A 50,033-nucleotide genomic window follows, 5' to 3' on the forward strand; every position below is an offset into this window, starting at 1 on the left:
GCCGCCAGGAGGCGGCCGTCGCCACGTCCAGCCCGAATACGCGCTATTGCGCCTGAAGCCCGGCCGACTTGACCAGCGCGCCGTACTTGCGCGCTTCGTCGGCCTGGTAGGCCACCGGGTCCACGCCCAGTTGCGCCAGCACGCCGCCGGCCTCCTGCATCTTGGCGCGGAATTGTTCCGACTTGAGCGTGTCGGTCAGCGCCGCGCGCAGCTTGGACGCCACCGGCTCGGGCAGGCCGGCCGGTCCATACAGCGAGAAAGACACGCTGACATCGACCGATTCGAAGCCCGGGGTCTCGGCCAGCGCGGGAATGTCCGGCGCCACCGGCGAGCGTTGCTTCTGCGTCACCCCCAGCGCCACGATCTTGTCGCCGCGTACCTGCGGCAGGCCGGAAGACAGCACCAGCATGCCGAAATCCAGTTGCCCGCTCATCAGATCGGTCACCAGCGGGGCCACGCCGCGGTACGGGACGTGCTCGGCGCGCGTGGACGTGGACTGGTTGACCATTTCGCCGGCCAGATGCAGCGACGTCCCCACGCCGGACGAACCGTAATTGAAAGTGCCCGGCGCCGCGCCGCGCACCTTCTGCAGATAGTCGGCCGCGCTCTTGACACCGGACTGCTTGCTGGCCGCCAACAGCATCGGCTGCGAAGCGATCACGCCCAGGGCGGTGAAGTCCTTGGCGCCGTCGTACTTAACGGCGCTGTTGATCATGCGGGCGATGACCATCTCATTGGTCGCGCCCAGCAACAGCGTGTAGCCGTCCGGCGCGGCGCGGGCCACGCGCTGCGCGCCGATCGTGCCGCCGGCGCCGCCGGCGTTCTCTATCACCACGCTCTGGCCCAGGCGCTTGGCCAGTTCCTCGCCGAACAGGCGCGCGGTCAGGTCGACGCTGCCGCCGGCCGGATAGCCGACGACCAGCGAGATCGGATGGTCGGGGTAGCCGTCGGCGCTGGCCGGCGCGGCGATGACCAGCGTGGACGCGGCGCAGAGCGCGACCAACGCGCCGCGCAGCGGATGCGTGATGGAATGCATGTGTTTCTCCCTGGGGTGCTGTCGTGGACGGCGGTGCCGTCTCGTTTGAAATATCGGAAGACATTCTGCGGTGCGCGCCACAGCCATGACGTGCCAAATCAGCACATTTCCGTGCTGATTTGGCTGGCCCCGCCTTGTCATCCTGGCGCTGCGCCGGGACCTACCGACCGCGCGGCCGGCAGGCCCTAGGCCTTGCGATTGGCCGTGGCTTCCCAGGCCGCCTCGGCCAGGTCCGCCAGACGCGCCCGCGAGCGGTACAGGCGCACCTCGAAGGCAATTTCGTCACTGCGGCCGCCCAGCGATACCAGCGTGCCGCGGCGGCAATCGGCCGCCACCATCGACCATGGCAGCCAGGCGACGCCCAGGCCCTTGGCCGCGGCGCCATGCGCGGCGTCGAGCGAATCGCTGCGCACGAACGGCGCCAGCGCGTAGGGAGTGGATTCGAGCCGGTCGCCGAGGATGCGCTCCATCGACAGCCCGCCGGCATAGGTGATCAGGGGCGCCGCCGTGCCGCCCTCGGCCAGCACGTAGCGCGCGCGGCCGCGGCCATCGGCCTGGCTCACCGGCACCAGCTTGTCGGTACCCAGCGTCATGTAGCGATAGCGCACCGGATTGAGCTGCATCGACAGGGCCGGGTGCTCGTAGCAGCACAGCAGGTCGACCTTGCCCTGCTCCAGCCGCACCGCCATGTCTTCCATCTTGCCAGTGGAGATTTCCAACTGGGTGCCCTCGGTCAACACCTTGGGTGCGCGGTGCCGCAGGCGCGCGATCCAGTCGGCCACCAGCGTGCGCGCCAGGCTGCGGCCGGTGGCGATGCGCAGCACCGCCTCGCCGCCCGCGCCGGAACTGCGGATGCGATGGCGCACCAGGCCCATCTGCTCGACCACCTGGGTAGCGGTCTTGAGCAGGGCCTCGCCCTCGGCGGTCAGCGTCACCGGCACGCGCTGGCGCTCCACCAGCGGCGCGCCGGCCCAGGCCTCGAGGGCGCGAATACGGCGCCCGAAGGCCGGATGCGTGACATGCCGCGCCTCGGCGGCGCGCACGAAGCTGCCGCTCTGCGCCAGGGCGATCAGGTCTTCGAGCAGTTTCAGGTCGGCCATGGCGCACCCGTGTCCGTGAACGCGCTCAGGCTTGCGCCAGGCCCATCATCGCCAGGGTGGCGCGGGTCAGGTCGCTGGCCGGGTCTTCCAGCTCGTTCACCAGGTCGAAGTGGTTGCAATGCGGCGTCGGGATGCGCGTGGCCTGCAGGCCGGCGCCGGTCCAGGCGCGTTCGAAGGCTTCGGTCTGGTTCTTGAAACCCTGCGTCTCCAGGCCGCCGACGGCCAGCAGCATGGGGCCGGCGCGCTCGGGCAGGTTGAAGATCGGGCTGTGGCGGGCCGCCTGCTCCGGCGTCAGTTGCAACCAGGTATTGGGCAGGACGTCGCACAGCGGCCGCAGATCGAACAGGCCGCTCAGGGCCAACGTGCCCTTGATCACGTCGTCTGGCACGCCGTAGCGCGCCTGCCAGGCCGGCGCGGCCAGCATCGCCGCCAGATGACCGCCAGCCGAACTGCCGCCCACGTAGATACGCTCGGGATCGACGCCGTACGCCGCCGCGTTGTGGTACAGCCAGGCCAGCGCCGAGCGCATCTCGCGCACGATTTCCGGCAGCGTCGCCTCGGGCGCCAGCGTGTATTCCGGCACCGCCACCGCCGCGCCGGCCGCGTTGAAGGCCTCGGCCATGACCGGCGCATCCTCCTTGCGCTGGCCGCGCCAGTAGCCGCCATGGATGAACACGAACAGCGGTGCCGGGCCACGGTTGGCGGCCGGCAGGAACAGGTCCAGCCGCTCGTCCTGGCCCATGCCGTAACGCAGGTCCAGCAGGCCCGGGCGGCGCGACTTCACCGCGGCGGCCGATTCGGCGTAGCGACGCACGCAGGCGTCGAAGTCCGCCACCGACTCGCGGGCGTTGTATTGCACCTCGCGCTCGGCGATGGTGGGGAAAAAGAGATCGATGTCCGCGTCACGCATGAATGGCCTGCCTGTCGTCCTGGGAAATGATGTGTTCGATGAATTGAGCGGTCTTGCGATAGTGCGCCGCCAGCATCGCCACCGAGCGCTCGACGTCGCGCGACAGCGCGGCATCGAGCAATTCGCGGTGTTCGTCGTCGACATTGCGCTCGGGTCCATAGGCGGTGGCGCCGGCGCGCGCCGGGCGCCGGTAGCGCTCCGTCTGCGCATATAGCTGCGTGGACAGGTCCAGCAGCCAGTGCGAGCGGCAGGCGCCGATCAGCGCATGGTGGAAGTCCAGATGGCGCGCTTCCAGCGACTCTTCCAGGTCCTGGCTGGGCGGCACGGCTTCGCTGGCGCGCTGCGCCGCCAGCGTCAGGGCATGAAAGGCGCCGACCAGCCGCGCCTCCCAGGCGTCGTCGGCGTTGGCCAGCGAGCGCCGCAACGCGTCGCAATCGATCAGGATGCGGGTTTCGCAGGCGTCCCACATTTCCTCGACCGACAGCGGCGCAATGCGGAAGCCGCGCGAGGTGGTGGTGATCACCATGCGTTCGCTGCGCAGCCGGTTCAGGGCCTCGCGGATCGGGGAAAAGCTGCTGCCGTAGCGTTGCTTGAGCAATTCCAGGCGCAGCGACTGGCCCGGCGCGAAGGCGCCGCTCATGATGTCGCGCCGCAGCAGGCGGTAGACCTGCTCGGACAGCGTGATTTCCTCTACCTCGGCGTTCCCGTCGGCGCCGGGCTCGTCCTGGCGGGAAGCTTTGATTCTTGGCTTCAACGTGCTCTCCAGATGTCAGCGGCCGGCTGGCCCCCGGGGCCGGCCGGCGCTCAGGCGGCCCATTCTACCCGCGGGGGCCCGGCCGCCCTCAGCCGCGCGCCTCGCGCGGCGCTTCCGGCTGCGGATCGAGGCTCCAGTCCGGCTCGCAGCCATTCAGGTCGTCCTGATCGTCGTAGCGCGCCGCCTGCAGCGGCCGCCGGTTCACGCGCAGGTCGAACACGTCGAAGCGGTTGTAGTGGCCGACGATGTCGTGCATCTGGCGCGGCTGGATGCAACGCGACAGGTCGATGTCGGCGTAGACGATGCCTTCGTCGTCGATCAGCGGTTCGCCGATGACACGCCCGTCCGGCCCCAATATTCCCGAAAACGCGCTGTTGCGGCGCGCCAGCATCTCGCGCGCTTCCGGATGGCTGGCGCTGATGGCGTCCTGGATCTCGGTGGAAATGGTCGAGCACGACACCACCGTGAACACCTTGCCCTCGAACGAGTGGGCCGCCGCCCGCAGGCGGATGGCCTCGGCCATGTCGTAGTCGGGCGGCGCCACCGGCAGCGAGATATAGCTGGCGACGTGCACCATCTCGCCCTGCGCCAGCAGCGAGAAACGCGCCAGCGTGTTGGTGTTCTCGCCGCAGGCCAGGCCGCCAAGCTTGCCCACGGACGTGTCATAGACGCGCAGCGACTCGCCGTCGCCATGGGCCCAGGTCAGCTTCTCGGCCCAGGTCGGCACCAGCTTGCGATGGCGGCCCAGGACGCGGCCCTCTTCGTTGATGAAGACCATGGTGTTGTAGATCGTGCCGACGCCATGGCGGCTGCGCTCGTTCACGCCCACCACCACGTTGACGCGGTGCTGGCGCGCGGCCTGGGCGATGCGGCGGATCTCCGGCCCTGGCAGCTCGATGGCGCTTTTGCAGAGTTTTTCGAACCACGGGCTGCCCTGCACCGGGTTCATCACCCAGCTCCAGTAGGGATAGGCCGAGACGAACACCTCGGGAAAGGCCACCAGGCTGGCGCCGTTGCCGGCGGCCTCGGCGATCAGGTCGCAGGTCTTGTCGACGGTGGCGTCGGTGTCCAGGAACACCGGGGCGGCCTGGACGGCGGCGGCCTTGAAAACGGGCAGGTTCAACATGCGTGTGCTCCTATTGCGGTCAGATGCCGAGATAACGTTGCGCCAGGTCGGGCTGCGCGGACAGTTCCGCGGGCGCGCCCGACCAGGCCACGCGGCCCTTGTCGACGATGTAGTGACGGTCCACCAGCGTTGCCATCTCGGGCAGGTTCTTGTCGATCACCAGGATGGTCTGGCCCTCGGCCTTGAGCGCCCGCAGGCAACGCCAGATTTCCTGGCGGATCAGCGGCGCCAGCCCTTCGGTGGCCTCGTCCAGGATCAGCAGCTTGGGATTGGTCATAAGCGCGCGGCCGACCACCAGCATCTGCTGCTCGCCGCCCGACAGCGTGCGCGATGACTGCGCGCGGCGCTCCTTCAGGCGCGGGAACAGCGCATAGACCCGCGCCAGGTCCCAGCCGCCAGGCGCGGCGCGCGAGGTCGCCACCAGGTTCTCTTCCACCGACAGCGAGCCGAACACGCGCCGCCCTTCCGGCACCAGCCCCACGCCCAGCCGCGCCACCGCGCTCGGCGCGGGCCGCGCCAGCGTCTGGCCGCGGAACCGGACCTGTCCGCCGGTGGCCGGCAGCATGCCCATCAGCGTCTTGATGGTGGTGGTCTTGCCCATGCCGTTGCGGCCGATCAGCGAGATCACTTCGCCCTCGGCGGCCTCGAAGGCCATGCCGAACAGCACCTTGCTAGACCCGTAGCCGCCGGTCAGGCCCTCAACCTTCAACATGTTCTTCTCCCAGGTAGGCGGCGCGCACTTCCGGATGGCGCCGCACCTCGTCGGGCGCGCCGCTGAACACCACCTTGCCGTAGACCAGCACGCTGATGCGGTCGGCCAGCGCGAACACCGCGTCCATGTCGTGCTCGACCAGCAGGATGCCGTAGTCGCCCTTCATGCCCAGCAGCAGGCGCGTCATGCGCGCCGATTCCTCCGGCCCCATGCCGGCCATGGGCTCGTCCAGCAGCAGCAGGCGCGGCGAGCGCGCCAGCGCCACCGCCAGTTCCAGTTGGCGCTTCTCGCCGTGCGCCAGGTCGGCGGTGCGCACGTGGCGCCGGTCCGCCAGGCCGACGTGGTTCAGCCATTGCATCGCCTGTGCCTTCAGGCCGGCGTCGCGGCGCGGATCGGACCAGGCGCCAAAGGCGCGGCCGCCCTTGAGCATGCTGGACAGGATGACGTTCTCGAGCGCGGTGTATTCCTGGCACAGCTCGGTGATCTGGAACGAGCGGCCCAGCCCCAGGCGGGCGCGCTCGAAGGCGCGCAGCGCCGTCACGTCGCGCCCGTCCAGCTCGATGGTGCCCGAGTCCGGCCGGATCTCGCCGCAGATCTGCGCGATCAGCGTCGACTTGCCGGCGCCGTTCGGGCCGATGATGGCGTGGATCTCGCCGGCGCGCACGTCCAGGTCGACGCCGTTGGTGGCCACCACCGCGTCGAAGGCCTTGCGCAGCTGCGTCAGGCGCAGCAGGGTTTTCGTCTCGTCCATTCCTGGTGTCGGCTTACGATCGGGATGCCACGGATCCGGCTCCGCCGGTCCGTCGGCATGCCCCCTGGAGGGGGAAGCGCGAAGCGTCTCGGGGGTGGGCTCAATCCGCATGGCGCGTCTCCAACAGGCGGCCGAACAGGCCCTTCTGACCCCACAGAACCACCAGCACCAACACCGGCCCCATGTACAGCAGCCAATGCTCGGTCAGCGACGACAGCATCTGCTCCAGTCCCAGGAACACCGCCGCGCCCGCGATCGGGCCCAGCAGCGTGCCCACGCCGCCAAGGATGACGATCGCCATCAGCTCGCCCGACTTGGTCCAGGCCGCCATGTCCGGCGTCACCAGCCCGGCATAGTTGGCCCACAGCACGCCCGCCAGCCCCGTGCCCACCGCCGACAGCACGAAGGCGCTCAGGCGGTACGGCGTAGGCGCCACGCCCAGGTTGATGGCGCGCCGCTCGCTCTGGCGCAGCGCCTGCAGCACCATGCCGAAGCGCGAGTTGGTAATGCGGATGCACAGCAGCGTCCAGATCGTCAGCAGCGCCAGGCAGACGTAGTAGAACGTCAGCGGGTTCTCCAGGTTAAGGCCGGGCAGCACGTTGCGCTGCGAGATCATCAGCCCGTCGTCGCCGCCATAGAACTGCAGCGACACCAGAATGAAATACACCATCTGCCCGAACGCCAGCGTGATCATGATGAACTGCACACCGCGCGTGCGCAGCGCCAGGTAGCCGAACAGCCAGCCCGCCAGCGCGCACACCGCCAGCGCGATCGGCCACACCACCAGCGCGGCGTTGCTGCCGGCCCAGCCGAACAGCGGCCCGGCTTCGGTGGTGTGGAAGGCGATGATGCCCACCGCATAGCCGCCCAGCCCGAAGAACATCGCGTGGCCGAAGCTGACCATGGCGCCGTAGCCGATCACCAGGTCCAGGCTGACCGCGGCCAGGCCGTAGATCAGGAAGCGCGTCACCACGCCGATCAGGAACGGCGTGTCGGTGGCCGCCGCCGCGCCCGGCAGCGCCAGCAGCAGGATCAGCCCGGCCAGCCCCCAGCGCGCGCGATTCGAAAGTGTCTTTGCCATCATCATCCTCGCGCCGGGAACAGCCCGCCCGGCTTGGCGATCAGCACGATCGCCATCAACACATAGATACTGGCCGAAGCCAGGCCCGCCGCCAGCGGATCCGCCGTGGCCGGCGAGAACACCGCGCCCAGCAGCTGCGGCAGGAAGGCCCGCCCCATGCTGTCGACCATGCCGACCAGCAGCGCCCCCGCCAGCGCGCCGCGCACCGAGCCGACGCCGCCGATCACGATGACCACGAAGGTGGTGATCAGGATGCGCTCGCCCATGCCGATCTCGACGGCCAGCAGCGGCGCCGCCATCACGCCCGCCAGTCCGCACAGCAGCGCGCCCAGGCCGAACACCAGGGTGTAGAGCTTCTTGATATCCACGCCCAGCGCATCGACCATTTCGCGGTCGTCGGCGCCGGCGCGGATCAGCATGCCGATGCGGGTGCGGTTCACCAGCCACCACAGCCCCACCGCCACCAGTGCGCCGACCGCGATGAACGACAGCCGGATCAGCGGATACTGGAAGCCCGGCGCCAGCGTCACCGCGCCTTCCAGAAACGACGGGATGCCCACCAGCGGCGGCCGCCGGCCGAAGATCAGGCTGACCGCCTCGTTCGAGAACAGCAGCAGGCCGAAGGTGGCCAGCACCTGGTACAGGTGGTCGCGCTTGTACAGCTTGCGGATCACCAGCACCTCCACCGACAGGCCGTACAGCCCCGCCCCCAGCAGCGCCGCCAGCACGCCCGCCAGGAACGAGCCGGTGGTGCCGATGGCATAGGCCGCGCAATACGCGCCCACCATGTAGAACGAGCCGTGGGTCAGGTTCACCACGCCCATGATCCCGAAGATCAGGGTCAGCCCGGCGGCGAGCAGAAACAGCATCGCGCCGAACTGCAGCCCGTTGAGCAACTGTTCGAAGAGCAATGTCATGACGGCATCTTGCAGAATTGGGCGTAGGCGTCCTTGTCATCGGACACCAGCTTGCGCACCAGGCGCGGCGACAGGCCGCCGTCGGCGTCCTTCTCGATGCGCATCAGGTACAGGTCCTGCACCGGATGCTGGTTGGTGTTCATGCTGAACTTGCCGCGCAGCGAGGCGAACTCGGGCTTGCGCAGCGCGGCGCGGAACTCGGCCTGGCGCGACAGGTCGCCGCCGGTGGCCTTCAGGCCGACGCCGATCAGCTGCGCCGTGTCATAGGCCTGCATCGCGTAATCGGTGGGCACGCGGCCATAGGCTTCCTTGAACGCCTGCACGAAGGCTTTTGACTGCGGATTGTCGAAGTCCTGCGACCAGATGCCGGTGATGTAGGCGCCTTGCGCCGCGTCGCCGGTGGCCTGGATCATGCGCGCGTCCATGGAGAAGCTCGGCATCAGCATCGGCACGGTCTTGTTCAGGCCGGCCGCGGCATATTGCTTGACGAAGTTGATGCCGGTGCCGCCCGGATGGAACTGGTAGACGGCATCGGGCGCCAGAGACCGCACCCGCGCCAGCTCGACCGAGAAGTCCGACTGGTCCAGCTTGGTGTAGATCTCGGCCACCACCTCGCCCTTGTAGGTGCGCTTGAAACCCTCGATGGCATCGCGCCCGGCCTGGTAGTTGGGCGCCAGCAGCGCCACGCGCTTGTAGCCCAGCTCGTTGGCGGCCACGCCGCCCGCCGTGTGGAAAGCATCGTTCTGGTACGAGGCCACAAAATAGTTCGGGTCGCACTTCTCGCCGGCAAAGCTCGACGGGCCGGGGTTCAGGCTGACGTAGAACGCGCCCGACTTGACCACGCCCGGCACCACCGCCGCCAGCACGTTCGAGAAGTTCACGCCGGTGAACAGCTTGATGCCCGACTGCAGCATGCGGTCTGCCGCCTGCTTGGCGTTGGCGGGCTTGAGGCCGTCGTCCTCGATCACCAACTGCACCGGCACCCCACCCAGCTTGCCGCCGCCCTGCTTGATCGCCAGATTGAAGGCGTCGCGCTCGTCCTCGCCGATGTAGCCGGCCGGCGTCGACAGCGTGGCGATGAAGCCGATCTTGACTGGCTCCGCGGCGTGCGCGATGCCCCCCAGCGTCCAGGCCAGGCCCGCCGCCAACATGGTTTGCTTGATCATTGTTTTCCCCTTGGAGACCGCCGCGCCCGACATCTCGTGGCGGGCGCTGGAATTTCGCCTAGACCGCCACCACCGGATGCCGCAGCGTGCCGATGCCCTCGACGCACGCCACCACCACGTCGCCCGGCCACAACCACTCCTGCGGCTTGCGGCCCGCGCCCACGCCCTCCGGCGTGCCGGTGGCGATGATGTCGCCCGGCTCCAGCGTGATGCCGGCGCTGATGTCCGAGATCAGGAACGGCACCTTGAACAGCATGTGGCGCGTGTTCGAGCCCTGCTTCTTTTCGCCGTTGACCGTCAGCCACAGGTCCAGCACCTGCGGATCGGGAATCTCGTCGGCCGTGACGATGCAGGGGCCGAACGGCGCGTAGGTGTCCTGGCCCTTGGAATAGATCCACTGCCCGGCGCGGCGGCAGTCGCGCGCGCTCATGTCCAGCATCACGCTATAGCCGAACACGTACGACAGCGCATCGGCCTCGGCCACGCGCGTGGCGCGGCGGCCCATGATCACCGCCAGCTCGACTTCCCAGTCCAGTTGCTGCGTGATCTTGGCGTTGTGCTCGATGGCGTCGCCTGGGCCGATCACGGTGGTGGGCGGCTTGGAGAAGATCACCGGCTGCTTGGGCAGGTCGGCCGAGGTATCGAGCGTGCGGCTCGACTCGGCCACGTGCTCGACGTAGTTCAGGCCGATGCCGAAGATGTTCTTGCGCGGACGCGGAATCGGCGCCAGCAGCTTGACGTTCTCCTGCGGCAGCGCGGTGCCCACGGGCCAGGCGCCGCGGTACGACTCCATCAGCTTCGAGGCCTGCGCCACGGCCACCGGGCCCAGGTCGATGAAGGCCAGCATGTCGTCCGGCAGCGCCACGCCGCCGGCCTGCCCCAGCAGGGCCAGGTCGATCACATAGCCTTCGGCCAGCGCGCCCAGGCGGGCGGCGGCGGTGGGATGGGCGCGAAAAGTTACCAAGCGCATAGGAACTCCAGGAAATTCAAGACGAGTTGAGACAGGCGCCCGGCCTGCGCCAGGCGGCGGATGAAAATTCAGTGGGGGTTGGCGCCAACCGCTAGATCAGTTGCTGGTGGCCGTCGTTGTCCTTGACCGCTTCCTCGCGGTAGAGCGCCAGCGATCGCATCACCGGCAGGTCGTTGAAGCAGAACAGGCACGCGTCGTCGCTGGACGACAGGTTGGCGTGCTCGTGCACGGCCCACGACGGCACACAGAAGATATCGCGCTCGGTCCAGTCGTAGCGCTTGCCGTCGATGACCGAAAAGCCGCTGCCCTTGGCCACCTGGTAGAGAAAGCTGCCGGTGTGGCGGTGGGCCTTGGTGTGCTCGCCCGGGCGCAGCAACTGCATGCTGGCGCCGATGGTCGGCATGACCGGGCCGCCGGTGGCCGGGTTGACGTACTCCATCAGGATGCCGTCATAGGGACTGCCCGCCGACACCCGCGCGTGGCGGCGCAGCGCCTCGTAGGTAGGTTCCCATTCGTACTTGAACAGCGGCGAATACGGCTTGGTCCAGCCCGTTGTCTGCGGCCGCAGCGCCGCGCTGCCCCACAGCGCGCTGGTGTCGTCCACCGGGTGCGTCACGGTCTGGTTCAGGTCGGGATGCACGGCGTAGAAGCCGGCCTCGAACGCGTTGACCAGCGGAATGTCCAGGCCGTCCTGCCAGATGCAGGTGGTGCCGTCCTCGGCCACGCCGTGCTCGTGCCAGGTGCCGTTGGGCGTGAGCACGAAGTCGTTCGCGCCCAGCGTCATCTTGTGGCCGTCCACCACCGTGAACGCGCCCTTGCCTTCCATGATGAAGCGCAGCGCCGAATGCGAATGCTTGTGCGCCGATGCCAGTTCGCCCGGCCGCATCACCTGCAGGCCCGAATACAGCCAGCCGACCGCGGCGGCGACGTCGCGCCGGCCTGGGTTGTTCAGGTAGATCACGCGGCGGCCCGCTTCCTCGGGCGACACCAGCTCGGCCGAGCGCAACACGTGGCCGCGCAGTTCCTGGTAGCGCCAGACCACCGGCACCGACGCCGAGCGCGGCGCCCACGGCTCGATCTTGTTGGCCACCGTCCAGAGCGCGCCGGTCTCGAGTCGGGCCAGATCCTGGTAATAGGCGATGCGCTCCGGCGAATCCGCCACGTTGGCGCGGCCGGCGGTGTCTTCCCGATAGGCGTCGTACCTGTTCGCTTCCATCCCTTGCCTCTTTTTATAAAAATCAAAAGATTTTCGAAAATATTAGAGGTGGCGGCCGAATCGGGCAATGATTGCGCGCTAGGGGTTTTCCTGGGGCCCGTCATCCGCCTGGAAAAAAACCAGCGACGAATCCGAAAATACTGTACAAAAACACAGTGCGACGTGCTACATTGCGCTCGCCCGAAAAACGTCTTCCAGGAGACTCCTGTGTCCGAAGCCGCTCAAATCGCCCAGACCCACGTCGTCCAATACATCGTCGTTCCCTACCGCGCCGCCGCCAATGGCGTGGCCCCCGGCGAAATCCGGCCCGCCAGCAGCGAGTTCGGCGCCATCCGCATCGCCAACTCCATGGCCGCCAAGTTCGCCGGCGTCGCGGCCTACGAAGTCATGATCGACAAGGAAACCGGCGACATGGAATCGCCGCGCATCCTCGCGCAGATCGGCACGGTGCCGTCGCTCGACGACTGACCGCGCCACGGCGGCCACGCCAACGCAAACGCCGCCGGCGGCGCATGGACCGCCGAGCGTGTGCCCATCCCGCCGAAGTTGGGGTGAGCGGACTGAGAGTGGAGCTAGGGAGGTGGCCGCTTTTTTCGCGTCTGTGGCCGGGTAAGACGCCCAGTCCGCTCACTGCAACCGCGGCGCCCGGCGACGCGCAGCCCGCGCACGCCGCCGGATCGCTGGCCGCCGCTTAGAAGCGGTGACGCACGCCCACCATGCCGACGGTGCTTTTCACACCATCGATGAACGCGAAGTTCGTGGCATACGAACCCAGCGCGTACAGGTTGGTGCGCTTGGACAGGTTGTGGGTGTAGCCCAGGCTGTAGATGTTCATGGTCGCGTCGTCGCCGGTCAACGAAGTGTTGTTGGCGTCGGCGCGCTGCCACGAGGCCAGGATGCTGCCCGCGCCACCGACCGGGGCCGACAGGCCGACCAGGTACGAGTTCGACTTGAAGTCCTTGGCGACGGCGTTGCTGCGGAAACTCCTGGCTGCCGGGCTGCCGCCGCCGAAGGCGTTGAGCGACCGCCCGGTTAACCAGCCGTCGCGCGTCTGTCCATAGGCCAGCGCCAGCTTGATCACTTCAAAGTTGTACGACCCGCCGATGATCCACTGCTTCGGCTTCTCGTCGGTGCCGAGCTGGTTGGCCATGTTCAGCTGGTCATACGTCAGCGCCAGGTTCAGCGGACCCTTGACATAGCGCAGGCCGGTGGTGATGGCGCGGGTGTTGTTGGCGGTCTCGAAGCCGGTTTGCGCGGTGGTCGTGTCAGCCACGTTGAACGAGTAACCCAGGCCGAACTGGAAGCCGCTGAACGACGGGGTCTGGTACATGACCATGTTGTCGTGGCGGACCGTGTCGGCGGCACTGAAGGCGGTGCCGACGCTGGCCTGCCCGTAGCTGGTGCCGAACGGATTGATCGGGGCGATGTACTTCGAGGCAATGTTGGTCTGGCGGCCGAAGTCCAGTTGGCCCCAAGAATTGCTCTTCAGGCCGACGGTGGCCTGACGGCCGAACAGTCGGCCGCTCTGGCCCGACTGGCCGTTGGCCGAGTTGAAGCCGCTTTCCAGCGTAAACACCGCGCTCAGTCCATCGCCCAGATCTTCGGCACCGCGCAGGCCCCAGCGCGAACCGCTGGACACGCCGTTGGACATGCCCACCTTCGATTCCTTGTAGCCATCGTTGCCCTTGATGCGCTGGAAGCCCACGCCGGTATCGATGAGGCCGTACAGAGTCACCGAGGATTCAGCCTGCGCCACGCCGGACAGCGCGGCGAAAAGAGCGGTGACAAGCAAAGTCTTTTTCATTACAGATTCCCGTTGATTGACAAGACATGCGTATGGGGATCGGCACGCAACACAGGCGGCGGCTTCCGCGCATGACCGGTACGGATTCTAGGAACGCTGTACGTCAGCCTATTTGTGCATCAGCAAGCTTTGACCGGGCGACCGGACAAATCAGACCCGGTCGCGGCGCGAGACCGACATCCGTCCGGATATCTCTCTCGCGCCACGGCCGGTCATCGCGGTGTGCTCTGAAAGACAGGGTCAATAGTCCCAGATGATGGGCACCCAGCGAAAGGCATCGCCATCGACGGCAACCCGGCCCACCGAGGGAAATGATCGCCGGCCACGGACGGTAGGCTCGCGGCGGGAAGCATGCTGTTGTGCGGCGCGCACCAATACGCGCGACGCACGGCTTGTCTGGCCCCGGCCGGCTGCGGCAAAATGTTCGCACCCTGCCTTCCCTTCGCCCCCTGCCATGACCGACTCGGTGACCCTGTTCGATAGTCATCGCCCCCGCCTGTATGCCATCGCCTACCGCATGCTCGGTGCAGTGGCCGAAGCCGAAGACGTGGTGCAGGATGCCTGGCTGCGCTGGCACGACACCGACCGCGCCCGCGTGGACAACGCCGAGGCGTGGCTGGTCACCACCACCACCCGTCTGGCCATCGACCGCCTGCGCCTTGTGAAGGCCGAGCGCGCCCGCTACGTGGGCGTGTGGCTGCCCGAACCCATGCTGATGGCGGCCCCGGCCACGCCCGAGCAGATCCACGAACTGGCCGACGACGTGTCGGTGGCGTTCCTTTTCATGCTGGAACGCCTGTCGCCGGACGCCCGCGCCGCTTTCCTGATGCGCGATGTATTCGACGCCGACTACGAAGACATCGCGCGAACCCTGGACAAGCGTCCCGCCGCGATCCGCCAGCTGGTGCACCGGGCCCGCTTGCAGTTGCGCCAGGGCGCCCCGCGCGAGGCCGTGCCGCGGGCCACGCTGCGGCGCCTGCTGCTGGCCTTCGCAGACGCCATGCAGCGCAGCGATTTCCACGGCCTGCACGCCCTGTTGAGCGATGACGCCGAACTCATCGGCGATGGCGGCGGCAAGGTCGGCAGCTTCGCCAGCCTGGTGGGCGGCAAACGGCTGGCGCAACTGTTCTATGCGGGCAAGCGCCGCTACCGCGACGCACTGCGCATCGAGGTGGTCGAAGTGAATGGGCAATGGACCCTGCTGCGCTTCATCGACGACCAGCTCGAATCCGTGCAGTCCTACGACACGGACGGCGAACGCCTGACGCGCGTGCTGGTGCAGCGCAATCCCGACAAACTGGCACGCATCGCCGCCGCGCTGGCCCACGCCTGAGCGCCCATCGCGTTGGTGCCTGGCGGGCAACATGGTGATCCCCTGCAAGGGACTACCGCCTGGCCGGCGCCGCTTCTACGATGCGGCTGTCTCCATTGAATCGAGGACCGGCCATGTCAAAGCCCACGAAGATCGCCATCACCCTTGCCGCCGCCGGCATGTCGCTGCTGGGCCCGCAGGCCCAGGCCGCCGCCCCCCATACCCCGCATGCCGGCGGCGCGGCCGATCCGGTCGTCACGGAGCTCATGAGCAAGGCATTGCCGGGCGTCCCCGGCAAGGAAGCGCTGATGATCACCGTCGACTACCCGCCCGGTGCCGCCGACCCCATCCACCGCCATGACGCCTCCGCCTTCGTCTATGTGCTCGAAGGCAGCATCGTCATGCAGGTCAAGGGCGGCAAGGAGGTCACCCTGACCGCCGGCCAGACCTACTACGAAGGGCCGGACGACATCCACACGGTGGGACGCAACGCCAGCCAGACCCGGCCCGCTCGCTTCCTGGTGGTGCTGATCAAGAATCCCGGCGCGCCCGCGCTGGTTCCCATCCAGTAGGCAACACCACTGGCGGCCCCGGATGGCCCGGGGGCCGCCGGCGCAGACTTTTTTTCGGGGACGATGTCACAAAGCCGGCGGGCGCCACGTCTTGGAGGGTAGGATCAACCCACTCGCCGAGCCGCCACCATGTCGATCTCCTCCCCCGCCTCGTCGTCTTCCTCCGCCTGCGCCGCGCCCGATTCGCTGGCCGACAGCTTCGCCACCAGCTACGCCGGCGTGGTCGCCTTCATCGCCGTCGCCGCAGAGGGCAATTTCGCCAAGGCTGGCGACCGCCTGGGCATCGGCCGTTCGGCCGTCAGCCGCAGCGTCCAGAAGCTGGAAGATCAACTGGGCACGCGCCTGTTCCTGCGGACCACCCGCAGCACCGCGCTGACCGCCGAAGGCGAGCGCTTCTATGAACAGTGCCACCCCGGCGTCGAACGCATCGTGCGGGCCCTGGACGACATGCGCGAGCTGCGCGAGGGGCCGCCGGCCGGCCAATTACGGGTGTGCTCGACCGTGGGCTTCGGCCGCAAAGTGGTCGCGCCCCTGCTGCAGGCCTTCCGGGAGGCCCATCCGGGCATTTCGGTGGAACTGCTGCTGGACGACGGCCCCACTGATTTCACCATCGACCGCGTCGACATCTCGTTCCGCAACGGCCGCATGGAAGACAGCCAGGTGATCGCCCGCAAGGTGATTCCCATGCAGATGATGCTGTGCGCTTCGCCAGAATACGCGGCGCGCCATGGCCTGCCGGACAGCGTCGACGCCATCGGCCGCCACCGCTGTGTCAACTTCCGCCTGGCCTCGGGCCGGGTGTACGAGTGGGAATTCAAGGTCGACGGCCACCTGCGCAAAGTGGCCCCGCCCGCAATGCTCACGTTCAACGACGCCGACCTGGTGTTGCGGTCGGTGCTGGACGGCCACGGCCTGGCGCAGATCGCCGGCTACCAGGCCTGTGAACACCTGCGCGCCGGAACGCTGGTGGCCTGCCTGCCGCAACATGCGCCGGACGACCGCGGGCACTACCTGTGCTTCCTGAGCCGGCAGCACCTGCCGACGCGCATGCGCGTCTTCATCGACTACATGACCGAACGCATCCGCGCGCTGGACCTGCAGATCATCGACAGCCTCTCGCCGCGCCCCGCCTGACGCTCATTGCGTCAGCGCGACCACGCTGTCGATGCCGCCCTGCGCCATCTTGGCGTAGGGGCACAGGCGCTCGGTATCGCGCACCAACGCCGCGGCCACCGCCTGGTCGACACCAGGCAAATGGATATTGACATCCGCGCGCAACGCGAACAGGCCGTCGACCGGATCGCGGCCAAAGGCGATGGTGACCGTCACCGAAGCGTCGGCGACGGCAATGCCGGCGCGCTCGGCCAGCAACGCCAGCGCGCCGTGGAAACATGCCGCATAGCTGGCGGCGAACAACTGCTCGGGGTTGGTGCCTCCGCCCGCGCCGCCCAGTTCGACCGGCAGCCGCAGCTCTACCGCCAACTCGCCGTCGTCCGACATGGCGACGCCGGACGCGCGCCCATGCCCGGCCTCGCCGCCGCGCACCGTCACGCTGGCGGCGTACAGGGGCTGGAAATCCCGGCCCCGGTATTTGTCCAGAAGCGCCTGCGAAGGCGGCCGCGGCTTGCGCATGGCAGTCCTCCCCGCCCGCCGCTATGATCGCGCGCCCGAGCGGCCGAACCAGGTATCGAAGTCGATCGCGCCCAGACGCGCGCCGGCAGCCGGCACCAGTGTCGTGTCATCGAGTGCCGCGCCAAAGTAGCGCGCCCGCGCATCCGCCCGAACGCCTCGCAGGTCGCCGATCCGGGCCATGTAACGCTGAGCCAGCTCGGCCAGGCGCACACGCTCGGGCCCGGCGATTTCAACGATGTCATTGACCGGCGCGGCCAGGGCGGCATCCACCATGGCCTGCGCCACGTCGTCGGAAGCGATCGGCTGTATGTAGGCGGGCGACAACCGCACCTGGTTGCCTTCGGTGCCCGACTGCACGATGCCACCCAGGAACTCGAAGAACTGCGTGCTGTGCACGATGGTGTAGGGAATGCCGGCCGCCTCGATCAACCGCTCCTGCGCGATCTTGCCGCGAAAATAGCCGCTTTCCGCCAGGCGGTGCGTACCCACCACCGACAACGCGACATGATGACGCACACCGGCGCGGACCTCGGCGGCCAGCAGGTTGCGCCCCGAGGCCTGAAAGAACTCCAGCACGGCCTTGTCTTCGAACGACGGCGAATTGGCGACGTCGACCACGGTATCGACGCCGGCCAGCGCGGCGTCCAGCCCTTCGCCGGTGATTGTGTTGACGCCCGTCGCGGGCGAGGCGGCGATCGCTTCATGGCCGCGCTCGACGAGCAGCCGGACAAGTTTGGAGCCGATCAAGCCGGTACCACCGATTACCAGGATCTTCATGTCGCCTCCTCAGTTGAACCTGGCCTTGTCCAGCCCATAGGCCTTGTCGGCCGAACCCGGCACGGTCCGGAAACCCACGTTGAGGCGGTTCCAGCCATTGATCGCCATGATGGCGAAGCTCAGGTCGGCGATCTCTTTTTCGGACAGTTGCGCGCGCACGCGCTCGTACACCTCGTCGGGCACGCCCTGCGCGCCCAGCGTGGTCAGCGCCTCGGTCCATGCCAGGCAGGCGCGCTCGCGCGGTGAAAACTCGGTGGATTCGCGCCAGATCGCGACATGGTGCAGGCGCAGTTCGCGCTCGCCATGGATCTTGGCTTCTTTTACATGCATGTCCAGGCAGAAGCCGCAGCCGTTGATCTGCGAAGCCCGGATCTCGACCAGCGACAGGATCGACGGCTCGATCGCCCCGGATTTCACGAGCATGCCGAACTCGACGAATTTCTTGAACAGTTCGGGCGATTGGACGAAAGCGTTCAGGCGTTGACTCATGGTGACTTCCTCGATGGATAGGCGGGTGTCCAGTCCGTGCCGCGCCGGACGGCGCGCCTGCTGGAACAACGCCCCGATCGTAGGCCGGGCCGGCGAGCCGCGGTAGGTCCGCACGAGGGCGCATGGTGTTGCCCTGGCGGCAACAATCAGCGCGCGCCGGCGTGGACGCTTGCCAGGTAGGCCGCGGCGCGGCGCCAGAGTTCCGGCCACAGCGCCTCCCAGCAGCAATGGTGCGTCGCATCCGGGAGGGTGACGACCGGCGGCCGCGCAGCCTGGGGATAGCGGGCGGCATAGCCGCGCGCGAGCGCCGGCGGCACGACAGTGTCGCGCGCGCCGGCGAAATGGTATTGCGCCAGCCCCGCGAGCCGGCCCGTTTCCAGGGCGGGATCGAGCGAACCGGTCAAGGGCGCCAAGCCGTGCAGGCGTACCCAGCCGGCCAGATCCAGATTGCCGGCCACGGTCACCAGCGCGATCACATCATGGCGCCGCGCCGCGGCCAGGGCCGCTATCGCAGCCCCCCCCGAATACCCGACCAACACGAGACCGCGCGGCCCCAGCCGGCGTTGCAAGGCATCCAGCGCCGCATCGGTGGCGGCCACCACTTCCGGCGAGAAACGCCGCGCGGTCCAATAGGCGGAAGAACAGGGCGGGCGTTGCGCCCCCGTGTACTGGCACGGACGCGCCAGGTAGGCGGCCAGCCCCTCGGGCTGCGCCAGCGCCAGGCTCAGCCCCAGTGGCGCGACCGGCGTGGGGTCCAGGGACGCCAGGGACGGCGTCAGCCAGGCCAGCCCGTCGCCTTCGATATATACGGTCAGCCACCCTGGCCGCGCCGGCAGCGCCGGCGGCACGTACGCCCGCAGCGCGAAGCCCGCGGCGGGCAAAGTCAACGCGGTCCAGCCCCGCGAAGCGGCCAACGCGTCGGCATGCGCGACGCGTTGGTCCAGCGCGGGCGGCGTGGTGCAGCCGGCAGCCAGCGCCAGTAGCAGCGCCGCCACCGCCGGCCGGACCAGGCCGCCCGGCCGGCGGCGCGCGCCCCTAGAACAACCAGCGGACACGCAGCGATGCGGTCTGGCCGAAGAAGCCATCTCGACGTGTGGCGTCATAGCGGCCCGAGATCTCCGTGCCATTCTGCGTGGTGTACGCCAGACCAGCACCCCCGCGCAGCAGCCAGGGAGACTGGCTGGTGCCGTAGGTCACGAAGGCCGCGTCGGCTGCGCCGGCGAAAGCGGCCGTGATGCGGGCATCGCGGTTGTAGAGGTCATAGCCGGCGCCCAGATTGGCCGTGGCGGTGAAGCGGTCCGTCAGCGCATGCGTGAACTTGCCGTCCAGCCCGAGCACCAATGCATCCGTGCTGCGGGACTTGACCTGCAGGTTCAGACCGCCCGCGCCCTGCTCGCGATAAGCGTCATCCTTGATCCAGGTGTAGTCCAGGCGCAACGAAGGGGCGAAGACACTGCGTTCGCCCAGGGCGTAGCGCCGGTCCACGCCGATACCGGCATGCACGGTCTTGCTGTCATAGCGCGATTGCGCGCTCAGGCCGGCAAGGTCGATCTGGCGTTGGCCCTTGTTGCGCATGCGGCCGCCATCGAACTGGTAGAACAGATCGGACCGGCTGTCCAGCGCCTGCGAGCCGTAGGCAATCAGTTGGTAACTGTCGATATCGGACTTTTGGCGAGGACCGCTCGGGTTGCTCGACACGTCGGTGTGCGAATAGGCAAAGGCCAGACCCAGGTCGGTGCCGGGCCGCAGGCTGCCATCCAGACCGATGACCAGGCCGCCTGTATCGGCGCTGTAGCCGGTCACGCCGTCCTGGTCCTGTTGGCGCGAGTGCGTACCGAAAGGCTTGATCCAGACATGGCGGTCACTGAAAAAGCCATCGCCCGAGGCCATGCCGCGGCTGGCATCGATGCGCGCCTGCACCACCGAGTTGACGGTAGCCATCGTGTTGTTGGCCAGCGACAAGCCGTTGCCCGTCAGCAACGGCAGCGTCTGCTGCACCGCGGCGTTGACTTCGCTGCTGTTGCTGCTGTTGACGATCGTGTCCAGCGCACGCTGCAGTTCGGGCGACGAGGTTCCCTGGGCCAGCAGCGCGTCGAAGACCGCGGCCGCCCCCCTGGCGCCGGGAGCCTGCGTATCCACGGCCCCCTGGATGCTGCGCATACCGGTGTCGCGCGCGGTCAGGTCCACGCCATTGGCGCCGAACACGGCCGAAAAGGCGTAGCGCAACGAATTGTCGGTCACTGCCAGGCCCTTGTCGGCAACGCCGCCAGTGGCCGTGATCACGTTGGCCAGGGTGCCGCCGCCATAGCTCGACTTGACGTCCACGTCGATCGTGCCGCCCAGCGCGGCGCTTCCGCCCACCGCCAGCGTGCTGTAGTCACTGGCGCTGGCGGCCGCGATGCGCAGGGTGCCGCCGCCGGCCTGGGTGAAATCGCCGCCGACACGCCCCGCGAGCGCGCTGCCGGTGTAGCGCGGATTGGCGAGGTCGGCCCCCTGCTTGAGCAGGATGACACCAGCGTTCGCCAGGTCGGCGCGGTCTCCCAGCGACAAGCCGCCGGACAGCACGCCGCCGGCCTGGTTGTCGACGCGGAAACTGACGCCATCGGCCACGCGCACCGCGTCGCCCGCGCTGGCGATGGTGCCGCTGTTGATTAGCGATCCCCCCGCCGCCGCGGCCGTGACATAGACCCCGGCGCCGGTCGCATCGCTGACCGTCATGGTGCCCTGGTTGGTCAGGTTGACCTGGCCGCCGCTCGAGCTGGCCTGGATGCCATAGCGGGCATTGATGCGGCCCGCGTTCAAGACCGAGACGTTGCCCAGGTCGGTGGCGGCGTTGATGCCCGCGTCCGCCGTGGCATTGAGCACGCCACTGGCGGTATTGGTGGCGGTGACCGCGCCATTGCCGTCGGTGTAGACACGGATGGCCGAGAATCCGGGTCCGTTCTGCGGCTGGCCAGCCTGGCGATTGGCGGTGATGGTGCCGCTGTTGTAGACCAGGGTATCGGCGCCGGTGCCGGCGGCCACCACCGCGTCGTAGTGATCGGCGAGCACCGTGCCGCTGTTGACGATTTCCGCGCCGCCCTTGCTGGACCAGGCCACCAGGCCCTGGAACGTCGTCGAACGCACGCTGCCGCTGTTTTCGATCCGCGAGGTGCCCGCGTAATTGATCGCGCGCGCAGCGGCCTGGTAGGCCTGCACCGTGCCCAGGTTGCGGATCAGGACCGTGCCCGGCTGGGCGACGTTGCCGCCGTCGGCATACAGGCCGCGCGCCTGGGTCGAAGTCACGCTCCCCCGGTTAATCAGGGTGACGGTGCCGTTGTTGGACGTGGCGGTGATGCCATAGGTATCGCTGCCGGTGGCGACCACGGTCGCTGCGCTGTCGATGAAAATATCGTTGCGAAACGCCGTATTCGCGCTTTCGGAACGTATCCAGAGCGCACCGAACGGGCCGGCCGAACGCAGCGTGACGCCCGTGCCGACATTGACGTTGACGCTCCAGTCATTCGCGCTGGAATTCAGGAATACGGCGGGATAGTCGTTGCGCTCGAGCGTCGTGTTGCCGCTGATGGTCAAGTTCTGCACGAACGGTCCGGTCGGAACGGACGGATCGTTGCGCAGGGACACGGACGAAGCGGTGACATCCTTGACCACCAACGACGATGTTCCGGCACCGCCACGCAGTTCGATTTCGGTGGGACCGCACTGCAGCGCAACGACGCTGCCGGTCGCGCTACAGCCATCCAGCGGCGTGGGCGCGGCGAAAAGCGGGGCCGAACCCGCGACAAGCAGCGCCGGCAACAGCGCATAGGAAAAGGGCAAGTCTTTGGGCAGACGCATCGCAGTTCTACAGGTTTGGTAACAACCGGCGATTAAATGATACGGCGTCCGCTATCGTCAATTGATTGCTCGTAGTGGAAAACGCCAGCTTGCCCGGGTCCGACCGCACGATTTGCTGTCACATTGGGGCGCTCGGGCACGCCATGGACGCGACCGGCCGTGCTGATGCGCGGCCGCCCCATGGACGCAGCCGGCTTAGCGGACGTCCGCGCCCGCCGGTTCAGATGCCGTCAAGCAACCGCGCCCGCCGCAAGCACAACATGATTTGTTCGACCTGCTCGGGGCTGATGATCAGCGGCAGCGAGATGACGATCATGTCGCCGGACGCGCGCACCAGCACGCCGTTGTCATGGGACAGGCCCTTGAGCCCCAGCGCGCTGGACCGCCAGAAGAAACACACCTTTCTAGCGGGTGGCCACGTTTTGCTGAATCCGGCGACTGAAGAACCGTGAGTCGACACGTCAGCCGCAATAGAGTTGGTGTGGCGTCCAGCACTCAAAGCTCTCGGTATACGGCACCGCGACGCCAGGCAGACTCGGCACGCCTTCGCCGAGCTATGCTTGATGGCCGACATGAACCCCGCCTACATCTCGAGGCAGATGGAACACAAAAACGCCAGAATTTTCTTCGAGGTCTATTCGAAGTGGATCGATGGTGCGGCCAATGACAGGGAAAAGGCGAAGATGGACGCCATATTTGCAGCGCGCGCTACTGAGAGGCGCGTGGCTACGCTTCGGTCACAAAGCCGGGGGTGGCCACAACCGGCGCATGCTTAATCTTGACCATTCAACCCTTGCCCCAAAAATGTCCCAGACACCTCGGAGAACCGCAGGAAACTGGCGCGCCCGACAGGAATCGAACCTGTATCAAGAGCTTCGGAAACTCTCATTCTATCCATTGAACTACGGGCGCAGCGCAAGGAGGCGGTATTGTACCCAGTTTTGCGCAATCTGTATGAAGTCAGCCGCTTCGCCGGACAAACTGCGTGAAAACCCCGTCCGTGCGTTGGACGCGCGTCCCTGACACCGTTATATAATCCAGCGTTTGCTTGCAAGGCGGTCTGCTTTTTGCCGCCCTTTGTGCAGTACTGATTTTCTGTTGCCGCCGCCAGGCGCCCCGGTACCCGTTAGCAGGATTTGGTCATGAGCAACGAGCAGGAACACATAGAAGAGCACTCCTCCCCCATCAAGACCCCGAAGCAACTGATCGTCACGGTCATACTGGCCTTCGTGGTGCCTATCGCCATCATCATCCTACTCGTGAACATGGTCGCCTCCGGCGCCAAGGTGGGCGCCGGGTCGGACACGCTATCGAGTGAAGCCGTCACCAAGCGCATCGCCCCCGTTGCCGGGTTCGAACTGGTCGACGCCAACGCCCCCAAGGTCTTCAAGACCGGCGAGCAAGTCTTCGCGGCGGTCTGTACGGCCTGTCATACCGCCGGCGTGGCGGGCGCACCCAAGGTCGGCGACAACGCCGCCTGGGCCCCCTTCATCAAGTCCGGCTTCGACACCATGCTGAACGTTGCCCTGCACGGCAAGGGCGGCATGCCCGCCAAGGGAGGCAACCCGACGCTGTCCGACTACGAAGTCGCGCGCGCCGTGGTCTACATGGCCAACAAGTCCGGCGGCTCACTGCCGGAACCGGCCGCGCCGGCTGAAGACGGCGCCAAGAAGGAAGCCGACGCCGCCCCGGCCGCTGCTGCGCCTGCTGCTGCGGCCCCTGCTGCCGTGGCTGCTGCGCCTGCCGCCGCCGCGCCCGCGCCGCAGCAGACGGCCGCGGTCAACCCGGCCGGTGAAAAGCTCTACAAGAGCGTCTGCTTCGCCTGTCACGCCACCGGCGTGGCCAACGCCCCCAAGTTCGGCGACAAGGCTGCCTGGGAGCCCTACATCAAGACTGGCATGGACGCCATGGTCAAGGTCGCGATGCAAGGCAAGCCGCCCATGCCGCCCAAGGGCGGCGCGGCCACCGCCTCGGAAGACGACATCCGCGCGGCAGTGCAATACATGGTCGACGCGGCCAAGTAAGCCAGGTCCTGCGCGTGGGCCCCATGCCACGCGGACAAGAAAAAGCCCCTCGGTGCATCGAGGGGCTTTTCATTTGGCGCGGCGTCAGTCGGCGGCCGACGTCTTGAGCAGCGACATGCCCAACTGCACGCGGCGCTGCAGCCACAGGCTGGGACGATAGCGCGGATCGCCCGTGACGCGCTGCATGCTCTTGAGGATCTCGAGAATGCGTTCCGCGCCCAGCGCGTCGCCCAGGGCCAGCGGCCCCACCGGATAGCCCAGCCCAAGCGTCACGGCACGGTCGATGTCCTCGGGCGTGGCGATCTGCTGCTGCGCGATGTCGGCGGCGATGTTGACGATCATGGCCACGATGCGCTGCGCCACGAAACCCGGCGAATCCTCCAGCACCGAGACCGGCACGCCGTCACCGGCCAGCAGCGCGTGCGCGGCGTCGCGCCACTTGTCCTGCGTGGCGGGCGAAACCATGATGCTGCGGCGGGCGGCCTTGTCGAACGCATGCAGGGTATCCAGGCCGACGCAACGCGCAGGATCCAGCCCCTGCGCCGACGCCGTGGTGGACACATCCTCGCCGAACGGCGTGACGATGATCAACGCGTCGGCCGCCGGCGAGGAACCGGACACCAGCGGCGCGCCCAGCTTTTCCAGCAGCGCGGTGGCACGCGCGTAGCCTTCGGGATGGCGCGGGCTGACCCAGACCTTCAGGCCTTCAGGCAGCGCCGGCACGGGCGGCTCGGCGGGCACCTGCTTCTGGCCGTCCACATACTTGTAGAAACCCTCGCCGGCCTTGCGGCCGATCAGGCCGCCGGCCAGACGCACGGTGGTAATGGGCGACGGGCGGAAACGCGGCTCGTCGAAGAACTGGCGGTAGATGGATTCCATCACCGGATGCGACACGTCCAGCGCGGTCAGGTCCAGCAGTTCGAACGGACCCATGCGGAAACCGGCCTGCTCGCGCATGATGGCGTCGACCTGCGCGAAGCTCGCGACAGATTCCTGCGCCACGCGCAGGCCTTCGGTATTCATGCCGCGGCCGGCGTGGTTGACGATGAAGCCCGGCATGTCCTTGGCGCGCACCGGCGTGTGGCCCATGCGGCGCGCCAGCTCGGCCAGGGCGTCGCCGGTCTCGGGCGCGCTGCGCAGGCCGTCGATGACCTCGACCACCTTCATCAGCGCCACCGGATTGAAGAAGTGATAGCCCGCGACGCGCTGCGGCAGCTTGCAGGCGGCGGCAATGGCGGTGATCGACAGCGACGAGGTGTTGGAGGCCAGGATGCAGTCGTCGGCCACCACGCCTTCCAGCGCGGCGAACAGATCGCGCTTGACGTCCAGGCGCTCGACGATGGCTTCGACCACCAATTGGCATTGCGCCATGTCCGACAGCGCGGTGGCGGGTTCCACCCGCTCCAGCGCGGCGTGCGCGTCGGCGGTCGACAGCTTGCCCTTCTGGGCCAGCTTGTCCCAGGTCTGGCGCAGCGACTCGCGCGCCGCGGTGATCGCATCGCCGCTGGTGTCGTACAGGCGCACCCGCAGGCCGGCCTGCGCCGCGATCTGGGCGATGCCCCGCCCCATGGCCCCGGCGCCCACGACGCCGATGGTTTGAATCTCCGTCATCAACTTCTCCTGCCTGTCATTGGAATGGTGTGCGCGGTGGCCGCGCGATGCCTTGGAATCAGGGCGCGCTTTGCGCCAGCGCCTGGATTTCCGCGGCCGACAGCCCGAGCTTTTCGGCCAGCACCTGCGCGGTGTGCTCGCCCAGCATGGGCGGCGGGCGGCGGTATTCGACCGGGCTGCCCGAGAATTTCAAGGGGCTGGCTGCCATCGGCACGGTGCCCGCGGCCGGATGCGGCAGTTCGCGCTTCATGCCGCGCGCCAGCACCTGCGGGTCTTCGTAGACCTGATCGAGCGTGTTGATCGGACCGGCCGGCACGCCGACGGCTTCGAGCGCCGCAAGCCAGTGGTCGCGCGCGCCGGTGGCCATGCGTTCGGCCAACAGCGGCACCAGCGCCTCGCGGTTCTTGACGCGCTGCGGGTTGGTGGAAAAGCGCGGGTCGGCCGAGAGTTCGGGCAACCCGATCGCGCCGCAATAGTTGCGGAACTGGCTGTCATTGCCCACGGCGACGATCAGGTGGCCGTCGCTGGCGGCGAAGACCTGGTAAGGCACCAGGTTCTGGTGCGCGTTGCCGGCGCGGCGCGGCGCGTTGCCGGAGGTCATGAAGTTCAGGTTCTGGTTCGCCAGCATGGCGACCTGGCAGTCCAGCAGCGCCATGTCGATGTGCTGGCCCAGGCCGCTGACCGAGCGCTCGTGCAGCGCGGCCAGGATGCCGACGGTGGAATACATGCCGGTCATCAGGTCCGCCACGGCCACGCCCGCTTTCTGCGGACCGCCGCCGGGCAGATCGTCGCGCTCGCCGGTAATGCTCATCAGGCCGCCCATGCCCTGGATCATGAAGTCGTAGCCGGGACGGCTGGCGTAGGGGCCGGTCTGGCCGAAGCCGGTGATGGAGCAGTAGATCAGGCGCGGGTTGGCTTCCTTGAGGCTGGCATAGTCCAGGCCATACTTGGCCAGGCCGCCGACCTTGAAGTTCTCGACCAGGATGTCGCTCTGCAGGGCCAGTTCACGCACCAGCTCGGCGCCGCGCGGCGAGGCGATGTCGAGGGCGACGGAGAACTTGTTGCGGTTGGCCGAGAGGTAGTAGGCGGCTTCGCTGGTGTCGTTGCCGGCCGCGTCCTTCAGGTACGGGGGGCCCCAGGCGCGGGTGTCGTCACCGGCGCCGGGGCGCTCGATCTTGATGACTTCGGCGCCGAGGTCGGCCAGGTTCTGGGTGCACCAGGGGCCGGCGAGAACGCGGGTCAGGTCCAGGACGCGAATGCCTGTCAGGGGAGCGGGACGTTGCGACATCTTTTATCTTTTCGCCAAAGAGTATTAGGTCAGTGGGGATATTAGCCGGTGGGGGCTTGGGTGTGTTGGGGTGGTCGTTTTAGGTGGACGCGGGTGGGTTCTTTAGACGCCCTTTGCGGTGTGGCGTGGGGAATCGGGGGCTACGATTGCGGTCCGGAGCGTTCGCTCCGGACTGCCCCTTACTCATCCTCGTCCTCGCCTGCGGCGACTCCTTCGGATTCCGTCGGGCGCATCTACACGCCCCCCATTCCCCACGCCACACCGCAAAGGGCTGCGCTGAAGGCTCATGGCGGGCGCTGGGACGGACGGTGTGCTTGGCATTCTGGTGACGACCATGGGGGGGTTGAGGGGTGGGGCGGGGCCCGCCAAAGGCGGCTGCGCGGGCAGCCTTCTTTGGCTTACGTGGGGGCTTGCGTTTGAGTCTGACGCTGCGCGTGGGTGGAAGACCTTCTCGTTGCATGGGCGCCTCGCGGCACATGATGCATGGCGCCCTGCCCTATTGATGAGGTCCCGGTATTAGGCGTGGCGGTGCATGCCCGCCACGCCGTCGCCCTGCTTAGCTGTTGGCCTTGATGACCTCGCGGGCGATGACCAGCTGCTGGATTTGCGAGGTGCCTTCGAAGATGCGGAACAGGCGCACGTCGCGGTAGAAGCGTTCCACGGCGTATTCGGACATGTAGCCGGCGCCGCCGTGGATCTGGACGGCGCGGTCGGCGACGCGGCCGACCATTTCGGTGGCGTAGAGCTTGCAGCAGGCGGCCTGCATGGTGGTGTTCTCGCCGCGGTCGCGCATGCGGGCGGCGTCCAGGACCATGCAGCGGGCGGCGTAGAGTTCGGCCTGGCTGTCGGCGATCATGGCCTGGATCAACTGGAACTCGGCGATGGGCTGGCCGAACTGCTTGCGTTCGGTGGCGTACTGGACTGCATCGCGCAGCAGGCGGTCGGCAATGCCGACGCACAGGGCCGAGATGTGCAGGCGGCCCTTGTCGAGCACGCGCATCGAGGTGCGGAAACCGTTGCCTTCCTCGCCGCCCAGCAGGGCCGAGGCGGGGACGCGGCAATTGTCGAAGACCACGTCGCTGGTCAGGGCGCCGGCCTGGCCCATTTTCTTGTCGGGCTTGCCGATGATCAGGCCCGGCGTGCCGGCTTCGACCAGGAAGCACGAGATGGAATTGGCGCGGCGCTCGGGCGCGGTGCGGGCCATGACCGAGAACAGGCCGGCGATGGGCGCGTTGGTGATGTAGCGCTTGGTGCCGTTGAGCACGTAGTGGTCGCCGTCGCGTTCGGCCGACAGGCGCAGCGCCATGGCATCGGAACCGGCGTCGGGTTCGGTCAGGGCGAACGAGCCGATCAGCTCGCCGCTGGCCAGGCGCGGCAGGTAGCGGGCGCGCTGTTCATCGGTGCCTGCCAGCACGATGGCCTGCGAGCCGATGCCGATGTTGGTGCCCGCCAGCGAACGGAACGCGGGCGAGGTCTGGCCCAGCTCGAACACCACCTTCACTTCTTCTTCCATCGTCAGGCCCAGGCCACCGTGATCCGGCGAGATCGACAGGCCGAACAGGCCCAGCTCGCGCATTTCGGCGACGATGTCCGGCGGCACCTGGCCGCTGGCGGCCAGTTCGTCCTCGGCGGGAATCAGGCGTTCGTGCACGAAGCGGCGCACGGCGTCCAGCAACAGGTTCAGGGTTTCGGTATCCAGGGCCATGATGTCAGTCTCTCGGGAGTGCGGGGCGGCGGCGCTCAGGGGCGCATACCGCCAACCAGTAAATCGAAGTAGCCGGCGGCGATGGCCTCGGCGCTGTCGCCCTGGCCGGGCTTGTACCAGCGCACCATCCAGTTCAGCATCGACAGCACGGCGCGGCCGGTGGCGGCCACGTCCAGCGGCCGGAACGCGCCTTCGGCCACGCCCTGCGCAATCAGGTCGCGCAGGCGCTTCTCGTAGCCGTCGCGCAGGCGGGCGGCATCCTCGCGTTCGGGCAGCGCCATGCCGGAATAGCCGATCAGCATGGTGACGAACTCGGCGTGATGCTGCTCGAAGTAGCGCGCGTGTCCCACCATGAAGGCGCGCAGGCGGGCGACGGCGCCCTCGGCGCGCGCCACGTCCTGGCCGACGCTCTGGTTCAGGCCGTTGAGCACCGCCAGGATGATGGCGTCGTAGATGTCCTGCTTGGTGGTGAAGTAGTGATAGATGGCGGCCTTGGACACGCCGATGGCGGCGGCCAGGTCCGACACCGAACTGCCGTCGTAGCCGCTGCGCGCGAACAGCTTGGCGGCTTCGGCCAGGATGCGTTCGCGCGGCGCCGCCAGTGTCGGCGGGCGGCCGGCGCGGGCGCGTTTGGTGGCGGGGGCTGCGGAAGTCGCCATGCGGGAACCTGGTGAGGCGGCGTCGAGGCAGGCAATGCCGGACCGCGCGCGGTTCGGTTCCATTGACAGCGGTTCGGCGCTTGCCGTTAAATAAAGATTAATTAATTACCGGACGGTCGGTAGGTAATTGTAGGCACATCCCTTTCCGCCACGCAAGCGCGGCTTGGGCGCTCAACCCGAAACCCCACGTGACGCCGTTATGCCCCACACCCTAGTGACAGATCTGTATGGCCAGATGTCCCTGCCGGTCATCAGCGCCCCCATGTTCATCGTGTCCAACCCGAAGCTGGTCGTCGCGCAATGCACGAGCGGCATCGTCGGTTCGTTTCCGGCGCTGAACGCGCGTCCGCAGAGCCTGCTGACCGACTGGCTGGACGAGATCCAGGCGGGGCTGGCCTCGTACCGCGAGGCCAATCCGGGCGCCGCCGTCGCGCCCTACGCCGTCAACCAGATCATCCACCAGTCCAACGACCGGCTCGAACAGGACCTGGCAGTGTGCGCCAGCCACCGCGTGCCTCTGATCATCACCAGCCTGCGCGCGCCCGGCGACCTGGTCAAAGGCATCCACGACTGGGGCGGCAAGGTGTTCCACGACGTCACCACCATCCGCCACGCCGAAAAGGCGCTGGAGGCGGGCGTGGACGGCCTGATCCTGGTGTGCGCGGGCGCGGGCGGCCATGCCGGCACGCTCAGCCCGTTCGCGCTGGTGTCCGAGGTGCGCCGCTTCTACGACGGCCCGCTGATCCTGTCGGGCGCCATCACCTCCGGCGCCCAGGTGCTGGCCGCGCTCGCCATGGGCGTGGACTTCGCCTACATGGGCACGCGCTTCATCGCCAGCGAGGAAGCCAACGCCAGCGACGGCTACAAGGCCGCCATCGTCGAGGCCAGCGCCGCCGACATCCTCTATACCCCGTTCTTCACCGGCATTCCCGGCAACTATCTCAAGGCCAGCGTCGCGGCCGCCGGCCTCGATCCGGCCAATCTGCCGCAACCAGACAGCGGCGCCTCCAATTTCGGCTCCAGCCGCGTCAAGCCGTGGAAGGACATCTGGGGCGCGGGCCAGGGCGTGGGCAACATCGGCAGCGTGCAGCCGACGCGCCAGATCGTCGACACGCTGCGCCGCGAGTACGCCGAGGCCAAGACGCAACTGGCCGCCAGGACCTTCGCATGAGCGCCGGGCTGCGGGTCACGCGCGACGGCGCGGTGCTGACGCTGGTGATCGACCGCCAGGATCGCCGCAACGCACTCGACACGGCCACCTACACGGCGCTGACCGAACAGATCGCGCTGGCCAGCGCCGACACCGGCGTGTCGGCGGTGATCCTGGCCGGCGCCGGCGAACACTTCACCGCCGGCAACGACCTGCGCGACTTCCAGGCCGAGCGCGGCGCCGGCGACAGCGCCGGACTGACCTTCCTGCGCACCCTGACGCAGGCCGACGTGCCGGTCATCGCCGCCGTCGAGGGCTACGCCATCGGCATCGGCGTGACGCTGCTGCAGCATTGCGACTTCGTCTACATCGGCGAAGGCGCCACGCTGCGCATGCCGTTCGTGGCGCTGGGCCTGTGCCCCGAGGGCGCGTCCAGCCTGCTGATGCCGCGCCTGGCCGGCGCCCGCCGGGCCGCCGAATGGCTGTTGCAGGGCAAGGCGTTCTCGGCGCGGGAAGCCTGCGAAGCCGGCCTGGCCACCGCGGTCACCGCCAAGGGCGGCGCCCTGGCGGCCGCGCAGGCCACCGCCGCCAGTCTGGCCAAGCAGCCGCCAGCCGCCTTGCGGCTGACCAAGGCCATGCTCAAGCGCCCGGACCGGCAGGCGATCCAGGACACCCTCGATTACGAGGCGCAGCAGTTCCGCGCACGTTTGCAGACGGAAGAGGCGCAGGCCGCGTTCGCGGCGTTCTTCAAGAAGTGAATCCGGCGCGGCCGGCAGCCGTCCTTATCAGAACGGCGAGTCGGGCCGGAAGTTCGGCGCCCGCCGCTCGCGCAGCGACTGCACGCCTTCGCGCACGTCCGGGCCGCCGAACCCCATGAATTCCAGCGCCAGCGACGTATCGAAGGTCGGACCGGCCATGCGCAGCCAGTTGTTCAGCGAATACTTGGTCCAGCGGATCGCGGTCTGCGAGCCGGCCGCCAGGCGGTTGGCCACCTCGAAGGCGCGGCCGATCAGTTCGGCCTCGTCCACGCACAGCGACACCAGGCCAATGCGCTCGGCCTCTTCGCCGCTCACGGTCTCGCACAGCATCAGGTAGTACTTGGCGCGCGCCATGCCGCACAGCAGCGGCCAGACGATGGCGGCGTGGTCGCCGGCCGTGACGCCCAGGCGGGTGTGGCCGTCGATGATGCGGGCGTCGCGCGCGGCGATCGAGATGTCCGCCAGCAGGCCCGCCACCAGCCCCGCGCCCACGGCGGCGCCATGCATCGCCGACACGATCGGCTTGCTGCAATTGATGATGTTGTAGACCAGGTCGCGCGCCTCGCGCCAGACGCGGGTGCGCACGTCGAAGTCGTCCGCCATCTGCTGCACCAGGTCCAGGTCGCCGCCGCCCGAGAAGCCCTTGCCCTCGCCGCGGATCACCACCACCCGGGTGTCGGGGTCGGTGTCGATATCGCGCCAGATGTCGGCCAGCTCGCGGTGCATGCGGTCGTCGGCGGTGGACAGCTTGCCCGGCTTGCCGTCCTTGGCCCCCATGATCAGCTCCAGCACGCCATTGGGATGGCGGCGCAGCTTGAGGGACTCGTAGGCGGAATAGTGTTCCAGCGTGATATCGGTCATTTTTGTCTCCGGTGGCGCGGGCGGAAGGCCGCGTGTTTTGGGGCACTATAGTGGATAGCGCCCATCCCGATGCCGCTCGCCGATCCTGGAGCCTCAGCCCATGAACACCCCCGCCCCCTCCTTTGCCGGCGAGATCCGCCGCGACGACCTGCCGGCCTTGTTCGCCGTGCGCGATCCGGACAGCCACAAGGGCAGTTTCGGCACCGTCGGCGTGGTGGGCGGCGGGCGCGGCATGGAAGGCGCGGCGCTGCTGGCCGCGCGCGCCGCGCTCAAGACCGGCGCCGGCAAGGTGCTGGTGGGCTTCGCCCAGGACGCGGCGCCGCTGCCCTGCGATCCGCTACAGCCCGAACTGATGCTGCGCGACGCGCGCTCGCTGCTCGACACGGACTGGGGCGTGACCGCCTGGGTTGCCGGTTGCGGCATCGGCGCTGGCGCGAGCGCCGCCAACGCCCTGTCCGAACTGTTCGTGCTGCGCCATGGCGCGCCGCTGGTGCTGGACGCCGACGGCCTGAACCTGCTGGCCAACGGCGGCATCCAGCCCAACTGGGGCAACGGCCCGGTAGTGCTGACCCCGCACCCGGCCGAGGCCGGCCGGCTGCTCGGCCAGGATACCGCCCGCGTCCAGGCCGACCGCCCCGCCGCCGCCCAGGCGCTGGCGCTGCGCTTCGGCGCCTGGGTGGTCCTGAAGGGGGCCGGCACGCTGGTCTGTGCCCCGGACGGCACCTGGCGCCGCAACACCAGCGGCAACCCGGGCCTGGCCACGGCGGGAACCGGGGACGTATTGGCCGGCATCCTGGGCTCGTTATTGGCTCAGCGGCTGCCACTCGAGCAGGCCGTGGCCGGCGCGGTCTGGCTGCACGGCGCGGCCGCCGACGCCCTGGTGGCCCGGGGCATCGGCCCGATCGGACTGACCGCGGGCGAGCTGGCAGACGCAGCCCGGGGCCTGCGCAACGGCGGACCGACAGCCTAAACCCCCGGGGGGAAAACACATTTTTACAACACACTAGGGTTTTCCCCTAAAAACGCGTTGCTTTTAATCTAGGGTTATCCCTATAATGGTTTACCCCAAGACGAAACGGACTGGAGAAAACCATGAGCGAACTGACCCTGAACCACACTGCCCGCCTGACCGACGCGCTGGAGCGTGACCTGCTCCGCGGCGCTCTCGAGAACCAACCGAATTCCCACCCGCTGACCAGCCTGAAGAAGGCTGGCAAAGCCATCGCCGCCGCTGTCGCTGGCGTGTTCGCCTTCATCGACGAAGTCAACGAATCGATGAACAAGGCCCGCGCCGCCAGCTCGCGCTTCTCCGGCTCGCAGTGGTAAGACCAGCCGCGACAGGCTGAATCGCGACCGATCTCCCGCGATCCCGCCTGACGCGCTGCCGATGCGAAGCCCGCCGCCGAGGCGGCGCCCGTTGCATCGGCCCCTGGCGCCCGGGGCGTCGAGCCTTGCTCCCCTCACCAGGCGCCATCGCGCCGCGCCGGCCCCGCTTGCGGGGCCTTCGCGACGCCCTGCCCCCGTCATTGCGCAGCAATAACCCCTGTCGCCCCAGTGCGAAGCCGTCCCGAAGCGGGACGGTTTCACGCTGGGGCGATTGGCATTTGGCCCGCGCCAACAACGGGTTTGCGCCCCTTGGCGTTTACCCTAGCGTCAGCGCGGCGCGCATTGACAGCGCGCGAACCGCCTACCGATAATCGGCCCCTTGCCGTCGTGCCTGGCGCCAACAACACCGCAAGCCCCCCGGCCGACGCCCAGTTTTCCCGGTTGGCGGCTCCGCTGTTTGCCACCGCAAGCACGATCCGGTTCGTTCCCCATCCGGAGTTGTCACCATGAAGTTGCGCACTACCCTGGCCCTTGTGGCCGCCGCCATTCCCTTGGCCGCTGCCCAGGCCCAGACGCTGAAGATCGGCCTGTCGGCCGAACCCACCTCGGCCGATCCCCATTACCACAAGATGACGCAGAACGACGCGTTGTCGGCGCACGTCTACAGTTCGCTGGTGGGCCGCAGCGCCGACATGAAGCTGGTGCCCGCGCTGGCCACGTCCTGGAAGAACCTGGACGACCTGACCTGGGAATTCAAGCTGCGCGACGACGTCAAGTTCTCCAACGGCAAGCCGTTCACCTCCGAAGACGTGCTGTTCACGATCTGCCGCACGCTGAACAACGAAACCAACGTGTCGCAGTCCTACATGGACACGACCAAGCTGATCACCGACGTGCAGACGCCCGACGCGCACACGGTCATCATCAAGACCGGTGCGCCCTTCCCGCTGATGCCGGCCGAACTGGCGCGCTCGCTGCCGATCATCTGGAACGGCATCGTCGAGCACGGCAAGCTGACCTTCGACCCGAAGAAGGGTTGCGGCGTGACCGGCCCGTGGCCGACGGTGGCCGACTTCAACAACGGCAAGGATGCCATCGGCACCGGCCCGTACACCCTGAAGTCCTACGTCAAGGGCACCGGCATCGAGCTGGTGCGCAACGAGAACTACTGGGGTCCGAAGCCCTATTGGAAGGAAGTGAAGTTCGTGCCGGTGCCGGCCGCCGGCCCGCGCCTGACCGGTCTGCTGTCGGGCGACTTCGACCTGATCGAGAACCCCGCCGCGCGTGACCTGCAGCGCCTGAAGGACAACCCCAAGTTCGGCTTCGTGGCCACGCCCTCGACCCGCCTGGTGTTCTTCCAGCCCGACGTCGCGCGCAACCCGAGCCCGTTCGTCAAGAGCGCCGACGGCAAGAATCCGCTGCAGGACCTGCGCGTGCGCAAGGCCATCTCGATGGCGATCGACCGCAAGACCATCACCGCCCGCATCATGGACGGCATGGCCACCCCGGCCTACCAGTACATGCCCGACGGCATGTTCGGCGCCCTGCCCAAGGCCCCGGAAATCAAGTACGACCCGGAAGGCGCCAAGAAGCTGCTGGCCGAAGCCGGCTACCCCAATGGCTTCGAGCTGACACTGTCGTCCACCAACGACCGCTACGTCAATGACGGCCAGGTGGCGCAGGCCGTGGCCCAGTACCTGGCCCGCGTCGGCATCAAGACCAACGTCGACGCCATGACCGCCTCGATCTACTTCCCGAAGCGCGCCAAGCGCGAGTTCAGCTTCTCGATGGGCGGCTGGCCGGCGGAAACGGGCGAGGCCTCGGCGCTGTTCCAGCTTTGGGTCGCCTCGCTCGATTCGCCCAAGAGCCTGGGCACCAGCAACTATGGCGGCTTCAGCAACGCCGACTTCGACAAGGTCTACAAGCAGGCCATCGTCACGGTCGACGCGCCGCAGCGCGAGAAGCTGCTGCAGCAAGCCACCCAGATCGCGCTGGACAACGTGCCGCTGATCCCGCTGCACTTCGAAAGCAGCATCTGGGCCTTCCGCAAGGGCATCTCCTACGAAGGCCGCCGCGACCAGTTCACCCTGGCCACGTCGGTCAAGCCCGACGCCAAGTAATCCGGCGCGCGCGACATGAAAACGGCTGCCCGAGGGCAGCCGTTTTCACTTGGCGGCGGCGCGAGTCAGGCGCCGGGCCCTTCCTCCAGCAGCACGTCCAGTTCGCGCGACAGCAGATCGATGAACGCTTCCGTCTTGGACGGCAGCCGGCGTCCCTGCATGACATGCAACTGCAAGGTGCGCGACTGCAACTGCGCGTTGGAGATCGGCACCGCCACCAGTTCGTCGCGCTTCAGGCTCCAGGCCACCGAGATGTAGCCGCTGAGCATGATGGCGTCGGAACCGAACACGAAACCATGCAGCGGCGAGGAGTCGTTGCAGGTGAAGGTGGGTTCGAGCTGCACCGATTCCAGCATGCAGCCCATCTCGAACAAGTGGCGGGTGGTCGTGCCCGGACCGGTCAGCGCCAGCGGATAGCGGCCAAGGTCCTGCAGGCTGACGCTCTTGCGGCCGGCCAACGGATGGCCCGCCGCCATGACCGCATGCACCGGCGCGCGTCGCGAATAGCGCACGCTGACACCGCTGAGCCGTTCGACGTTGAAGGTCATGCCCAGTTCGACGCTGCCTTCGGCGACGCGGCGCGCGACGTCGGCCGGCGTGCCCACGTACAGGTCGAAGCGCGCCTCGGGCCAGTCGCGGCGAAAGCGCGCCATGGCCGATGGCAGGAAGATCCGCGCCACGCCCTCGACCGCCGCCATGCGGATTTCGTTGCGCGCCATGCCCTTGAGCGCGGCGATCTCCTGCAGCACCGAATCCGATTCCAGCAAGGTGCGGCGCGCATGGGCCAGCAGCAGCCGACCGGCCTCGCTCAGCACCATGCCGCGCGCGGCACGCTCGAACAGCGGCGCGCCGGCCTCTTCCTCCAGCTTGGCAATCTGCCGGCTGATGGCCGACACCGCCACGTGCAGGCGCTCGGATGCGCCGCTCAGGCTGCCGGCCTGGGCGACTTCGACAAAATACCGCAAGGCAATGCCATGCATGTTCGGCCTCGTTTGGGCGGGGAGTGGCAATAGTGAGCTTTGCTTTTTCTGCAAAGCTCCCGATAAATATTCTAATTGTAGAGAAAGCTTCCCTGATCCTAGAATTTGCGCAATGATCCAGCCGGGCTTCTCCTGACGCGCCCGGCCACGAAAAGGGGAAGTCCGTGTCAGCAGCAGTCACCCGCGCCGCCGCCATCGGCCGTGCGCTCGCGTACGCCGAAAGCGGCGCCCTGCAACGCGACCTGGCCGAACTGGTCGCGTACCGCACCGAAAGCCAGGACCCCGGCCAGCGCCCGACGCTGTACGACTACCTGCGCACGGCGATCGCGCCGCGCCTGGAAAGCCTGGGCTGTACCTGGCGCATCGCGGACAACCCCGTCGCCAACGGTCCGCCGTTCCTGTTGGCCGAACGCATCGAGGACCCGGCCCAGGCCACTGTGCTGATGTACGCCCATGGCGACGTGGTGCGCGGCTACGACGACCAGTGGCGCGCCGGCCTGTCGCCGTGGCGGCTGACGGCCGAAGGGAATCGCTGGTACGGCCGCGGCACGGCTGACAACAAAGGACAGTACTGCATCAATATGACCGCGTTGGAACAGGTGCGGGCCGAACGCGGCGGGCGCCTCGGTTTCAACCTGCGCATGCTGGTGGAATGCGGCGAGGAAGTCGGCTCGCCCGGCCTGCACCAGGCCTGCAACGCCTGGCGCGAGTCGCTGGCCGCCGATGTCTTCATTGCCTCCGACGGACCGCGCCTGGCGGCCGATCTGCCGACGCTGTTCCTCGGGTCGCGCGGGACGCTGCTGTTCGACCTGGAGGTCGACCTGCGCGACCATGCCCACCACTCCGGCAACTGGGGCGGCGTGCTGCCGAATCCGGGCCTTATCCTGGCGCACGCGCTGGCCAGCCTGGTGGACGCGCGCGGCCGCCTGCTGGTCGATGGCCTGCGCCCGCCGCCCATTCCTCCCGCGGTGCGCCAGGCGCTGGCGCGCATAGAAGTGGGGCGGGACGACGACGCGCCCGAGCTCGATCCGGATTGGGGCGAACCCGGCCTGTCACTGGCCGAACGCCTGTTCGGCTGGAACACGCTGGAAGTGCTGGCCTACAAGACCGGCAACCCCGACAACCCGGTAGGCGCGATTCCACCACGCGCCAGCGCCACCTGCAACCTGCGCTTCGTGGTCGGCACCGATTGGCGCCACGCCGAAGGCATTCTGCGCCAGCACCTGGATGCTTGCGGCCTGCCGCAGGTCGCGGTGCGCGTGCGGCGCGGCACCCCGGCCACGCGGCTGGATCCGGACGACGCCTGGGCGCGCTGGGCCGTGGATTCGCTGGCCGCCACGACCGGCAAGACGCCGGCGCTGCTGCCCAACCTCGGCGGCACGGTGCCCAATGACGCCTTCTCGGACGTACTCGGCTTGCCCACCCTCTGGGTGCCACACTCCTATCCGGCCTGCTGCCAGCACGGCCCCGACGAGCACCTGCTCGCTTCCGTGGCAGGCGAGGCCGTGGCCGTGATGGCCGGGCTGTTCTGGGACCTGGGTGAACAAGGCGCGGCCTTGGCGGCGCAGCGGCAGTCCCCAAGCCCCGGCTGACCGCCTCCTGACCGCCTTCGACCGCCATCCCCTATACAATCCCCCCGCTTGATCGGAGTTCCCATGTCCTCGTCCTCTACCGCGCCGCGTCCGCGCCCATTTCTCCTCGCCTGTCCGGATCTGGCGGCCGAACGCGTGGGCAACACGGAAACGCCCGGCGTCTGGCATTTCGATTCCGGCGCGCCGGGCAAGCACGTGATGCTGAGCGCCCTGATCCACGGCAACGAGCTGTGTGGCGCCTGGGCCCTGAAGGACGCGCTGGCCGCCGGCCTGCGACCGCGCCGCGGCTCGCTGACGCTGGCGTTCTGCAACCTGGCCGCGTTCGACCGCTTCGACCCCGCCAACTACGCGCCGGCGCGCTTCGTCGACGAAGACATGAACCGGGTCTGGAGCGACGACAAGCTGGCCCAGCCCATCAGCCAGGAACGCCGCCGCGCCGCCGCCATCCGCCCGTGGGTGGCGCAGGCCGACTGGCTGCTGGATTTCCACTCGATGAGCAATTCCGACGTGCCGCTCCAATTGACCGGCATGGAACAGCGCAACATCGACCTGGCCCTGTCGCTGGGCAACCCCGCCACCATCATCGCCGACGCCGGCCATGCCGCCGGCGTGCGCATGCGCGACTACGGCCGCTTCGGCGAAGCCGGCGACAACGGCACCCGCTCGCTGCTGATCGAATGCGGCTTCCATGGCGCGCCCGAGGCGCGCGGCGTGGCGCTCGACCAGATGGCGCGTTTCCTGGCGGCCGCCGGCACGGTGGACGAAGCCGACCTGCCCGCCGCCTGGTTCGCGCCACAGGCCAGTGCCCAGCGCGCGCTGCGCGTGACCCACGCGATCACGGCCAAGAGCGCCGATTTCCGTTTCGCCGAACCCTGGAAGGGCCTGGAGACGCTGGCGCGCGCCGGCACCGTCATCGGCTGGTCCGAGGGCGAGGCCGTGACCACGCCGTACGACAACTGCGTCCTGATCATGCCGTCGACCGCCAATCTGCGAGCCGGCGTCACGGTGGTGCGGCTGGCGCAACCGATCGTCTAGAGCCATTGCGCGGCGCGCCCTCGATGGCGCGCCGCCTCATATAAAAAGCCACCAAGGGAAGCAGCATGTCCGCAAACGTTTTCATCCGCAGCGCGTTATCGACCTGTACGCTGGCGGCCGCCGTCGATCCGGCGGTGGGCGGGAAGCGGCTGCGAGCTTCCCTGGTCCTGGCGCTGGCCGACCTGCCCAGCACTCCGCCGCATTTCGAAAGCGGCATCTGGGCGTTCCGCAAGGGCCTGACGTACGAAGGCCGCGCCGACCAATACACCCTGGCCATGCCGGCCAAGCCCGCCTATCCATAAAGATCGCCATTTCCGGCGCCTGCAACCCCGAGCCCACCAAGGAAATATCACGTGGCCCTTTTCATCCTACGCAGACTGATCCAGAGTCTGTTCGTGCTGCTGGCCGTCTCGGTCGTGGTCTTCTTCGCGGTGTATGCCGTGGGCGACCCGATCGAACTGCTGGTCAGCCCCGAAGCCAGCCAGGCGGCGCGCGAGGCGATGATCGCCCGCCTCGGCCTGGACCTGCCCGTGTGGCAGCAGTACACAGGGTTCCTGTGGCGCGCGCTGCACGGCGACCTGGGCACCTCGTTCGTGCACGGCATCCCGGCCATCGAGCTGATCGTGCAGCGCATCCCCGCCACCTTCGAACTGGTGATCGTGGCCATCGGCCTGACCTGTGTGATCGGCATTCCGCTGGGCCTGGTGGCCGGCCTGTACCGCGATGAGCCCCTGGGCCGCGGCATCATGTCGTCGTCGGTGCTGGGCTTTTCGCTGCCCAACTTCTGGCAGGGCATGATGCTGATCCTGCTGTTCGCGGTGTGGCTCGGCTGGCTGCCCGCCACCGGCCGCGGCGACACCGTGACCGTGCTGGGCGTGCGCCTGTCGATCCTGACGGCCGACGGCTGGTCGCACTTGATCATGCCGGCGATCAACCTGGCGCTGGCCAACATCGCGCTGGTGCTGCGCCTGACCGCCTCGGGCGTGGTCGAGGCCCGCAGCCAGGACTACGTGAAGTTCGCGCGCGCCAAGGGCATCAAGCCCGGCCGCATCGTGCGCCGCCACATCCTGCGCAACATACTGATCCCGGTGGTCACTGTCATCGGCATGGAATTCGGCAGCCTGATCGCCTATTCCACCATCACCGAAACCGTGTTCGCGTGGCCCGGCATGGGCAAGCTGCTCATCGACAGCGTCTACCAGCTCGACCGGCCCGTGGTGGTCGCGTACGTGATGCTGGTCACCCTGATCTTCGTGGTCATCAACCTGGTCGTGGACATCCTGTACGCCGCGCTCGATCCGCGCGTGCAACTCGTGACCCCCGCTCAATAACTCCCATGGCTCAATCTCCCAATACCGGCCGCACCCGTACCGTCCAGCCCCTGGCCGATACGCCCAAGCGCGCCTCGATCCTGAAGAAACTGCGGGCCCGCCCCACCGTGCGCGGCTCGGCCATCGCCCTGGCCATCCTGGTGCTGCTGGTGGTGTTCGCGCCCTACTTTGCGCCGCAGAATCCCTATGACCTGGCCAACCTGTCGCTGCTGGATGGCCGCCTGGCGCCGCGCCAGGCGCTGATGGACGGCAGCATCGCCTGGCTCGGCACCGACGACCAGGGCCGCGACATGCTCAGCGCCATTCTCTATGGCCTGCGCATCAGCCTGATGGTGGGCCTGTCGGCGGTGACGCTGGCCACCGCCGTGGGCGGCGCGGTCGGCCTGGTGGCCGCCTACGTCGGCGGCCTGGTCGACACCGTGCTGATGCGCATCGTCGACTTCATCCTGGGTTTCCCGACCATCCTGGTGGCGCTGGTGCTGCTGGTGGTGCTGGGGCGCGGGGTCGACAAGGTGATCCTGGCGCTGGTGCTGGTGCAATGGGGCCACTATGCCCGCATCATGCGCAGCCGCGCGCTGCAGGAACGCCGCAAGGAATACGTCGAAGCGGCCGCCAACCTGGGATTTCCGGCCTGGCGCATCATGGTGTTCCACCTGCTGCCCAACTGCCTTGGCCCCGTCATGGTGTTCGCCACCATCCAGATCGCCACCGCCATCGCGCTGGAAGCGACGCTGTCGTTCCTGGGCGTCGGCGTGCCGATCACCGAGCCGTCGCTGGGCCTGCTGATCTCCAACGGCTTCCAGTACCTGCTGTCCGGCGACTATTGGATCAGCCTGTTCCCGGGCATTGCGCTGCTGTTGCTCATTCTTTCAATCAATATCGTCGGCGACCGCCTGCGCGAAAGCCTGGATCCGAGGAAATGACCCACCCCCGAAGCGCTTCGCGCTCCCCCCTCAAGGGGGCATGCCAGCGGACCGGCGGAGCCGGCTCCGCGGCATCCCGATTGGGCAAGGCCTCTCGCCTGCTTGGCGACTGGCGCAATGGACAAATGATATGAGTGACACGCTTCTAGAAGTGCGCGGCCTGCGCACCGCATTCCATACCGAGGCCGGCGCGTGGCTGGCGGTCGACGGCGTCGACCTGACCGTGCGCCGCGGCGAGATCGTGGGCCTGGTCGGCGAGTCCGGCTCGGGCAAGTCGGTCACCGGCTTCTCGCTGCTGGGGCTGATCGATCCGCCCGGAGAAGTCGTCGACGGCGAAGTGAAGTTCAAGGGCAACGACCTGCGCAAGCTGTCCGAAGAACAGATGCGCCAGTTGCGCGGCAACCGCATCGCCATGATCTTCCAGGACCCGCTGATGACGCTCAACCCGGTGCTGCGCATCGGCGAACAGATGATGGAAGCCATCCTGACGCACGAGAACGTGCCGCGCGCCGAAGCGCTGGAACGCTGCCGCGAGGCGCTGGCCATGGTCGGCATTCCGTCGCCGGAAAAGCGCCTGAAGAGCTATCCGCACGAGTTCTCGGGCGGCATGCGCCAGCGCGTGGCGATCGCCATCGCCATGCTCAACAAGCCGGACCTCATCATCTGCGACGAGCCGACCACGGCGCTGGACGTGACCATCCAGGGCCAGATCCTGTACCGCATGCAGGAGATCTGCCGCGAGCACAACACGGCGCTGATCTGGATCACCCACGACCTGGGCGTGGTGGCCGAGCTGGCCGACCGCGTGGCCGTCATGTACGCCGGCCGCATCGTCGAGAGCGGCCCGGTCGAACAGGTGCTGGACGCGCCGCTGCATCCCTACACCCGTGGCCTGCTGGATTCGATGCCCGGCGCCACCACGCCGGGCGCGCGCCTGCACCAGATCAACGGCATGGCGCCGAGCCTGGCCGGCCGGCCGTCGGGCTGTGCCTTCCGGCCGCGCTGCACCCGCGCGGTCACGCGCTGCACCGAGCAAGCCCCCACCGTCACCACCGAAGGTTCGCGCAGCTATCGCTGTTACGTCCCGATCGCCCGCGAGGCCGAGCAAGCATGAGTCAAGCCGACACCCCTGTCATCGAACTCAGGAACGTCCACAAGCGCTTCGAACAGCGCCCCGACCTGGCCCAACGCATCCTGGCCCTGGCCGGCCGCCCCATCGACCGACGCACCGTGTATGCCGTCAACGGCGTCGACCTGCGCATCGGCCGCGGCGAAGTCGTCGGCCTGGTGGGCGAGTCCGGCTGCGGCAAGTCCACCCTGGGCCGCGTCGTCGCCGGGCTGCATCGCCAGACCGAGGGCGAATTGCTGTACCAGGGCCAGGACCCGCGCCGCCTGGGCGGGCGCGACAAACTGGCCTACACGCTGGGCGTGCAGATGATTTTCCAGGACCCGCAGGCCTCGCTCAATCCGCGCCAGCGCCTGCGCCAGATCCTGGGTGAATCGCTCAAGGTGCACAAGCTGGCGCCGCCGGCCGAGATCCCCGCGCGCATTGACCAGGCCCTGACCGAAGTGGGCCTGGACACCGAGTACCGCGACCGCTTCCCGCACCAGATCTCGGGCGGCCAGCGCCAGCGCATCGGCATCGCCCGCGCGCTGATGGTGGCGCCCAAGTTCCTGGTGTGCGACGAACCGGTGGCGGCGCTGGACGTGTCGATCCAGGCGCAGGTCATCAACCTGTTCATGGACCTGCGCGAGCAGCACGGTTTCACCTACCTCTTCATCAGCCACGACCTGGGCGTGGTGCGCCACATCTCGGATCGCGTGGCTATCATGTACCTGGGCAAGATCGTCGAGATCTCGACCTCGGCCGAGATCTTCGCGCGCGCCAACCATCCGTACACCCAGGCGCTGATGGCCGAGGTGCCGGACGTGGCGCGCCGCGGCCGCAAGTTCACGCCCATCAAGGGCGAAATCCCGTCGCCGCTGAACCCGCCGTCGGGCTGTACCTTCAACCCGCGCTGCCCGCACGCCATGCCGCGCTGCCGCGAGCAGGCGCCGGCGTTGAAGGAAATCTCTCCGGGCCACTGGTCGGCCTGCCATCTGAACGAAGCCACCACCTGAACGCCATGAAACCCGCTGACATGTCCAACGTGGACCGCATCGCCATCGAAATGGGCCATGCCGGCCGCAACGCCATCGCCTATATCGACGAGGATCGCAATTCCGATCGCCCGTTCAAGCTGCAGACCTACCGCCCCTACGGCTACACCCCGGACCGTCCGGTGGTGATCGTGCAGCACGGCGTGCTGCGCAACGGCGACGAATACCGCGACTTCTGGGTCGAGGCCGCCGACAAGCACAAGCTGCTGATCGTGGCGCTGACCTTCTCCAACGAGATCTGGCCGGGCGTGGAAAGCTACAACAATGGCCGCGTGTTCTCGGCCGGCGGCAATCCGCGCCACATCGACGGCTGGACCTACGCGCTGGTGGGCAACGTGATTCGCGACATGATCGCGGCCGAGATCACCGATGGCGAGAACGTCTACCTGTTCGGCCACTCGGCCGGTGGCCAGTTCGTGCACCGCCTGATGAGCAGCCAGTCGCACGCGCCGTTCAAGGCCGTGGCGGCCGGCAACCCGGGCTGGTACACGCTGCCGACCTTCGACCATCCGTTCCCCGAAGGCATGGACGGGGTCGGCCTGACGGAAGACCACCTGGTCAAGCTGCTGGCTTACCCGATGATGATCCTGGCCGGCGACCAGGACATCGCCACCGACGATCCCAACCTGCCTTCGGAACCGGCCGCCATGCGCCAGGGCCCGCACCGTTTCGCGCGCGCCCACAACTACTTCGAGGCCGGCCGCAAGGAGGCCGAACGCCGCGGCGTGCCGTTCAACTGGACGCTGCAGGTGGTGCCCGGCATCGGCCACGATGGCCGCGCCATGTCCGCGGTCTGCGCCAGCCTGTGGTTCGACGGCGCCATGCCGAGCGACGCCGAGCTGGCCCGCCTGGCCGGCCAGCAGGTCGCCTGAACGTTCCCTTTCATTTCCGCTAGCAGAATCGCCATGTCCTCCACTTCCCGCACTGAACAACTCGTCGCCGGCATCCAGAGCTGGCTGCAATGCGAATCGCCTTCGAACTTCCCCGACGGCATCGCCGCGATGGCCCGCATCATCGCCGACTACGCCGCCGCGGCGGGTCTGACGGTGGAACTGTCCTCCCTCGGCCCCGCCACCGGCCCGCTGCTGTACGCCACCAACCGCGCCCCCGGCGACACCCGCCCCAGCATCCTGATCCTGGCGCACATGGATACGGTGCATCCGGTCGGCACGTTGCTGGAAAACCCGGTGCGCATCGACGGCGACCGCCTCTACGGCCCCGGCAGCTACGACATGAAGGCCGGCATCTACCTGGCGCTGACGGCGCTGGCCAGCGTGGCCCGCCCCGGCGCGACGCAACTGCCGGTGGACTTCCTGGTGGTGCCCGACGAGGAAACCGGCAGCCACGCCTCGCGCGCGCACATCGAACGCTTCGCCGCCAATGCCAAGTACGCCCTGGTGTGCGAACCGGCCCGTCCCAACGGCGGCAAGTGCGTCACGGCGCGCAAGGGCACCGGCATGCTGAACCTGAACGTCAAGGGCCGTCCGGCCCACGCCGGCATGCAGCACGAGAAGGGCCGCAGCGCGATCCGCGAAATGGCGCACCAGGTGCTGGCGCTGGAAGCGATGACGGACTACGAGCGCGGCATCACCGTGAGCGTGGGCACCATCGCCGGCGGCACGGTCACCAACACCGTGCCGGCACTGTGCCGCTGTGTGGTGGACTTCCGCGTGCCCGACATGGGCGCGGCCGAAGACGTGCTGCGCCGCATGCGCGAACTGTGCGCGGTGGGCCCGGACGTTGAGTTGGACATCGACGTGGAACTGAACCGCCCGCCGATGGTGAAGACCGAGGAAGCCGCCGCGCTGCTGGCGCTGGTGCAGGGCTACGCGGAACGCGCCGGTTTCCTGCTGGAAGACGCGCCGATGACCGGCGGCGGCAGCGACGCCAACTTCACTTCGGCCATGGGGATTCCGACGCTGGACGGCCTGGGCGCCGATGGCGACGGGGCGCACACGCTGAACGAGTACATCCTGGTATCGACGCTGGAACAGCGCCTGAAGTTCTGGGAGCTGCTGCTGAAGGAACTGGCGTAACGCCGCATCCATCAGGCGGGCGGCCGTGGCAGCGGCCCGCCCCCCGCGCGCGTCCGGACAGCCTGCGGTCAGGCCCCCCGAGCCTAGTACTTCTCCGGCACGAACATCTCTTCGGGCACCGGATGGCGCAGGTAGTCCTCGTGATGGACGCGTTCGGGCAGTACCACGTCCGCGTGCGTCACCGCCTGGTAGGGCACCTGCTCCAGCAGATGGCTGATGCAGTTCAGGCGCGCCTTCTTCTTGTCATCGGCGCGCACCACCCACCAGGGGGATTCAGGAATGTGCGAGCGCTCCAGCATGACTTCCTTGGCCTGCGTGTAGGCCTCCCAGCGCCGCCGGCTTTCCAGGTCCATGGGGCTCAGCTTCCATTGCTTGAGCGGATCGTCGATACGGCTCTGGAAGCGCGATTCCTGCTCATTGTCAGACACCGAGAACCAGTACTTGATGATCTGGATCCCGCTGCGAACCAGCATCTTCTCGAACTCGGGCACCGAACGGAAGAACTCCTCGTACTCGGCATCGCTGCAGAAGCCCATCACGCGTTCCACGCCCGCCCGGTTGTACCAACTGCGATCGAACAGCACGATTTCGCCGGCGGCGGGCAGGTGCGCGGCATAGCGCTGGAAATACCATTGCGTGCGTTCGCGCGAGGTCGGCGCGGGGAGCGCGGCCACCCGGCACACGCGCGGATTCAGGCGCTGCGTGATGCGCTTGATGACCCCGCCCTTGCCGGCCGCGTCGCGCCCTTCGAACAGCACCACCAGGCGATGGCCGCCATGCATCACCCAATCCTGCAGCTTGACCAGTTCGCCCTGCAAGCGCAGCAGTTCGCGGAAATACTGGCGCCGCTGCGCGTGCCAGCTCTCGCCGCCGGCATTGCCATTGCCCACCCGCCAGTCGTCGAGCTCCATCTCCAGCTCTTCGTCCAGGCTGTCGATCAGGTCTTCCTGCAGACGCAGGTGCCGCTGCAACGCGTCGGCATCGCGTTCAGGCACATTTTCCATGCGAGTCTCCCATTGCCATTGCGCGCCTTGACGCGCGCACGGCGCGCATCGGGCCACGCGCCAGCATGGCAGCCGAATATGACAGGCGATGCGGCCAGGCAGCCCGGCATGGGCCGCCGCCTGTCGCCGGGCACCTGTTACGGGTCAACTGGCCCTAGAATATTCCACCCGAGAGACGCCCCCCCACTAGAACAGCCCATGCAAGCAACCCCCGCCAACAGCGCCATCGCCTACGGCCTGGCCACGATCGCCGCCGACGGCACCATCCTCGATACGTGGTACCCGCGCCCGTCCCTGGCCGACGCGTCGCCGGCCGGCGGCACGCGCCATCTGACGCCGGAAGAAGCCCGCGCCGCGCTGGGTGAACATGTGCCGACCTCGCTCGGACGCGACACCCGCCGCAAGGTCGACATCGTTGCCGTGCGCACCGCCATCGCCGCGCTCGACGCACCGCCCGCCGACGCGCACGACGCCTACCTGCGCCTGCATTTGCTCAGCCATCGACTGATTCGCCCGCATGGCGCCAACCTGGACGGGCTGTTCAACGTGCTTGCCAATGTCGCCTGGACCTCGGCCGGCCCCTGCACCGTCGATCAGGTCGATGCCTTGCGTTGGCAATTGCGTGCCACCGGGCAAGTGCTGGAAATCCGTGGCGTCGACAAGATTCCCCGCATGACCGACTACGTGGTACCCGCAGGCGTGCGCATCGCCGACACCGCGCGCGTGCGCCTGGGCGCCCACCTGGCGGCGGGCACCACCGTGCTGCATGAGGGCTTCTGCAACTTCAACGCCGGCACCCTGGGCGCATCCATGGTCGAGGGCCGCATCAGCGCCGGCGTCGTCGTCGACGACGGCACCGACATCGGCGGCGGCGCCTCCATCATGGGCACCATGTCGGGCGGCGGCAAACAGGTCGTGGCCATCGGCAAGCGCTGCCTGCTGGGCGCCAATTCCGGCATCGGCATCTCGCTGGGCGATGACTGCGTGGTGGAGGCGGGCTGCTACATCACCGCCGGCACACGCGTGCTGACGCCGGAGGGCGCGGTGGTCAAGGCCGTGGAACTGGCGGGCCAGCACGGGCTGCTGTTCCGCCGCAACTCGCAGACCGGCGCGGTCGAGACGCTGGTGCGCACGGCAGCCTGGGGGACTTTGAACCCGGCGTTGCACTCCGGGCACTGATCCGATCCACCGCACCGCATGCGGCGGCCACGCGACGCGCCGCGCTTCAGGCGCCCGGCGGCACCGGCGCGAATGGATGATGCTCGACCCGACCATGGCCGGCGATGATGGCGGTGGACTCGGGCACTTCTTCCCAGGCCCCCGGCATCTCGCTCAAGGGCTCGGACAGCAGCAGGAAGGCGTCATCGTCCAGCGCCGCGACCTTCGGATCGTCGGGATAGAGCTCGCGCAGGTGGCGCACGCAGGTGTTGTGGAACAGCGTGCGCGAATCGCGCTCGCTGGAATAGCGCACCGCGATCAGGCGCTCGCCATCCAGCGCGCAGACCGTCATGTTGATCGGCCGCGCCACGCCGTGGCGCCGGCCGGTTTCCTCTACCGCGCCGACCATGCGCGCCAGCGCCGGCAGCGCGTCTTCCTCCAGGCCGAAGCTCAGCGCCAGCAGGAACATCACCTCGGAATCGGTCGACCCCTCCAACGAGCCGAAGTACGCCGGCGCGATCATCAGCATCAGGTCGCGCCGCAGCAAGGGATAGTCGCGGATCACGCCGTTGTGCACGAACAGCCAGTTGCCGTGGCGGAACGGGTGGCAATTGGTTTCCTGGGCCGGCGTGTCGGTGGCGGCGCGGATATGGGCCACGAACAGCGGCGAATGGATGGCGCGGGCCGCCTCGCGCAGGTTGCGGTCGTTCCAGGCCGGATGCACGCTACGGTAGCGGAACGGCGGTTCCGGCGGTTTGCCATACCAGCCGAGGCCGAAGCCGTCGCCATTGGTGGTGGTGGCGCCCATGCGCGAATGCAGGCTCTGGTCGATCAGCGAGTGCGTTGCCTTGAACAGCACGCTTTCCATTTGCAGGGGACTCCCGGTATAAGCCAGCCAGCGGCACATGATGCGCTCCTTGGAAACAAGCCCCGGCGCGAGGCGGCGGGTGCGTCCCAGTGTAGGAGCCGGGTGCAATTTTCTACAAGCCCGGCGCGAGCGCGTCCGGCAAAGTGCGGGCCTGACCGTATCCGCCGGAGCTTCGCGCCTTGCATACCCCCACCGTTTTCACGCCACAACTGGGCTTTGCCAGCGACAACACCGCCGGCGCCAGTCCGCAGATCCTGGCCGCGCTGCAACGGGCCAATGAGGGACAGGCCCCGGCCTATGGCGCCGACGACATCACCCTGCGTGTCGAGCGCCGCCTGGCCGAAATCTTCGAGCGCGAGGTCGACGTGCTGCTGGTGCCAACCGGCACCGCCGCCAATTCGCTGGCACTGGCGGCGTTGACACCGCCCTGGGGCAGCGTGCTGTGCCACGCGCACAGCCACATCGCCAACGATGAATGCGGCGCGCCCCAGTTCTACAGCGGCGGCGCGCGCCTCACACTGCTCGACGGCGCCGACGCCAAGATCGATCCCGTCCAGCTCGCGCAGGAGGCGCGCCGCAAGGCCGGGGACGTGCATTCGATGCCCCCCTCCTGCGTCAGCATCACCCAGGCCACCGAGACCGGCAGCGTCTACTCGCGCGACGAGATCTCGGCCATCGGCGCCGCCTGCCACGAGGCCGGACTGCCCCTGCACATGGATGGCGCGCGCTTCGCCAACGCCCTGGTCAGCCTGGGCTGCACGCCGGCGGAAATGACCTGGAAAGCCGGCGTCGCGGCGCTGTCGTTCGGCGCCACCAAGAACGGCGTGCTGGGCGCCGAGGCCATCGTGCTGTTCGAACCCGGACGCGCCACGGAACTGGCCTATCGGCGCAAACGCGGCGGCCACCTGTTCTCGAAGATGCGGTTGCTGTCGGCGCAGATGGAAGCCTATCTGGCGGACGACCTGTGGCTGCGCAACGCGCGCCAGGCCAATGCCATGGCGGCGCGGCTGGCGGCCGGCATGGCCGGCCTGCCGGGCGTCGAACTGCAAGGGCCGGCCGAGGCCAATATCCTGTTCTGCCGGCTGCCCGCCGCCGCCATCGACGGCCTGTTGGCGCAAGGCTTCCGCTTCTATCATGACCGCTGGGGCCCAGGCGTGGCACGGCTGGTCACGTCGTTCAGCACGCGTGAAGCGGACGTCGACCATTTCCTGGCGGCATTGCGGGCGCAGTTGCGATAAGCCCACGCGCGGCGCCGCTGCGGCGGGCCGTTGCGGCGCCGCGC

46 protein-coding genes, 1 tRNA gene and 2 pseudogenes are annotated in these 50,033 nt (G+C 68.1%); 21 read left to right on the top strand and 28 right to left on the bottom strand.

The window, feature by feature from the left end; translation table 11 throughout:
- Positions 1-43: 43 nt before the first annotated feature.
- The 12 genes from AC6LKG_RS17880 to AC6LKG_RS17935 form a co-directional block, all read right to left on the bottom strand.
- Entirely contained in the window at positions 44-1,036 is a 993-nt protein-coding gene (locus AC6LKG_RS17880; protein WP_498166392.1) for a Bug family tripartite tricarboxylate transporter substrate binding protein, read from the bottom strand.
- 185 nt (positions 1,037-1,221) lie between these two features.
- Positions 1,222-2,136, bottom strand: coding sequence for a LysR family transcriptional regulator (locus AC6LKG_RS17885; protein ID WP_498166393.1), 915 nt, complete (start codon positions 2,134-2,136; stop codon positions 1,222-1,224).
- Positions 2,137-2,161: 25 nt separating this feature from the next.
- The gene (locus AC6LKG_RS17890; RefSeq protein WP_498166395.1) at positions 2,162-3,046 is read right to left on the bottom strand and encodes an alpha/beta hydrolase; all 885 of its coding nucleotides are present in this window, start codon (positions 3,044-3,046) and stop codon (positions 2,162-2,164) included.
- Positions 3,039-3,800, bottom strand: a complete 762-nt coding sequence (locus AC6LKG_RS17895) for a GntR family transcriptional regulator (RefSeq protein ID WP_498166396.1) — start codon at positions 3,798-3,800, stop codon at positions 3,039-3,041. Before AC6LKG_RS17895 ends, AC6LKG_RS17890 begins: the two co-directional genes overlap by 8 nt.
- Positions 3,801-3,888: 88 nt before the next feature.
- The gene (locus AC6LKG_RS17900) at positions 3,889-4,926 is read right to left on the bottom strand and encodes a carbon-nitrogen hydrolase family protein (RefSeq protein WP_498166397.1); all 1,038 of its coding nucleotides are present in this window, start codon (positions 4,924-4,926) and stop codon (positions 3,889-3,891) included.
- A gap of 19 nt (positions 4,927-4,945) precedes the next feature.
- The gene (locus AC6LKG_RS17905) at positions 4,946-5,638 is read right to left on the bottom strand and encodes an ABC transporter ATP-binding protein (protein ID WP_063584583.1); all 693 of its coding nucleotides are present in this window, start codon (positions 5,636-5,638) and stop codon (positions 4,946-4,948) included.
- Positions 5,625-6,389, bottom strand: a complete 765-nt coding sequence (locus AC6LKG_RS17910) for an ABC transporter ATP-binding protein (protein ID WP_498166398.1) — start codon at positions 6,387-6,389, stop codon at positions 5,625-5,627. The genes AC6LKG_RS17905 and AC6LKG_RS17910 overlap by 14 nt, the downstream gene beginning before the upstream one ends.
- A 100-nt stretch (positions 6,390-6,489) precedes the next feature.
- Positions 6,490-7,476: a branched-chain amino acid ABC transporter permease gene (locus tag AC6LKG_RS17915; protein WP_498166400.1), complete on the bottom strand. Its 987-nt coding sequence runs from the start codon at positions 7,474-7,476 to the stop codon at positions 6,490-6,492.
- A complete protein-coding gene (locus AC6LKG_RS17920; protein ID WP_006392582.1) occupies positions 7,473-8,387 on the bottom strand; it encodes a branched-chain amino acid ABC transporter permease in 915 nt (304 codons plus the stop codon). Before AC6LKG_RS17920 ends, AC6LKG_RS17915 begins: the two co-directional genes overlap by 4 nt.
- Positions 8,384-9,553 (bottom strand): ABC transporter substrate-binding protein, encoded by a 1,170-nt coding sequence (locus AC6LKG_RS17925; protein WP_498166402.1) that lies wholly within the window; start codon positions 9,551-9,553, stop codon positions 8,384-8,386. Before AC6LKG_RS17925 ends, AC6LKG_RS17920 begins: the two co-directional genes overlap by 4 nt.
- A gap of 58 nt (positions 9,554-9,611) precedes the next feature.
- Positions 9,612-10,523 carry a fumarylacetoacetate hydrolase family protein gene (locus AC6LKG_RS17930; RefSeq protein WP_020925409.1) on the bottom strand — a complete coding sequence of 304 codons (912 nt, stop codon included), beginning with the start codon at positions 10,521-10,523 and terminating at the stop codon, positions 9,612-9,614.
- A 91-nt stretch (positions 10,524-10,614) separates the two neighbouring features.
- The gene (locus AC6LKG_RS17935) at positions 10,615-11,739 is read right to left on the bottom strand and encodes a cupin domain-containing protein (protein ID WP_049070881.1); all 1,125 of its coding nucleotides are present in this window, start codon (positions 11,737-11,739) and stop codon (positions 10,615-10,617) included.
- A 207-nt stretch (positions 11,740-11,946) separates the two neighbouring features.
- Between AC6LKG_RS17935 and AC6LKG_RS17940 the strand changes: the two genes are divergently transcribed.
- Entirely contained in the window at positions 11,947-12,207 is a 261-nt protein-coding gene (locus tag AC6LKG_RS17940; RefSeq protein WP_498166405.1) for a hypothetical protein, read from the top strand.
- 223 nt (positions 12,208-12,430) lie between these two features.
- Here the strand turns inward: AC6LKG_RS17940 and AC6LKG_RS17945 are convergent, their stop codons facing one another.
- A complete protein-coding gene (locus tag AC6LKG_RS17945; RefSeq protein ID WP_498166408.1) occupies positions 12,431-13,543 on the bottom strand; it encodes a porin in 1,113 nt (370 codons plus the stop codon).
- Positions 13,544-13,997: 454 nt separating this feature from the next.
- On the opposite strand from AC6LKG_RS17945, the gene AC6LKG_RS17950 reads away from it, so the two are divergent.
- The 3 genes from AC6LKG_RS17950 to AC6LKG_RS17960 all read left to right on the top strand — a co-directional run bounded on the left by AC6LKG_RS17950 (position 13,998) and on the right by AC6LKG_RS17960 (position 16,561).
- Positions 13,998-14,876 (top strand): RNA polymerase sigma-70 factor, encoded by an 879-nt coding sequence (locus tag AC6LKG_RS17950; protein ID WP_498166410.1) that lies wholly within the window; start codon positions 13,998-14,000, stop codon positions 14,874-14,876.
- 113 nt (positions 14,877-14,989) lie between these two features.
- Positions 14,990-15,427, top strand: coding sequence for a cupin domain-containing protein (locus AC6LKG_RS17955; protein ID WP_498166411.1), 438 nt, complete (start codon positions 14,990-14,992; stop codon positions 15,425-15,427).
- A 129-nt stretch (positions 15,428-15,556) separates the two neighbouring features.
- The gene (locus AC6LKG_RS17960; protein WP_498166414.1) at positions 15,557-16,561 is read left to right on the top strand and encodes a LysR family transcriptional regulator; all 1,005 of its coding nucleotides are present in this window, start codon (positions 15,557-15,559) and stop codon (positions 16,559-16,561) included.
- A 3-nt stretch (positions 16,562-16,564) separates the two neighbouring features.
- Here AC6LKG_RS17960 and AC6LKG_RS17965 read toward each other — a convergent pair whose 3' ends face one another.
- The 7 genes from AC6LKG_RS17965 to AC6LKG_RS17995 form a co-directional block, all read right to left on the bottom strand.
- Positions 16,565-17,059 carry an Ohr family peroxiredoxin gene (locus AC6LKG_RS17965; protein ID WP_498166416.1) on the bottom strand — a complete coding sequence of 165 codons (495 nt, stop codon included), beginning with the start codon at positions 17,057-17,059 and terminating at the stop codon, positions 16,565-16,567.
- A 21-nt stretch (positions 17,060-17,080) separates the two neighbouring features.
- Positions 17,081-17,836 carry an SDR family oxidoreductase gene (locus tag AC6LKG_RS17970; RefSeq protein WP_498166419.1) on the bottom strand — a complete coding sequence of 252 codons (756 nt, stop codon included), beginning with the start codon at positions 17,834-17,836 and terminating at the stop codon, positions 17,081-17,083.
- A gap of 9 nt (positions 17,837-17,845) precedes the next feature.
- The gene (locus tag AC6LKG_RS17975) at positions 17,846-18,325 is read right to left on the bottom strand and encodes a carboxymuconolactone decarboxylase family protein (RefSeq protein WP_498166421.1); all 480 of its coding nucleotides are present in this window, start codon (positions 18,323-18,325) and stop codon (positions 17,846-17,848) included.
- A gap of 146 nt (positions 18,326-18,471) precedes the next feature.
- Entirely contained in the window at positions 18,472-19,380 is a 909-nt protein-coding gene (locus tag AC6LKG_RS17980; RefSeq protein ID WP_498166424.1) for an alpha/beta fold hydrolase, read from the bottom strand.
- On the bottom strand, positions 19,361-22,162 hold the full coding sequence (locus AC6LKG_RS17985; protein WP_498166426.1) for an autotransporter outer membrane beta-barrel domain-containing protein: 2,802 nt from the start codon (positions 22,160-22,162) through the stop codon (positions 19,361-19,363). Before AC6LKG_RS17985 ends, AC6LKG_RS17980 begins: the two co-directional genes overlap by 20 nt.
- 220 nt (positions 22,163-22,382) lie before the next feature.
- Positions 22,383-22,562, bottom strand: coding sequence for a hypothetical protein (locus AC6LKG_RS17990; protein WP_498166428.1), 180 nt, complete (start codon positions 22,560-22,562; stop codon positions 22,383-22,385).
- 437 nt (positions 22,563-22,999) lie between these two features.
- Positions 23,000-23,074 (bottom strand) — tRNA-Arg (locus tag AC6LKG_RS17995).
- 230 nt (positions 23,075-23,304) lie between these two features.
- Here AC6LKG_RS17995 and AC6LKG_RS18000 point away from each other — a divergent pair.
- Positions 23,305-24,186 (top strand): c-type cytochrome, encoded by an 882-nt coding sequence (locus tag AC6LKG_RS18000; RefSeq protein WP_498166430.1) that lies wholly within the window; start codon positions 23,305-23,307, stop codon positions 24,184-24,186.
- Positions 24,187-24,270: 84 nt separating this feature from the next.
- On the opposite strand, the pseudogene AC6LKG_RS18005 reads toward AC6LKG_RS18000, so the two are convergent.
- From AC6LKG_RS18005 to AC6LKG_RS18020, 4 genes and pseudogenes are all read right to left on the bottom strand, one after another.
- Positions 24,271-25,830, bottom strand: a pseudogene (locus tag AC6LKG_RS18005) (3-hydroxyacyl-CoA dehydrogenase); the annotation flags it as partial.
- A gap of 25 nt (positions 25,831-25,855) precedes the next feature.
- Positions 25,856-27,085 (bottom strand): CaiB/BaiF CoA transferase family protein, encoded by a 1,230-nt coding sequence (locus AC6LKG_RS18010; protein WP_498166432.1) that lies wholly within the window; start codon positions 27,083-27,085, stop codon positions 25,856-25,858.
- Positions 27,086-27,641: 556 nt separating this feature from the next.
- Entirely contained in the window at positions 27,642-28,790 is a 1,149-nt protein-coding gene (locus AC6LKG_RS18015; RefSeq protein WP_498166435.1) for an acyl-CoA dehydrogenase family protein, read from the bottom strand.
- Positions 28,791-28,825: 35 nt separating this feature from the next.
- Positions 28,826-29,449 carry a TetR/AcrR family transcriptional regulator gene (locus tag AC6LKG_RS18020; RefSeq protein ID WP_498166437.1) on the bottom strand — a complete coding sequence of 208 codons (624 nt, stop codon included), beginning with the start codon at positions 29,447-29,449 and terminating at the stop codon, positions 28,826-28,828.
- 199 nt (positions 29,450-29,648) lie between these two features.
- On the opposite strand from AC6LKG_RS18020, the gene AC6LKG_RS18025 reads away from it, so the two are divergent.
- Positions 29,649-30,620 (top strand): NAD(P)H-dependent flavin oxidoreductase, encoded by a 972-nt coding sequence (locus tag AC6LKG_RS18025; protein WP_498166439.1) that lies wholly within the window; start codon positions 29,649-29,651, stop codon positions 30,618-30,620.
- Positions 30,617-31,357, top strand: coding sequence for an enoyl-CoA hydratase-related protein (locus AC6LKG_RS18030; RefSeq protein ID WP_498166442.1), 741 nt, complete (start codon positions 30,617-30,619; stop codon positions 31,355-31,357). The genes AC6LKG_RS18025 and AC6LKG_RS18030 overlap by 4 nt, the downstream gene beginning before the upstream one ends.
- A gap of 27 nt (positions 31,358-31,384) precedes the next feature.
- Here AC6LKG_RS18030 and AC6LKG_RS18035 read toward each other — a convergent pair whose 3' ends face one another.
- The gene (locus AC6LKG_RS18035; protein ID WP_061072608.1) at positions 31,385-32,218 is read right to left on the bottom strand and encodes an enoyl-CoA hydratase/isomerase family protein; all 834 of its coding nucleotides are present in this window, start codon (positions 32,216-32,218) and stop codon (positions 31,385-31,387) included.
- A gap of 100 nt (positions 32,219-32,318) precedes the next feature.
- Here AC6LKG_RS18035 and AC6LKG_RS18040 point away from each other — a divergent pair, with 100 nt between their 5' ends.
- The 3 genes from AC6LKG_RS18040 to AC6LKG_RS18050 all read left to right on the top strand — a co-directional run bounded on the left by AC6LKG_RS18040 (position 32,319) and on the right by AC6LKG_RS18050 (position 35,664).
- Positions 32,319-33,188, top strand: coding sequence for an NAD(P)H-hydrate dehydratase (locus AC6LKG_RS18040; protein WP_498166444.1), 870 nt, complete (start codon positions 32,319-32,321; stop codon positions 33,186-33,188).
- Between the two features lie 122 nt (positions 33,189-33,310).
- Complete coding sequence (locus AC6LKG_RS18045) at positions 33,311-33,544, top strand: hypothetical protein (protein WP_427991235.1); 234 nt, start codon at positions 33,311-33,313, stop codon at positions 33,542-33,544.
- A gap of 506 nt (positions 33,545-34,050) precedes the next feature.
- Positions 34,051-35,664 (top strand): ABC transporter substrate-binding protein, encoded by a 1,614-nt coding sequence (locus tag AC6LKG_RS18050; protein WP_498166447.1) that lies wholly within the window; start codon positions 34,051-34,053, stop codon positions 35,662-35,664.
- 65 nt (positions 35,665-35,729) lie between these two features.
- On the opposite strand, the gene AC6LKG_RS18055 is transcribed toward AC6LKG_RS18050, so the two are convergent.
- Positions 35,730-36,644 (bottom strand): LysR family transcriptional regulator, encoded by a 915-nt coding sequence (locus tag AC6LKG_RS18055; protein WP_498166449.1) that lies wholly within the window; start codon positions 36,642-36,644, stop codon positions 35,730-35,732.
- A 164-nt stretch (positions 36,645-36,808) separates the two neighbouring features.
- Here AC6LKG_RS18055 and AC6LKG_RS18060 point away from each other — a divergent pair, with 164 nt between their 5' ends.
- The 9 genes and pseudogenes from AC6LKG_RS18060 to AC6LKG_RS18100 all read left to right on the top strand — a co-directional run bounded on the left by AC6LKG_RS18060 (position 36,809) and on the right by AC6LKG_RS18100 (position 45,721).
- Positions 36,809-38,236, top strand: coding sequence for a M20 family metallopeptidase (locus tag AC6LKG_RS18060; protein WP_498166452.1), 1,428 nt, complete (start codon positions 36,809-36,811; stop codon positions 38,234-38,236).
- A 63-nt stretch (positions 38,237-38,299) separates the two neighbouring features.
- Positions 38,300-39,271: a M14 family metallopeptidase gene (locus AC6LKG_RS18065; RefSeq protein WP_498166455.1), complete on the top strand. Its 972-nt coding sequence runs from the start codon at positions 38,300-38,302 to the stop codon at positions 39,269-39,271.
- Between the two features lie 122 nt (positions 39,272-39,393).
- A pseudogene (locus tag AC6LKG_RS18070) lies at positions 39,394-39,573 on the top strand (ABC transporter substrate-binding protein); the annotation flags it as partial.
- Positions 39,574-39,624: 51 nt separating this feature from the next.
- Positions 39,625-40,602 carry an ABC transporter permease gene (locus tag AC6LKG_RS18075; protein WP_498166458.1) on the top strand — a complete coding sequence of 326 codons (978 nt, stop codon included), beginning with the start codon at positions 39,625-39,627 and terminating at the stop codon, positions 40,600-40,602.
- A gap of 5 nt (positions 40,603-40,607) precedes the next feature.
- A complete protein-coding gene (locus AC6LKG_RS18080; RefSeq protein ID WP_498166461.1) occupies positions 40,608-41,525 on the top strand; it encodes an ABC transporter permease in 918 nt (305 codons plus the stop codon).
- A gap of 130 nt (positions 41,526-41,655) precedes the next feature.
- The gene (locus tag AC6LKG_RS18085) at positions 41,656-42,639 is read left to right on the top strand and encodes an ABC transporter ATP-binding protein (RefSeq protein WP_498166464.1); all 984 of its coding nucleotides are present in this window, start codon (positions 41,656-41,658) and stop codon (positions 42,637-42,639) included.
- Positions 42,636-43,646, top strand: coding sequence for an ABC transporter ATP-binding protein (locus AC6LKG_RS18090; RefSeq protein ID WP_498166467.1), 1,011 nt, complete (start codon positions 42,636-42,638; stop codon positions 43,644-43,646). The genes AC6LKG_RS18085 and AC6LKG_RS18090 overlap by 4 nt, the downstream gene beginning before the upstream one ends.
- 5 nt (positions 43,647-43,651) lie before the next feature.
- Positions 43,652-44,557, top strand: a complete 906-nt coding sequence (locus tag AC6LKG_RS18095) for a prolyl oligopeptidase family serine peptidase (protein WP_498166469.1) — start codon at positions 43,652-43,654, stop codon at positions 44,555-44,557.
- 33 nt (positions 44,558-44,590) lie between these two features.
- Positions 44,591-45,721, top strand: coding sequence for a M20 family metallopeptidase (locus AC6LKG_RS18100; protein WP_498166471.1), 1,131 nt, complete (start codon positions 44,591-44,593; stop codon positions 45,719-45,721).
- Positions 45,722-45,804: 83 nt separating this feature from the next.
- Here the strand turns inward: AC6LKG_RS18100 and ppk2 are convergent, their stop codons facing one another.
- Positions 45,805-46,725 carry a polyphosphate kinase 2 gene (gene ppk2, locus AC6LKG_RS18105; RefSeq protein ID WP_498166472.1) on the bottom strand — a complete coding sequence of 307 codons (921 nt, stop codon included), beginning with the start codon at positions 46,723-46,725 and terminating at the stop codon, positions 45,805-45,807.
- 198 nt (positions 46,726-46,923) lie between these two features.
- On the opposite strand from ppk2, the gene dapD reads away from it, so the two are divergent.
- A complete protein-coding gene (gene dapD, locus AC6LKG_RS18110) occupies positions 46,924-47,904 on the top strand; it encodes a 2,3,4,5-tetrahydropyridine-2,6-dicarboxylate N-succinyltransferase (RefSeq protein ID WP_498166474.1) in 981 nt (326 codons plus the stop codon).
- A gap of 46 nt (positions 47,905-47,950) precedes the next feature.
- On the opposite strand, the gene AC6LKG_RS18115 is transcribed toward dapD, so the two are convergent.
- Positions 47,951-48,790, bottom strand: coding sequence for a class II glutamine amidotransferase (locus tag AC6LKG_RS18115; protein ID WP_498166477.1), 840 nt, complete (start codon positions 48,788-48,790; stop codon positions 47,951-47,953).
- A gap of 140 nt (positions 48,791-48,930) precedes the next feature.
- Here AC6LKG_RS18115 and AC6LKG_RS18120 point away from each other — a divergent pair, with 140 nt between their 5' ends.
- Positions 48,931-49,989 carry a threonine aldolase family protein gene (locus AC6LKG_RS18120; RefSeq protein WP_498166480.1) on the top strand — a complete coding sequence of 353 codons (1,059 nt, stop codon included), beginning with the start codon at positions 48,931-48,933 and terminating at the stop codon, positions 49,987-49,989.
- Positions 49,990-50,033 lie beyond the last annotated feature (44 nt).

It is taken from the genome of Achromobacter sp. 46006 (genome assembly GCF_059761975.1).

What these genes read in the sequence shown, in the direction of transcription:
- ppk2 (WP_498166472.1), bottom strand. Translation starts at nt 46,725, where the DNA reads ATGGAAAATGTGCCTGAACGCGATGCCGACGCGTTGCAGCGGCACCTG.
- AC6LKG_RS18020 (WP_498166437.1), bottom strand. Translation starts at nt 29,449, where the DNA reads ATGGCGACTTCCGCAGCCCCCGCCACCAAACGCGCCCGCGCCGGCCGC.
- AC6LKG_RS17970 (WP_498166419.1), bottom strand. Translation starts at nt 17,836, where the DNA reads ATGAAGATCCTGGTAATCGGTGGTACCGGCTTGATCGGCTCCAAACTT.
- AC6LKG_RS17885 (WP_498166393.1), bottom strand. Translation starts at nt 2,136, where the DNA reads ATGGCCGACCTGAAACTGCTCGAAGACCTGATCGCCCTGGCGCAGAGC.
- AC6LKG_RS18045 (WP_427991235.1), top strand. Translation starts at nt 33,311, where the DNA reads ATGAGCGAACTGACCCTGAACCACACTGCCCGCCTGACCGACGCGCTG.
- AC6LKG_RS18010 (WP_498166432.1), bottom strand. Translation starts at nt 27,085, where the DNA reads ATGTCGCAACGTCCCGCTCCCCTGACAGGCATTCGCGTCCTGGACCTG.
- AC6LKG_RS18115 (WP_498166477.1), bottom strand. Translation starts at nt 48,790, where the DNA reads ATGTGCCGCTGGCTGGCTTATACCGGGAGTCCCCTGCAAATGGAAAGC.
- AC6LKG_RS17975 (WP_498166421.1), bottom strand. Translation starts at nt 18,325, where the DNA reads ATGAGTCAACGCCTGAACGCTTTCGTCCAATCGCCCGAACTGTTCAAG.
- AC6LKG_RS18030 (WP_498166442.1), top strand. Translation starts at nt 30,617, where the DNA reads ATGAGCGCCGGGCTGCGGGTCACGCGCGACGGCGCGGTGCTGACGCTG.
- AC6LKG_RS17890 (WP_498166395.1), bottom strand. Translation starts at nt 3,046, where the DNA reads ATGCGTGACGCGGACATCGATCTCTTTTTCCCCACCATCGCCGAGCGC.
- AC6LKG_RS18050 (WP_498166447.1), top strand. Translation starts at nt 34,051, where the DNA reads ATGAAGTTGCGCACTACCCTGGCCCTTGTGGCCGCCGCCATTCCCTTG.
- AC6LKG_RS18055 (WP_498166449.1), bottom strand. Translation starts at nt 36,644, where the DNA reads ATGCATGGCATTGCCTTGCGGTATTTTGTCGAAGTCGCCCAGGCCGGC.
- AC6LKG_RS17880 (WP_498166392.1), bottom strand. Translation starts at nt 1,036, where the DNA reads ATGCATTCCATCACGCATCCGCTGCGCGGCGCGTTGGTCGCGCTCTGC.
- AC6LKG_RS17905 (WP_063584583.1), bottom strand. Translation starts at nt 5,638, where the DNA reads ATGTTGAAGGTTGAGGGCCTGACCGGCGGCTACGGGTCTAGCAAGGTG.
- AC6LKG_RS17915 (WP_498166400.1), bottom strand. Translation starts at nt 7,476, where the DNA reads ATGATGATGGCAAAGACACTTTCGAATCGCGCGCGCTGGGGGCTGGCC.
- AC6LKG_RS17910 (WP_498166398.1), bottom strand. Translation starts at nt 6,389, where the DNA reads ATGGACGAGACGAAAACCCTGCTGCGCCTGACGCAGCTGCGCAAGGCC.
- AC6LKG_RS18090 (WP_498166467.1), top strand. Translation starts at nt 42,636, where the DNA reads ATGAGTCAAGCCGACACCCCTGTCATCGAACTCAGGAACGTCCACAAG.
- AC6LKG_RS17985 (WP_498166426.1), bottom strand. Translation starts at nt 22,162, where the DNA reads ATGCGTCTGCCCAAAGACTTGCCCTTTTCCTATGCGCTGTTGCCGGCG.
- AC6LKG_RS17945 (WP_498166408.1), bottom strand. Translation starts at nt 13,543, where the DNA reads ATGAAAAAGACTTTGCTTGTCACCGCTCTTTTCGCCGCGCTGTCCGGC.
- AC6LKG_RS17930 (WP_020925409.1), bottom strand. Translation starts at nt 10,523, where the DNA reads ATGCGCTTGGTAACTTTTCGCGCCCATCCCACCGCCGCCGCCCGCCTG.
- AC6LKG_RS18065 (WP_498166455.1), top strand. Translation starts at nt 38,300, where the DNA reads ATGTCCTCGTCCTCTACCGCGCCGCGTCCGCGCCCATTTCTCCTCGCC.
- AC6LKG_RS17900 (WP_498166397.1), bottom strand. Translation starts at nt 4,926, where the DNA reads ATGTTGAACCTGCCCGTTTTCAAGGCCGCCGCCGTCCAGGCCGCCCCG.
- AC6LKG_RS18080 (WP_498166461.1), top strand. Translation starts at nt 40,608, where the DNA reads ATGGCTCAATCTCCCAATACCGGCCGCACCCGTACCGTCCAGCCCCTG.
- AC6LKG_RS17965 (WP_498166416.1), bottom strand. Translation starts at nt 17,059, where the DNA reads ATGCGCAAGCCGCGGCCGCCTTCGCAGGCGCTTCTGGACAAATACCGG.
- AC6LKG_RS17920 (WP_006392582.1), bottom strand. Translation starts at nt 8,387, where the DNA reads ATGACATTGCTCTTCGAACAGTTGCTCAACGGGCTGCAGTTCGGCGCG.
- AC6LKG_RS17925 (WP_498166402.1), bottom strand. Translation starts at nt 9,553, where the DNA reads ATGATCAAGCAAACCATGTTGGCGGCGGGCCTGGCCTGGACGCTGGGG.
- AC6LKG_RS18015 (WP_498166435.1), bottom strand. Translation starts at nt 28,790, where the DNA reads ATGGCCCTGGATACCGAAACCCTGAACCTGTTGCTGGACGCCGTGCGC.
- AC6LKG_RS18035 (WP_061072608.1), bottom strand. Translation starts at nt 32,218, where the DNA reads ATGACCGATATCACGCTGGAACACTATTCCGCCTACGAGTCCCTCAAG.
- AC6LKG_RS18025 (WP_498166439.1), top strand. Translation starts at nt 29,649, where the DNA reads ATGCCCCACACCCTAGTGACAGATCTGTATGGCCAGATGTCCCTGCCG.
- AC6LKG_RS18085 (WP_498166464.1), top strand. Translation starts at nt 41,656, where the DNA reads ATGAGTGACACGCTTCTAGAAGTGCGCGGCCTGCGCACCGCATTCCAT.
- AC6LKG_RS18100 (WP_498166471.1), top strand. Translation starts at nt 44,591, where the DNA reads ATGTCCTCCACTTCCCGCACTGAACAACTCGTCGCCGGCATCCAGAGC.
- AC6LKG_RS17960 (WP_498166414.1), top strand. Translation starts at nt 15,557, where the DNA reads ATGTCGATCTCCTCCCCCGCCTCGTCGTCTTCCTCCGCCTGCGCCGCG.
- AC6LKG_RS17950 (WP_498166410.1), top strand. Translation starts at nt 13,998, where the DNA reads ATGACCGACTCGGTGACCCTGTTCGATAGTCATCGCCCCCGCCTGTAT.
- AC6LKG_RS18000 (WP_498166430.1), top strand. Translation starts at nt 23,305, where the DNA reads ATGAGCAACGAGCAGGAACACATAGAAGAGCACTCCTCCCCCATCAAG.
- dapD (WP_498166474.1), top strand. Translation starts at nt 46,924, where the DNA reads ATGCAAGCAACCCCCGCCAACAGCGCCATCGCCTACGGCCTGGCCACG.
- AC6LKG_RS17935 (WP_049070881.1), bottom strand. Translation starts at nt 11,739, where the DNA reads ATGGAAGCGAACAGGTACGACGCCTATCGGGAAGACACCGCCGGCCGC.
- AC6LKG_RS18095 (WP_498166469.1), top strand. Translation starts at nt 43,652, where the DNA reads ATGAAACCCGCTGACATGTCCAACGTGGACCGCATCGCCATCGAAATG.
- AC6LKG_RS17955 (WP_498166411.1), top strand. Translation starts at nt 14,990, where the DNA reads ATGTCAAAGCCCACGAAGATCGCCATCACCCTTGCCGCCGCCGGCATG.
- AC6LKG_RS18040 (WP_498166444.1), top strand. Translation starts at nt 32,319, where the DNA reads ATGAACACCCCCGCCCCCTCCTTTGCCGGCGAGATCCGCCGCGACGAC.